At 73.1% G+C, this 56,417-nt stretch carries 52 protein-coding genes (1 of these 52 running past the window's edge); 32 read left to right on the top strand and 20 right to left on the bottom strand.

What is annotated here, in order from left to right; genetic code table 11:
* On the top strand, positions 1-554 hold the 3' end of the coding sequence (locus Sdi02f_RS16740; protein ID WP_030404814.1) for an NADH-quinone oxidoreductase subunit D. Its footprint begins 598 nt before the window's first position; the window shows 554 of its 1,152 coding nt (coding positions 599-1,152); the start codon falls outside the window, past its left edge; its stop codon occupies positions 552-554.
* Here Sdi02f_RS16740 and Sdi02f_RS16735 read toward each other — a convergent pair.
* A complete protein-coding gene (locus Sdi02f_RS16735) occupies positions 519-1,652 on the bottom strand; it encodes an SAM-dependent methyltransferase (protein WP_030404813.1) in 1,134 nt (377 codons plus the stop codon). The genes Sdi02f_RS16740 and Sdi02f_RS16735 overlap by 36 nt on opposite strands.
* A 129-nt stretch (positions 1,653-1,781) precedes the next feature.
* Here Sdi02f_RS16735 and Sdi02f_RS16730 point away from each other — a divergent pair, with 129 nt between their 5' ends.
* From Sdi02f_RS16730 to Sdi02f_RS16720, 3 genes are all read left to right on the top strand, one after another.
* Positions 1,782-2,984: a sensor histidine kinase gene (locus Sdi02f_RS16730; RefSeq protein ID WP_030404812.1), complete on the top strand. Its 1,203-nt coding sequence runs from the start codon at positions 1,782-1,784 to the stop codon at positions 2,982-2,984.
* A gap of 61 nt (positions 2,985-3,045) precedes the next feature.
* Positions 3,046-3,720, top strand: coding sequence for a response regulator (locus Sdi02f_RS16725; RefSeq protein ID WP_030404811.1), 675 nt, complete (start codon positions 3,046-3,048; stop codon positions 3,718-3,720).
* 40 nt (positions 3,721-3,760) lie between these two features.
* Positions 3,761-4,420: an AAA family ATPase gene (locus tag Sdi02f_RS16720; RefSeq protein WP_031088133.1), complete on the top strand. Its 660-nt coding sequence runs from the start codon at positions 3,761-3,763 to the stop codon at positions 4,418-4,420.
* Between the two features lie 25 nt (positions 4,421-4,445).
* Here the strand turns inward: Sdi02f_RS16720 and Sdi02f_RS16715 are convergent, their stop codons facing one another.
* Entirely contained in the window at positions 4,446-5,552 is a 1,107-nt protein-coding gene (locus Sdi02f_RS16715) for a DUF5937 family protein (protein WP_031088131.1), read from the bottom strand.
* Positions 5,553-5,727: 175 nt separating this feature from the next.
* On the opposite strand from Sdi02f_RS16715, the gene Sdi02f_RS36045 reads away from it, so the two are divergent.
* Positions 5,728-5,955 carry a hypothetical protein gene (locus tag Sdi02f_RS36045; protein WP_030404808.1) on the top strand — a complete coding sequence of 76 codons (228 nt, stop codon included), beginning with the start codon at positions 5,728-5,730 and terminating at the stop codon, positions 5,953-5,955.
* Positions 5,956-5,961: 6 nt separating this feature from the next.
* On the opposite strand, the gene Sdi02f_RS16705 is transcribed toward Sdi02f_RS36045, so the two are convergent.
* Positions 5,962-7,170 (bottom strand): threonine aldolase family protein, encoded by a 1,209-nt coding sequence (locus tag Sdi02f_RS16705; protein WP_030404807.1) that lies wholly within the window; start codon positions 7,168-7,170, stop codon positions 5,962-5,964.
* Positions 7,171-7,370: 200 nt separating this feature from the next.
* Here Sdi02f_RS16705 and Sdi02f_RS16700 point away from each other — a divergent pair, with 200 nt between their 5' ends.
* The 10 genes from Sdi02f_RS16700 to Sdi02f_RS16655 all read left to right on the top strand — a co-directional run bounded on the left by Sdi02f_RS16700 (position 7,371) and on the right by Sdi02f_RS16655 (position 15,939).
* Positions 7,371-8,390, top strand: coding sequence for a Rossmann-like and DUF2520 domain-containing protein (locus Sdi02f_RS16700; RefSeq protein WP_037798445.1), 1,020 nt, complete (start codon positions 7,371-7,373; stop codon positions 8,388-8,390).
* Entirely contained in the window at positions 8,387-9,397 is a 1,011-nt protein-coding gene (panC, locus tag Sdi02f_RS16695; protein ID WP_053639474.1) for a pantoate--beta-alanine ligase, read from the top strand. Before Sdi02f_RS16700 ends, panC begins: the two co-directional genes overlap by 4 nt.
* Positions 9,394-11,127 carry an L-aspartate oxidase gene (locus Sdi02f_RS16690; RefSeq protein ID WP_108933579.1) on the top strand — a complete coding sequence of 578 codons (1,734 nt, stop codon included), beginning with the start codon at positions 9,394-9,396 and terminating at the stop codon, positions 11,125-11,127. Before panC ends, Sdi02f_RS16690 begins: the two co-directional genes overlap by 4 nt.
* Before the next feature lie 4 nt (positions 11,128-11,131).
* Positions 11,132-12,121: a carboxylating nicotinate-nucleotide diphosphorylase gene (gene nadC / locus Sdi02f_RS16685; protein WP_108933578.1), complete on the top strand. Its 990-nt coding sequence runs from the start codon at positions 11,132-11,134 to the stop codon at positions 12,119-12,121.
* A gap of 4 nt (positions 12,122-12,125) precedes the next feature.
* On the top strand, positions 12,126-12,923 hold the full coding sequence (locus tag Sdi02f_RS16680) for a type III pantothenate kinase (protein WP_030404802.1): 798 nt from the start codon (positions 12,126-12,128) through the stop codon (positions 12,921-12,923).
* A gap of 502 nt (positions 12,924-13,425) precedes the next feature.
* A complete protein-coding gene (locus Sdi02f_RS16675) occupies positions 13,426-14,070 on the top strand; it encodes a hypothetical protein (RefSeq protein ID WP_108933757.1) in 645 nt (214 codons plus the stop codon).
* Between the two features lie 23 nt (positions 14,071-14,093).
* Positions 14,094-14,273: a hypothetical protein gene (locus Sdi02f_RS16670; protein ID WP_030404800.1), complete on the top strand. Its 180-nt coding sequence runs from the start codon at positions 14,094-14,096 to the stop codon at positions 14,271-14,273.
* Between the two features lie 183 nt (positions 14,274-14,456).
* Positions 14,457-14,831 carry a BlaI/MecI/CopY family transcriptional regulator gene (locus Sdi02f_RS16665; protein WP_030404799.1) on the top strand — a complete coding sequence of 125 codons (375 nt, stop codon included), beginning with the start codon at positions 14,457-14,459 and terminating at the stop codon, positions 14,829-14,831.
* 10 nt (positions 14,832-14,841) lie between these two features.
* A complete protein-coding gene (locus Sdi02f_RS16660; protein WP_030404798.1) occupies positions 14,842-15,351 on the top strand; it encodes an amino-acid N-acetyltransferase in 510 nt (169 codons plus the stop codon).
* Between the two features lie 252 nt (positions 15,352-15,603).
* Positions 15,604-15,939, top strand: a complete 336-nt coding sequence (locus Sdi02f_RS16655) for a histone-like nucleoid-structuring protein Lsr2 (protein ID WP_030404797.1) — start codon at positions 15,604-15,606, stop codon at positions 15,937-15,939.
* Here the strand turns inward: Sdi02f_RS16655 and Sdi02f_RS16650 are convergent, their stop codons facing one another.
* Positions 15,940-16,812: an SCO3374 family protein gene (locus Sdi02f_RS16650; protein WP_245962209.1), complete on the bottom strand. Its 873-nt coding sequence runs from the start codon at positions 16,810-16,812 to the stop codon at positions 15,940-15,942.
* A 441-nt stretch (positions 16,813-17,253) separates the two neighbouring features.
* Here Sdi02f_RS16650 and Sdi02f_RS16640 point away from each other — a divergent pair, with 441 nt between their 5' ends.
* The gene (locus tag Sdi02f_RS16640) at positions 17,254-19,782 is read left to right on the top strand and encodes an ATP-dependent Clp protease ATP-binding subunit (protein WP_030404795.1); all 2,529 of its coding nucleotides are present in this window, start codon (positions 17,254-17,256) and stop codon (positions 19,780-19,782) included.
* A 69-nt stretch (positions 19,783-19,851) separates the two neighbouring features.
* On the opposite strand, the gene Sdi02f_RS16635 is transcribed toward Sdi02f_RS16640, so the two are convergent.
* Positions 19,852-22,920: an NACHT domain-containing protein gene (locus Sdi02f_RS16635; RefSeq protein WP_053639457.1), complete on the bottom strand. Its 3,069-nt coding sequence runs from the start codon at positions 22,918-22,920 to the stop codon at positions 19,852-19,854.
* Positions 22,921-22,979: 59 nt separating this feature from the next.
* Positions 22,980-23,663, bottom strand: coding sequence for an HAD family acid phosphatase (locus Sdi02f_RS16630; protein ID WP_053639456.1), 684 nt, complete (start codon positions 23,661-23,663; stop codon positions 22,980-22,982).
* 556 nt (positions 23,664-24,219) lie between these two features.
* Between Sdi02f_RS16630 and Sdi02f_RS16625 the strand changes: the two genes are divergently transcribed.
* Positions 24,220-24,876 carry a M23 family metallopeptidase gene (locus tag Sdi02f_RS16625; RefSeq protein ID WP_108933576.1) on the top strand — a complete coding sequence of 219 codons (657 nt, stop codon included), beginning with the start codon at positions 24,220-24,222 and terminating at the stop codon, positions 24,874-24,876.
* A 9-nt stretch (positions 24,877-24,885) separates the two neighbouring features.
* Here the strand turns inward: Sdi02f_RS16625 and Sdi02f_RS16620 are convergent, their stop codons facing one another.
* A complete protein-coding gene (locus tag Sdi02f_RS16620) occupies positions 24,886-25,485 on the bottom strand; it encodes a TetR/AcrR family transcriptional regulator (RefSeq protein WP_030404791.1) in 600 nt (199 codons plus the stop codon).
* A gap of 146 nt (positions 25,486-25,631) precedes the next feature.
* On the opposite strand from Sdi02f_RS16620, the gene Sdi02f_RS16615 reads away from it, so the two are divergent.
* Complete coding sequence (locus Sdi02f_RS16615; protein WP_030404790.1) at positions 25,632-27,230, top strand: MDR family MFS transporter; 1,599 nt, start codon at positions 25,632-25,634, stop codon at positions 27,228-27,230.
* A 424-nt stretch (positions 27,231-27,654) separates the two neighbouring features.
* Here the strand turns inward: Sdi02f_RS16615 and Sdi02f_RS16610 are convergent, their stop codons facing one another.
* Positions 27,655-28,113: a hypothetical protein gene (locus Sdi02f_RS16610; RefSeq protein ID WP_030404789.1), complete on the bottom strand. Its 459-nt coding sequence runs from the start codon at positions 28,111-28,113 to the stop codon at positions 27,655-27,657.
* A gap of 32 nt (positions 28,114-28,145) precedes the next feature.
* The gene (locus Sdi02f_RS16605) at positions 28,146-28,766 is read right to left on the bottom strand and encodes a LysE family translocator (RefSeq protein ID WP_078869679.1); all 621 of its coding nucleotides are present in this window, start codon (positions 28,764-28,766) and stop codon (positions 28,146-28,148) included.
* Between the two features lie 115 nt (positions 28,767-28,881).
* Between Sdi02f_RS16605 and Sdi02f_RS16600 the strand changes: the two genes are divergently transcribed.
* Positions 28,882-29,334, top strand: coding sequence for an Lrp/AsnC family transcriptional regulator (locus Sdi02f_RS16600; protein WP_108933575.1), 453 nt, complete (start codon positions 28,882-28,884; stop codon positions 29,332-29,334).
* Positions 29,335-29,371: 37 nt separating this feature from the next.
* On the opposite strand, the gene Sdi02f_RS16595 is transcribed toward Sdi02f_RS16600, so the two are convergent.
* The 6 genes from Sdi02f_RS16595 to Sdi02f_RS16570 form a co-directional block, all read right to left on the bottom strand.
* A complete protein-coding gene (locus Sdi02f_RS16595; protein WP_108933756.1) occupies positions 29,372-30,220 on the bottom strand; it encodes an aminoglycoside phosphotransferase family protein in 849 nt (282 codons plus the stop codon).
* A 124-nt stretch (positions 30,221-30,344) separates the two neighbouring features.
* Entirely contained in the window at positions 30,345-31,889 is a 1,545-nt protein-coding gene (cseC, locus tag Sdi02f_RS16590; RefSeq protein WP_055467827.1) for a two-component system sensor histidine kinase CseC, read from the bottom strand.
* Between the two features lie 16 nt (positions 31,890-31,905).
* Positions 31,906-32,610: a two-component system response regulator CseB gene (gene cseB, locus Sdi02f_RS16585; protein ID WP_030404784.1), complete on the bottom strand. Its 705-nt coding sequence runs from the start codon at positions 32,608-32,610 to the stop codon at positions 31,906-31,908.
* Positions 32,611-32,737: 127 nt separating this feature from the next.
* Positions 32,738-33,412 carry a hypothetical protein gene (locus Sdi02f_RS16580; RefSeq protein ID WP_174843359.1) on the bottom strand — a complete coding sequence of 225 codons (675 nt, stop codon included), beginning with the start codon at positions 33,410-33,412 and terminating at the stop codon, positions 32,738-32,740.
* On the bottom strand, positions 33,400-33,933 hold the full coding sequence (locus Sdi02f_RS16575; RefSeq protein ID WP_030404782.1) for a SigE family RNA polymerase sigma factor: 534 nt from the start codon (positions 33,931-33,933) through the stop codon (positions 33,400-33,402). The genes Sdi02f_RS16580 and Sdi02f_RS16575 overlap by 13 nt, the downstream gene beginning before the upstream one ends.
* Before the next feature lie 305 nt (positions 33,934-34,238).
* A complete protein-coding gene (locus Sdi02f_RS16570) occupies positions 34,239-35,165 on the bottom strand; it encodes an iron-sulfur binding domain-containing protein (RefSeq protein WP_030404781.1) in 927 nt (308 codons plus the stop codon).
* 159 nt (positions 35,166-35,324) lie between these two features.
* On the opposite strand from Sdi02f_RS16570, the gene Sdi02f_RS35905 reads away from it, so the two are divergent.
* Entirely contained in the window at positions 35,325-36,164 is an 840-nt protein-coding gene (locus Sdi02f_RS35905) for a hypothetical protein (RefSeq protein WP_031184649.1), read from the top strand.
* Positions 36,165-36,182: 18 nt separating this feature from the next.
* Here Sdi02f_RS35905 and disA read toward each other — a convergent pair whose 3' ends face one another.
* Complete coding sequence (gene disA, locus Sdi02f_RS16555) at positions 36,183-37,307, bottom strand: DNA integrity scanning diadenylate cyclase DisA (RefSeq protein WP_030404779.1); 1,125 nt, start codon at positions 37,305-37,307, stop codon at positions 36,183-36,185.
* A gap of 81 nt (positions 37,308-37,388) precedes the next feature.
* The gene (radA, locus tag Sdi02f_RS16550) at positions 37,389-38,798 is read right to left on the bottom strand and encodes a DNA repair protein RadA (RefSeq protein WP_030404778.1); all 1,410 of its coding nucleotides are present in this window, start codon (positions 38,796-38,798) and stop codon (positions 37,389-37,391) included.
* Between the two features lie 667 nt (positions 38,799-39,465).
* Between radA and Sdi02f_RS16545 the strand changes: the two genes are divergently transcribed.
* Complete coding sequence (locus tag Sdi02f_RS16545; RefSeq protein WP_108933573.1) at positions 39,466-41,259, top strand: BACON domain-containing protein; 1,794 nt, start codon at positions 39,466-39,468, stop codon at positions 41,257-41,259.
* Positions 41,260-41,307: 48 nt separating this feature from the next.
* On the opposite strand, the gene Sdi02f_RS16540 is transcribed toward Sdi02f_RS16545, so the two are convergent.
* Positions 41,308-42,132, bottom strand: coding sequence for a DUF3109 family protein (locus Sdi02f_RS16540; protein ID WP_053665984.1), 825 nt, complete (start codon positions 42,130-42,132; stop codon positions 41,308-41,310).
* A 71-nt stretch (positions 42,133-42,203) separates the two neighbouring features.
* On the opposite strand from Sdi02f_RS16540, the gene Sdi02f_RS16535 reads away from it, so the two are divergent.
* The 4 genes from Sdi02f_RS16535 (at position 42,204) to ilvD (ending at position 46,949) form a co-directional block, all read left to right on the top strand.
* A complete protein-coding gene (locus Sdi02f_RS16535) occupies positions 42,204-43,136 on the top strand; it encodes a Ppx/GppA family phosphatase (RefSeq protein ID WP_030404775.1) in 933 nt (310 codons plus the stop codon).
* 341 nt (positions 43,137-43,477) lie between these two features.
* Positions 43,478-44,335, top strand: coding sequence for a sugar phosphate isomerase/epimerase family protein (locus Sdi02f_RS16530; protein ID WP_030404774.1), 858 nt, complete (start codon positions 43,478-43,480; stop codon positions 44,333-44,335).
* A 23-nt stretch (positions 44,336-44,358) separates the two neighbouring features.
* Positions 44,359-44,973: a TetR/AcrR family transcriptional regulator gene (locus Sdi02f_RS16525; RefSeq protein WP_031088152.1), complete on the top strand. Its 615-nt coding sequence runs from the start codon at positions 44,359-44,361 to the stop codon at positions 44,971-44,973.
* 122 nt (positions 44,974-45,095) lie between these two features.
* Positions 45,096-46,949, top strand: a complete 1,854-nt coding sequence (gene ilvD, locus Sdi02f_RS16520; protein WP_030404772.1) for a dihydroxy-acid dehydratase — start codon at positions 45,096-45,098, stop codon at positions 46,947-46,949.
* A gap of 53 nt (positions 46,950-47,002) precedes the next feature.
* On the opposite strand, the gene Sdi02f_RS16515 is transcribed toward ilvD, so the two are convergent.
* Positions 47,003-49,114 carry a serine/threonine-protein kinase gene (locus tag Sdi02f_RS16515; protein WP_053639579.1) on the bottom strand — a complete coding sequence of 704 codons (2,112 nt, stop codon included), beginning with the start codon at positions 49,112-49,114 and terminating at the stop codon, positions 47,003-47,005.
* Positions 49,115-49,297: 183 nt separating this feature from the next.
* On the opposite strand from Sdi02f_RS16515, the gene Sdi02f_RS16510 reads away from it, so the two are divergent.
* From Sdi02f_RS16510 to proC, 7 genes are all read left to right on the top strand, one after another.
* A complete protein-coding gene (locus Sdi02f_RS16510) occupies positions 49,298-49,630 on the top strand; it encodes an SH3 domain-containing protein (RefSeq protein ID WP_030404770.1) in 333 nt (110 codons plus the stop codon).
* Positions 49,631-49,784: 154 nt separating this feature from the next.
* Positions 49,785-50,459: a DUF4232 domain-containing protein gene (locus tag Sdi02f_RS16505; protein ID WP_053639580.1), complete on the top strand. Its 675-nt coding sequence runs from the start codon at positions 49,785-49,787 to the stop codon at positions 50,457-50,459.
* A gap of 41 nt (positions 50,460-50,500) precedes the next feature.
* The gene (locus tag Sdi02f_RS16500; protein WP_030404768.1) at positions 50,501-51,004 is read left to right on the top strand and encodes a hypothetical protein; all 504 of its coding nucleotides are present in this window, start codon (positions 50,501-50,503) and stop codon (positions 51,002-51,004) included.
* 81 nt (positions 51,005-51,085) lie between these two features.
* Positions 51,086-51,886: a class I SAM-dependent methyltransferase gene (locus tag Sdi02f_RS16495; RefSeq protein WP_108933572.1), complete on the top strand. Its 801-nt coding sequence runs from the start codon at positions 51,086-51,088 to the stop codon at positions 51,884-51,886.
* 170 nt (positions 51,887-52,056) lie between these two features.
* On the top strand, positions 52,057-52,887 hold the full coding sequence (locus Sdi02f_RS16490) for an ABC transporter ATP-binding protein (RefSeq protein WP_031088161.1): 831 nt from the start codon (positions 52,057-52,059) through the stop codon (positions 52,885-52,887).
* Positions 52,884-53,651, top strand: coding sequence for an ABC transporter permease (locus Sdi02f_RS16485; protein WP_030404765.1), 768 nt, complete (start codon positions 52,884-52,886; stop codon positions 53,649-53,651). The genes Sdi02f_RS16490 and Sdi02f_RS16485 overlap by 4 nt, the downstream gene beginning before the upstream one ends.
* 226 nt (positions 53,652-53,877) lie before the next feature.
* Complete coding sequence (proC, locus tag Sdi02f_RS16480; protein WP_031050347.1) at positions 53,878-54,690, top strand: pyrroline-5-carboxylate reductase; 813 nt, start codon at positions 53,878-53,880, stop codon at positions 54,688-54,690.
* Positions 54,691-54,703: 13 nt separating this feature from the next.
* Here the strand turns inward: proC and trpS are convergent, their stop codons facing one another.
* Positions 54,704-55,714 (bottom strand): tryptophan--tRNA ligase, encoded by a 1,011-nt coding sequence (gene trpS / locus Sdi02f_RS16475; protein WP_108933571.1) that lies wholly within the window; start codon positions 55,712-55,714, stop codon positions 54,704-54,706.
* Positions 55,715-56,417 lie beyond the last annotated feature (703 nt).

The following is a 56,417-nucleotide window of genomic DNA, read 5'->3' as shown; positions in this document are numbered from 1 at the left end:
ACCTGGTCCTCGGCAACGAGATCTTCCGGGGACGCACGCGCGGGGTCGGCGCCCTGTCCCCGGAGGCCGTGCACGCCTACGGCGTCAGCGGTCCCGTCGCCCGCGCCTCCGGCGTCGACTTCGACCTGCGCCGCGACGAGCCCTACCTGGCCTACGGCGAGCTGCAGGACACCCTCAGGGTCGTCACCCGCACCGAGGGCGACTGCCTGGCCCGCTTCGAGTGCCTCCTGGAGCAGACGCACAACGCCCTCGACCTCGCCGACGCCTGCCTGGACCGCCTGGCCGAGCTGGCGCCCGGGCCGGTCAACCAGCGGCTCCCCAAGGTGCTGAAGGCGCCCGAGGGCCACACCTACGCCTGGACCGAGAACCCGCTCGGCATCAACGGCTACTACCTGGTCAGCAAGGGCGAGAAGACCCCGTACCGGCTGAAGCTGCGCTCGGCGTCGTACAACAACATCCAGGCGCTGGCGGACCTGCTGCCCGGGACGCTGGTCGCGGACATGGTGGCGATCCTGGGGTCACTGTTCTTCGTCGTCGGCGACATCGACAAGTAGCGCGGCGGCGTCCACCGCCCCCACGGGCTGCAGCAGCCACACGAAGTCGCCGAGCCCGCCGGGCGCGGTCAGTTCGGCGGCCTGGGAGGCGTCCGCGAGGGCACGCACGTACCGAGCGGGGTCGGTGGAGGCCAGCGCCAGCGGGGGACGTGCGCCGGTGATGCCCAGCGCGCGCAGGGCCTCTCGCTGGGGGCGCAGGAGCGCGTCCGGGGGCGTGTGCTCCGGAGCGCACCTCGCGGCGAGTGCGGTCGCGGCGCCCGCGGGGGCGGCCGTCGCGCACGCGGTGGGGGCGGCCGCGCACGCGTCCAGCGCCACGTGTGCGGTGAGGTCGCACGTCCCGTTCGGCACCGGTTCCGTCTCCCGCCCGTCCCGGAAGCCGGTGAGCGTCCCGAAGGGCGGGCGGGCGGTCGCGGTGTGCGCGTAGTCCGCGGCCACCGCCAGCCCGGCCTCCAGCGTCGCCACCGCCGACGCCCATGCCTCGTCGCGGGGCAGCCCGACCTCCGCCCGCAACCCCTCCTCGCCGGTCAGCGGCCACCACCGGGCCAGCCACTCGGCCTCCGCCCCGGCCACCGGCTCCCCGAGCCGCTCGGTCCCGTCGCGGCGGACGAGCACCCGCCGCGCCACGCCCGCGGCGTCCACCTGCGCCACCTCCACCGGTACGTTGTCCAGCCACTCGTTGGCGAACAGCAGCCCGGTGACGCCGTCCGGCGGCTCGGCGAGCCAGCGGACCCGCCGGTCGAGACCCGCCGGGCGGGCGGCGACCTCGACGGCGTACGCGCGCGTGCGGGCGGCCACCCGGGCGGGCAGGGCCGCCAGCACGCCGGTGACCAGCTCGCCCCGCCCGGCCGCCATGTCCACGAAGTCCAGCGCGGCCGGGCGCCCCAGGGCCTCGTCGACCCGGCACAGCAGCCGGGCCACGGCCCCCGCGAACAGCGGCGACGCGTGCACGGACGTACGGAAGTGCCCGGCCGGGCCCTCGGCTCCGGTGCGGTAGAACCCCTCGGGTCCGTAGAGCGCGTCCTGCGCGGCCCGGCGCCAGCCCCGCCACTCCCCCTGCGTCTCCTGAGCCCCGCCGTCCCCTGCCGTCCCTGGTGTCACGGGCTCAGGTTAGGGGGCGCGACGGGGCACAGAAGAGCGGAGCCTCCACCTTGCGGAGTATGCGCGGGGGACGCGGATCGGCCCTTCGGTTGACCCCTGCACCTATTCCGCTTCCCTACGCTGGGTTACGTGCAGCGCCTCTACGACTTCCTCCGCAGACACCCGACCGGGGTCGACACCTTCTGGGCCCTCGTCGTGCTCGGAATCTCCGTCGTTTCCGCGGCGACCCCGGGGACGCGGACGGACGGGACGGACAGCCTGGCGCTGATCCTGCCCTTCGTGGTGCTGCTCGGCGTCGTGATGGCGCTGCGCCAGCGGATGCCGGAGTGGATGCTGCTGCTCGCCGTCGCACTGGGCCTGGGGCAGCTCGTGCTCGACGTCTCGACGATGCCCGCCGACTTCGCCTTCCTGGTGATCATCTACACCGTGGCGGCGACCGGCGCCCGCTGGGCCTCCCGGACCGCGCTGGTCACGGGCCTGTGCGCGGCGCCGCTGGCCCAGTTGCGCTGGTCCGACAGCGAACTGGGCATGGGGACCACCATCGCCGTGACCGTCTTCCAGGCGGTCCCCTTCGCCCTCGCCTGGGTGCTCGGCGACTCCGTCCGCACCCGCCGCGCCTACTTCGCGCAGCTGGAGGAGCGCGCGACCCGGCTGGAGAAGGAGCGCGAGGCGCAGGCCAAGGTCGCGGTCGCCGCCGAGCGCGCCCGGATCGCGCGCGAGCTGCACGACGTCGTCGCCCACAACGTCTCCGTCATGGTGGTGCAGGCCGACGGTGCCGCCTATGTCATGGATGCGGCGCCCGACCAGGCGAAGAAGGCCCTGGAGACCATCTCCTCCACCGGCCGGCAGGCCCTCGCGGAGATGCGCCGCCTGCTCGGCGTGCTGCGCACCGGCGAGCACCAGGAGGCGGGGGAGTACGTCCCGCAGCCGGACGTCCAGCAGATCGAGGACCTCGTCGAGCAGTGCCGCACCTCCGGGCTGCCCGTCGACTTCAAGGTCGAGGGCACCCCCAGGCAGTTGCCCAGCGGCGTGGAGCTGACCGCGTACCGCATCGTGCAGGAGGCGCTGACCAACACCCGCAAGCACGGCGGGGAGAACGCGGGCGCGAGCGTGCGCCTGGTCTACTTCGACGACGGCCTCGGGCTGCTCATCGAGGACGACGGCAAGGGCGCCCCGCACGAGCTGTACGAGGAGGGCGGCCTCGACGGCCAGGGCCACGGCCTGATCGGCATGCGGGAGCGGATCGGCATGGTCGGCGGAACCCTGGACGCGGGCCCGCGCCCGGGCGGAGGATTCCGCATCAGCGCACTGCTGCCGCTGAAGCCCGCGTGACCACCGCGCCCGTACGCGTGTACGGCGTTGACACCTGTAAGGCAAAGGAAGAAGAGGCCCGATGGCGATCCGCGTGATGCTCGTCGACGACCAGGTGCTGCTGCGCACCGGGTTCCGGATGGTGCTGGCGGCCCAGCCGGACATGGAGGTCGTCGCGGAGGCGGGTGACGGCGTCGAGGCCCTCCAGGTGCTGCGCTCGACCGCCGTGGACGTCGTCCTGATGGACGTCCGCATGCCCAAGCTCGACGGCGTGGAGACCACGAGCCGGATCTGCGTGGACCCGGACGCCCCGAAGGTGCTGATCCTGACCACCTTCGACCTCGACGAGTACGCGTTCTCGGCGCTGAAGGCGGGCGCCTCCGGCTTCATGCTCAAGGACGTGCCGCCCGGCGAGCTGCTCGCCGCGATCCGTTCGGTGCACAGCGGCGACGCGGTGGTCGCCCCCTCCACCACCCGGCGGCTCCTGGACCGGTTCGCGCCGATGCTGCCGGCCACCGGACAGGAGCCCCGCCAGAAGGAGCTGCAACGCCTCACCGAGCGGGAGCGCGAGGTGATGGTGCTGGTGGCGCAGGGCCTGTCCAACGGCGAGATCGCGGCGCGGCTCGTGCTGTCGGAGGCGACCGTGAAGACGCACGTGGGCCGCATCCTGACCAAGCTGGGCCTGCGCGACCGGGTGCAGGTGGTGGTCCTGGCCTACGAGACCGGGCTGGTGCGGGCCGGCGGCGGGCACGGCTGACGGGCCTGTGCGCGACGCTCCGCATCGGTAGGGTCTGCGCATGCTCCTGTGGATCAACGGCCCCTTCGGGGGCGGAAAAACACAGACCGCGCACGAGATACGGCGCCGGCTCCCCGGCAGCGTCGTCTGCGACCCCGAGCACGCCGGCTTCGGCCTGCGCCGCATGCTGCCGCCCGAGCTGCGGGAGGCCCGCGCCCGGAAGCCGCTGATCGACGATTTCCAGGACCTGGTCTCCTGGCGGCGGGGCGTCGTGGAGGTGCTGGACCTCGCTCTCACCCGGCACGACGGCGTCGTGGTCGTGCCCATGACGGTCACCGACTCCGGGTACTTCGCCGAGACCGTCGGCCGGCTGCGCGAACTGGGCCACGACGTCCACCACTTCACCCTCCTCGCCGAGCGCGAGACCGTCCTGCGGCGGCTGCGCGAACGCGGACTCGGGCAGGTCCTGCGGTACGTGTCGGGCAGGGGCGGCGGACCGCGCCGGGAGAGCTGGGCCGTACGACGGCTCGACCACTGCCTGGAGCGGCTGGCCGAGCCCGAGTTCGCCGAGCACCTGTGGACGGACCGCACGACCGTCCCCAAGACCGCCGACCGCATCGCCGTCCTCGCGGGACTCACCCTGGAGCCCAACACCGAGGGCGCGCTGCGCACCCGGATGAGGCAGGCGCGGGTCGGGATCCGGCACATCCGGTTCGACTGACCGGCCTTCGGCGGCGCCAGGGCCGCTACCGCAGGATGCCCTCCAGGAAGTCGCTGCCCAGCCGGGCCACCACGGTGACGTCCAGCTGGTGCAGGACGTACCGGCCGCGCCGGCGGGTGGTGATCAGGCCGGCCTTCTTCAGCACGCCCAGGTGCCGGGATATCTCGGGGGCCGTCATGCCGTGCACCTGCGCCAGCTCGCCCGTGGTGTACGCGCTGCGCGCCAGGTACCGGCAGATCCGCATCCGCACGGGGTGGGACAGGGCGGTCATCCGCATCGTGAGCTGCTCGACCGAGGGCGGTGCGGTCAGCTCGGGGGAGCCGACCGGGTAGTGCAGCACCGGCTGCCAGGCGTACCGGTGCAGGACCATCAGGTGCGGCCAGCCGAGGCTGGTCGGGACCAGCAGCAGGCCGCCGTCCGCCGTCGCGGTACGGCCGTCGCCCAGCTTGTCGACGGTGATCCGGGCGGCGCCCTCGTCCAGGGTCACCGCCGGGGACACGGCGGCCAGTGCCTCGGTGAGGCCCTTGTGGCGCAGCAGGTCCGTCTTGAGCCGGGCGTCCGCCGCGAGCTGGTGGCGCACCCGGGACCAGGTCTCGGCGAAGAACGCCTCGTCGCAGTCCCGCGCGAACTGCCGCAGCCAGTCCCGGATGCGCGGCGGATCGGCGAGCAGGCGCTCGCTGAAGCGCAGTTGCTGCGGTCCCCGCGCGGCGGCCAGGTCCAGCGCGCGTCGGCGCGCCTCGGGGTCGTCCAGCGCCGAGGCCCCGCCCGTGCTGTACGGCAGCGCGCAGGTGAACTCCAGGGCCGCGTCGACGAACTGCTCGTCGGACAGCTTGTCGAGGAGGTCCAGGTCGTCGGCGAGGGTGGCGCCGGGCAGGGTGCTGCGGCCCGGCACCCCGGCGAACGGCATGAACAGGTCCGAGAACGTCGTCCGCCACAGGAAGTCGGCCTCGCACATCCGGTCGGCCAGGTGCGAGTCCAGCCGCGCGGTCACGCCCGTCGCCCAGCCCTGCAGCCCCGGGTGGTGCCCCGGCTCGGACAGCGCGTGCAGCGCCATGCCCAGCTCGGCCAGCGGGGAGGGCACGACGGTGACCCTCTCCGGCCGCAGCCCCGTGATGTCGATGCGCACGCTCATGCCCCCATGGTGCACGCGGCCACTGACAATGCCGCCGCCGATTGACCGCCGCCGTCAATCGGCGCGACCGCGGGGCACGGGGCGGAGCAGCCTGGTGTCATCGGGGCAGCCGCGGAGCCCGTACCTCACTCGTCCCCACGTCTCCCCAGACGTCTCCCTGAGAAGGCGGTCCGTCATGAGCATCACGCAGCAGTACCTCCTCGACACCTACCGCGCCCGGCAGCTCGGCCGGCCCGCACCGCCCGCGCCCGGCGCCCACGACTGGCAGGTCGTGCGCGAATGGCGCGACCGCCGCCAGTTCGAGGCCGTCCTCGCGGGCCGTCCCGCGCGGGGCCGCGTACGGCGGGCCCTGCGCCGGTGGTGGTCCCTGTGGCCGCGCGCCCTGGGCCGACCGGCCGGGTGACCCCGCTCAGGCGGTCAGCCGGGCCACGAAGCCGGCGACCGCCGCGCGGACGTCGTCCGCCGTCCACTCCAGCCCGGCCTCGCCCACGGAGACCTCCGTGAGGGCGAGACCGGGGCCGCCCTCGTCCCACGGGTGGGAGAAGAGCATCGCCCCGGTCTCCTCGGCCTGCCGCAGCGCGGCCTCTTCCGCGGCGTCCGGGGCGCAGGGCAGCCAGACCTGGAACTCGTGCGTGTGCGGCACCCCGGGGTGCACCCGCGCCCACGGCAGCCCCGCCGAGGCGAGGCCCTCGCGCAGCGCGGCGGCCACCACGCGCGCGTGGGCCACGTACGAAGGCAGCCGGGGCAGCTCGCGCTCCAGGCCGGCCAGCGCGGACAGCGCCGTGGGGAACTGCTGGAACACCTGGCCGCCGTACCGGTGCCGCCAGGCCTTCGCCTCCTCGACCAGCGTCCGGGGACCGGCCAGGGCGGCGCCGCCGTAGCCCTTGAGGGACTTGTAGAACGAGACGTACACGCTGTCCGCCAGGCCCGCGATCTCGGCCAGGGGCCGCCCGAAGTGGGCGGTGCACTCCCACAGGCGGGCCCCGTCGAAGTGGACCACCGCGTCGCGCTCCCGGGCGGCCTCGACGACGTCGGTGAGCTCCTCCCAGGTGGGCAGCAGGTAGCCGGCCTCGCGGAGCGGCAGCTCCAGCATCAGCGTCCCGAAGGGTTCCTCGAAGCCGCGCACCTCGTCGGCGGTCGGCGGGCGGGGGGCGTCGGTCAGCCGTACCGGGCGCAGCCCGCTGACCCGGCTGAAGGCGTTGCGCTCGTGCCGCTCGGGGTGGCCGAGCCCGTGCAGGGCGACGACCGGGTTGCCGGTGCGGCCCGCCCAGCAGCGCAGGGCCACCTGCTGGGCCATGGTGCCGGTCGGGAAGAAGGCGGCGGCCTCCGTGCCGAGCAGGGCGGCGGTCCTCTCCTCCAGGGCCGCCACGACGCCGTTGCCGTACATGTCGGAGGGCTCGTCGAGGTCGTACAGCTCGTCGGCCCCGTCCAGCAGGGCGATGCGCTCGCGCAGGGTGGCGGTGAAGCCCGGGCGGGCGAGCACGCGCCGCGCGTCGCGGAGGGCGGCCACACGCCGTTTGCGCCGGAGTTCATCGCGCTGCCGGTCCGGTTCCGCCGGTCCGTGCCCTGCGGGTTCCGCCGGTTCCGCCTGTTCGTTTCGCTCTGCCGTGTCGCTCATGCGGGGATCATGTCGCGTCGGCCGCCCGCCGGACACCCCGTTTCTCCCCAGGTTCCGACACGCGCGCGCGGTGTGTGTCCCGCTGCCGCGCGGAAACCCACAGCCTGTGGACAACCGGACGTCGCCCGGACCGATCGCGTTAACATGACGAGAAATCGTCCGGTACCCCGAGCGGACTGGAACGGGAAGGCCGCCGTCGCGTGAACACAACCCCACAGCCAGACCCCAAGGACCGCCCCGCGCGGCTCACCGTAGGCGTTGTCGGCGCCGGACGGGTGGGCCCCGCGCTGGCCGCGTCCCTCCAGCTCGCCGGGCACCGCCCGGTGGCCGTCTCGGGGGTCTCCGACGCCTCCAGGAGGCGCGCCGCCGCCCTCCTGCCCGACGTACCGCTCATGACGCCCGCCGAGGTCCTGGGACACGCCGAACTGGTCCTGCTGACGGTCCCCGACGACGCCCTGCCCGGCCTGGTCGCCGGGCTCGCCGAGACCGGGGCGGTGCGCCCGGGCCACCTGCTGGTGCACACCTCCGGGCGGTACGGCGCACGGGTCCTGGACCCCGCGCTGCGCGCCGGTGCCCTGCCGCTGGCCCTGCACCCGGCGATGACCTTCACCGGCACCCCGGTGGACGTCCAGCGCCTGGCCGGCTGCTCCTTCGGCGTCACCGCACCCGAGGAGCTGCGGCTGGCCGCCGAGGCCCTGGTCATCGAGATGGGCGGCGAGCCGGAGTGGATCGCCGAGGACCGTCGCCCGCTCTACCACGCGGCGCTCGCCCTGGGCTCCAACCACCTGATCACCCTGGTCGCCCAGTCCATGGAGCTGCTGCGCACGGCCGGCGTCGGCGCCCCCGACCGGATGCTCGGCCCGCTGCTGGGCGCCTCCCTCGACAACGCCCTGCGTTCGGGTGACGCGGCCCTCACCGGCCCGGTCGCGCGCGGGGACGCGGGCACCGTCGCCGCGCACATCACCGAGCTGCGCGCGCACGCCCCCCAGGCCGTCGCGGGCTACCTGGCGATGGCCCGCGCGACGGCCGACCGCGCCCTGGACCACGGGCTGCTGAAGCCGGAACTCGCCGAGGACCTGCTCGGCGTACTGGCCGACGGAGCCGCCGGTACGGCCGGCCCCACGCGGCCCACCGGCACGGACGGGAAGCCCGGCCCCGGCGGAAACCCCGACCCCGAAGGCCCCGACGGCCCCGAAGGCACCGACGGAGGCGCCCGATGACCACCACCCCGCCCGCCCTCCTGCGCACCGCCGACGAGCTCCACGCGCGCGTGCACCGCGGCCGCCGGGCCGTCGTGATGACGATGGGCGCCCTGCACGAGGGCCACGCCACCCTGATCCGCGCGGCCCGCGACCTCGCCGGACCCGACGGCGAGGTCGTCGTCACCGTCTTCGTGAACCCCCTCCAGTTCGGCGCCGGCGAGGACCTCGACCGCTACCCGCGCACCCTCGACGCGGACCTGGAGATCGCCGGAAGGGCGGGCGCCGACGCCGTCTTCGCCCCGGCCGTCGACGAGGTCTACCCGGGCGGCGAACCCCAGGTGCGCATCACGGCCGGCCCCATGGGAGAACGCCTGGAGGGCGCCTCCCGCCCCGGCCACTTCGACGGCGTGCTCACCGTCGTCGCCAAGCTGCTCCACCTCACCCGCCCCGACCTCGCCCTGTACGGCCAGAAGGACGCCCAGCAGCTCGCGCTGATCCGCCGCATGGTCCGCGACCTCAACTTCGGCGTGGAGATCGTCGGCGTCCCCACCGTGCGCGAGGAGGACGGCCTGGCCCGGTCCAGCCGCAACCGCTACCTCTCCACCGCGGAACGCCGCACCGCCCTCGCGCTCTCCCAGGCCCTCTTCGCCGGCCAGGACCGGCACGCCGCCCAGGAGGCCCTGTGCGCGCGGGCCCGCGAAGTGCCCGCCACACAGGCGCGTGCCGAGGCACTGGGCGCCCTGGGCGAGTCCCGCGCGGCGGCCGACGCCCACGCGGTCGCCACCTCGGCCCCGGGCGGCGCGACGGCCGTCCGGGACGCCGCCCGCCTGGTGCTGGACGACGCCGCCCGCGCCACCCCGCCCCTGGAGCTGGACTACCTCGCCCTGGTCGACCCGTCCGACTTCACCGAGATCGGCGACGACCACACCGGCGAGGCCGTCCTCGCCGTCGCCGCCCGGGTCGGCGCCACCCGCCTGATCGACAACGTCCACCTCACCTTCGGACCCCACGGAGCCGCCTCGTGACCAGCACAGGCATACGTCTGCACGCCCCCGCGCCCGGCTGGGCCGTCGCCGCGGACGTGGTGGTCGTCGGCTCCGGCGTCGCGGGCCTCACCGCGGCCCTGCGCTGCGAGGCGGCCGGCCTCACCACCGTCGTCGTCACCAAGGCCCGTCTCGACGACGGCTCCACCCGCTGGGCGCAGGGCGGCATAGCCGCGGCCCTCGGCGAGGGCGACACCCCCGAGCAGCACCTCGACGACACCCTGGTCGCCGGCGCCGGCCTGTGCGACGAGGAAGCGGTGCGCACCCTGGTCACCGAGGGCCCCGACGCCGTACGCCGCCTCATCGCGACCGGCGCGCACTTCGACGAGTCCACCGGGGGCGGCCTGGCCCTCGCCCGCGAGGGCGGCCACCACCGTCGCCGCATCGCCCACGCGGGCGGCGACGCCACGGGCGCCGAGATCTCCCGCGCCCTGGTCGAGGCGGTACGCGCGCGTGGCCTGCGCACCGTCGAGAACGCCCTGGTCCTGGACCTCCTCACGGACGACGAGGGCCGTACGGCGGGCGTCACCCTGCACGTCATGGGCGAGGGCCAGCACGACGGTGTCGGGGCGGTCCACGCCCCCGCGGTCGTCCTCGCCACCGGCGGCATGGGCCAGGTCTTCTCGGCGACGACGAACCCGTCGGTCTCCACCGGCGACGGCGTGGCCCTCGCCCTGCGCGCGGGCGCCGAGGTGAGCGACCTGGAGTTCGTCCAGTTCCACCCCACCGTCCTCTTCCTGGGCCCGGACGCCGAGGGGCAGCAGCCGCTGGTCTCCGAGGCGGTACGCGGTGAGGGCGCCCACCTGGTGGACGCGGACGGCGTGCGCTTCATGCTCGGGCAGCACGAGCTGGCGGAACTCGCCCCCCGCGACATCGTCGCCAAGGCCATCACGCGCCGCATGCAGGAGCAGGGCGCCGCGCACATGTACCTGGACGCCCGCCACTTCGGCGCCGACATGTGGGAACACCGCTTCCCCACGATCCTCGCCGCCTGCCGGGCCCACGGCATCGACCCGGTCACCGAGCCGGTCCCCGTCGCCCCGGCCGCCCACTACGCCTCGGGCGGCGTCCGCACCGACGCCCACGGCCGGACGACCGTCCCCGGCCTGTACGCGTGCGGTGAGGTCGCGTGCACCGGCGTGCACGGCGCCAACCGCCTGGCCTCGAACTCCCTCCTGGAGGGCCTGGTCTACGCCGAGCGCATCGCCGCCGACATAGCGGCCGGTCACACGGCGGGCACCCTCCACGCGCGCGTGCCCGCACCCCTGCCCCGCCCGGCGAGCCCGGCGCAGCCCCTCCTGCCGCCCGAGGCCCGCCTCACGATCCAGCGGATCATGACGGAGGGCGCCGGAGTCCTGCGCTCGGCCGGCTCCCTCACGCGCGCGGCCGAGCGGCTGGACGCCCTGCACGCCGAGGCCCGCGAGGCCCTGCACGAGAACGGCAAGACCTCCGAGCCGGGCGTCGACACCTGGGAGGCCACCAACCTCCTGTGCGTGGCCCGCGTCCTGGTCGCCGCCGCGGTCCGGCGCGAGGAGACCCGCGGCTGCCACTGGCGCGAGGACCACGCGGACCGCGACGACACGTCCTGGCGCCGCCACGTCGTCGTACGGCTGAACCCTGACCGCTCCCTCGCCGTGCAGACCACGGACACGCCAGAATTCCCCCCGACCGTCCACGGCGCCCAGCCGACGCACCGTCCCCAGGAGCAGTGACCCAGTGAACCCCTCCGACCCCAACGAACTCCCCCTCGCCTCCGGCGGAGGCTGCGGCGACGGCTGCGCCTGCGGCGCGGACAACGAAGAGGAGGCCTACATGGAGTGCGGCCTCGACCCCGCCCTCGCGGTCCTCCTGCTCGACTCCGGCCTCGACCCCGTCGAGGTGGAGGACATCGCCAACGTCGCCGTCCAGGAGGACCTGGCGGGCGGCGTGGACGTGACGACCGTCGCGACCATCCCCGAGGACGCCGTGGCCACGGCCGACTTCACCGCGCGCGAGGCGGGCGTCGTGGCGGGCCTCCGGGTCGCCGAGGCGGTCCTCTCGGTCGTCTGCACGGACGAGTTCGAGGTGGAGCGCCACGTCGAGGACGGCGACCGCGTGGAGGAGGGCCAGAAGCTCCTCTCCGTGACCACGCGCACCCGCGACATCCTCACCGCCGAACGCAGCGCCCTGAACCTCCTGTGCCGCATGTCGGGCATCGCGACGGCCACGCGCGCGTGGGCGGACGCCCTGGACGGCACGAAGACCAAGGTCCGCGACACCCGCAAGACCACCCCCGGGCTGCGCAGCCTGGAGAAGTTCGCGGTCCGCTGCGGCAGCGGCGTCAACCACCGCATGTCCCTCTCGGACGCGGCCCTGGTCAAGGACAACCACGTGGTCGCCGCGGGCGGCGTCGCCGAGGCCTTCCACGCCGTGCGCGAACGCTTCCCGGACGTGCCCATCGAGGTCGAGGTCGACACCCTGCACCAGCTCCGCGAGGTCGTCGACGCGGGCGCGGACCTGATCCTGCTGGACAACTTCACCCCGGACGAGTGCGAGGAGGCGGTGGCCCTGGTCGCCGGCCGCGCCGCGCTGGAGGCCTCCGGCCGCCTCACCCTGGCCAACGCCAAGGCGTACGCCGACACGGGCGTCGACTATCTGGCCGTGGGCGCGCTCACCCACAGCTCCCCGATCCTGGACATCGGCCTGGACCTGCGAGCGGCGGAGTAGAGCCATGCTGCTGACGATCGACGTAGGCAACACGCACACCGTCCTCGGCCTCTTCGACGGCGAGGACATCGTCGAGCACTGGCGCATCTCCACGGACTCGCGCCGTACGGCCGACGAGCTGGCGGTGCTCCTCCAGGGCCTGATGGGCATGCACCCGCTGCTCGGCGAGGAACTGGGCGACGGCATCGACGGCATCGCCATCTGCGCCACGGTCCCCTCGGTCCTGCACGAACTGCGCGAGGTCACCCGCCGCTACTACGGCGACGTCCCCGCGGTCCTGGTCGAACCGGGCGTCAAGACCGGCGTCCCGATCCTCACCGACCACCCCAAGGAGGTCGGCGCCGACCGCATCATCAACTCCGTCGCCGCGGTCGAGCTGTACGGCGGTCCGGCGATCGTCGTGGACTTCGGTACGGCGACGACGTTCGACGCGGTCAGCGCGCGCGGGGAGTACATCGGCGGCGTGATCGCCCCCGGCATCGAGATCTCGGTCGAGGCACTCGGCGTCAAGGGCGCCCAGCTCCGCAAGATCGAGGTGGCCCGGCCGCGGAGCGTGATCGGCAAGAACACGGTCGAGGCGATGCAGTCGGGCATCGTGTACGGCTTCGCGGGCCAGGTCGACGGGGTCGTCAACCGCATGGCGCGGGAACTGGCCGACGACCCGGACGACGTGACCGTCATCGCGACGGGCGGGCTGGCACCGATGGTGCTGGGCGAGTCCTCGGTCATCGACGAACACGAGCCGTGGCTGACGCTGATGGGCTTGCGGCTGGTGTACGAACGGAACGTGTCCCGCATGTAGGCCACCCGGGGGTGGGCCACACGGCCCGGCGCCGGCGTTGACGGGTGCCCGGGGTGTGTGCGGGTGCGGGGTCGGGTCGCGAGCCCGGCGCTAACGGGGTGCCGCTGCGCCCACCCGTGCCGCCCCAGCGGCACGACTGCCCGCAGCTAGGGGGCTACGGCCGGCAGCCGCGTACGGCGAGAAGGGGTCGTGTCGGGGGGTGTCCGCCCGCAGCGGTTGGCGCGTCAACGGAGTTCACTTCTGTGGCCGACCGATTCCGCGCCGTTCCGAGGACGGACACCCCCCGGCGCGGCCCCGACCCACCACGCACCACACCGCGCACCGCGCACCCCCCCCGGACCCGCACAGGCGCCGCAGGCAATCGCACCCGCACCACCGCCGGAGGCACCCGCACCCCCACCCACCCCGACAGCCGCCGCAGGCACCCTCGTCCGGGTGGGCGCGTGCGCCACACCAGCGCCCCCTATGCCTGGTTTGTCTGATTAGCGCGTATCGTCGCCCCATGCCCACGCCCTACGGACCCCGCGGCGGCATGGCGTTCGGTGCTCAGGAGCTGCGTGTGCTCCGGCGAGCCCTCGCCCTCGCCCTGAACCCCAGCCCGGTCACGGCCCAGGAGGCCGAGGACTGCCTCCAGCTCGCAGAGTCGCTCGACGAGGCGATGCGGGAGCGGGCCAGGCACCGCGCCTTCCTCGTGGCCGACCTCGCCCGGTACCGCGCCGCCCTCCCCGGCACCGCCACCGGATACCTCGCGCTCCTGGACGAGGCACTGGATGCCGGTCACCGCCCCGGTGCGGACGACCTCGCCGCCCTGGGCGCCCTGCGCGGCAACCCCGCCGCGGCCGCCCTCCTGACCCGCTGCGGCCCCACGGCACCCACGGCACCCACGACGTCCACGACGTCCACCACCGCCACGGTCACGCTCCCCGCCGCCCGCACCCACCTCCACGCCGTCCCCGGCGGTCGCCGCCCCGACGGCGAGCCCGCGCAGAAGCCCGCACAGAAGCCGGCCCCCCGCCCCGCCCCGGCCACCCCCAAGCGGCCCGTCCCCACCCCCGGCGAGGTCTTCCCGCGCCGCAAGCCCACCCCGCCCGCCGCCCCGCCCGCCCCGCCGGCCCCGGGCTCCCGGCACCACCTCGCCGCCGGCTGACGGCGCCTGGCTACCCTGGTCCCATGGACTACGTCTCCGCGCTGCTGCCCCCCGCCGTCATGGCCGTCTTCTTCATCGGCGTGATCCGGGTGATCGTGAAGACCCAGGGCGGCGCCAACAAGGCCAAGGAGGACGCGGCCGTGGACGCCGCCCTCGCCCGTGCGGAGGGCGCCCGTCAGGCGTCCCCGCACCCCGAGGCCTGACCGCCCGCCGCCCCGCCGCTTCACCGCCCTCCCGCCGCCGCACCGACGGCGCGACGCGTACGGCTCCCGCCCCCCCCGCGGAGCCGTACGCCCCTTTTGCGCACGTCCGGCACGCGATCGTCCCGATCTCCCACTATCGTTCGAAGCGTGCCTCGCCCATTGGGAGAACTCGAAGACGCGGTCATGACGAGGGTGTGGAAGTGGAACCGCCCCGTGACCGTTCGAGAAGTCCTGGAAGACCTCCAACAGGAACGGTCCATCGCGTACACCACCGTGATGACCGTTTTGGACAATCTCCATCAGAAGGGCTGGGTGCGCCGCGAGTCCGAAGGCCGCGCCTATCGATATGAGGCGGTCTCCACTCGCGCCGCCTACGCCGCCGCCCTCATGAACGACGCCTGGTCCCAGAGCGACAACCCCGCCGCGGCCCTCGTCGCCTTCTTCGGCATGATGAGCGAGGAACAGCGCCAGGCCCTCCAGGACGCCATCCGCATCGTGCAGGGACCGGAAACGCCTGCCCCGGGACCCGGCGCCGTCCCCGACGGCGGCGAGCGATAGCGTCCCCCCCATGCCAAATGCCATCAGCGTCCGGCGGGCCCGCACCAGCGATGTCCCTGACGTACGCCGGCTGCTCGACGCGTACGTGCGTGACCGCATCCTGCTCGACAAAGCGATGGTGACGCTTTACGAGAGCATCCAGGAGTTCTGGGTCGCGGAACGGGACGACAACGCCGAGGTGGTCGGCTGCGGTGCCCTGCACGTGATGTGGGAAGACCTCGCGGAAGTGCGCACTCTCGCGGTGAAGCCCGGCCTCAAGGGCGCCGGCGTCGGTCACAAGCTGCTGGAGAAGTTGCTGGACACAGCGCGCTGGCTCGGTGTTCGCCGCGTTTTCTGTCTGACCTTCGAAGTGGACTTCTTCGGCAAGCACGGCTTCGTGGAGATCGGGGAGACGCCGGTCGACACCGATGTGTACGCGGAGCTGCTGCGTTCCTATGACGAGGGCGTTGCGGAGTTCCTGGGTCTCGAACGAGTGAAACCGAACACCTTGGGGAACAGCCGGATGCTTCTGCATCTGTGATCGCCGGGGGCGTACGCCTCCGCGATCCTTCGAGGTTTATTCCACCGACGCGCCCTTCGCGGGTTCCCTATGTCCGAAACGCGCATGTTTCCGGCCCGGAGTCGGGCTACCGGTCTCCGTCGAGGGTTTGTGTTTTTCCGGCAAAAGCGGTTTGCTTTCCGGCGTACTGCAGTACTGCATATAACAAGGGACGGCGATACGGCGGACGCCGACGGACCCCCGGCCCTCAAGTTATCGATGAAAGGAAATCCGGTGGCACAGAAGGTTCAGGTCCTTCTTGTCGATGACCTCGACGGCGGCGAGGCAGACGAGACCGTGACGTTCGCACTGGACGGCAAGACCTACGAGATCGATCTCACCACCGCCAACGCGGACAAGCTCCGTTCCCTTCTCGACCCGTACCTCAAGGGTGGCCGTCGTACCGGGGGCCGTGCCTCGGGCGGTCGCGGCAAGGCGCGCGCCGCTTCCGGCGGCAGCCAGGACACCGCGGCGATCCGCGCCTGGGCGAAGGAGAACGGCTGGGACGTCAACGACCGCGGTCGTGTCCCCGCGAAGGTCCGCGAGGCGTACGAGCAGGCCAACGGCTGATCACCCGACCCGCGCCACGGGCCGGACCCGTGGTGGGGCACCCGCGGTGAGCCGCACGCGGTGGCACTGCGTGGCCAGGGTGCGGACCAGCCGGGCGAGATCGAGGGCGGCTCCGGCCCGCCCGAGGGCCGACAGGGCGGGCAGCGAGGGTTCGACCTCGCGCCCCGGCTCCGGGGGCCGCAGCCATACGGCGGCCCCCCGCAGGCCGTCGCGGCCCGGGGGACGCGGCGGCAGGCCGTCCGGCCCGCAGCCCGCCGGGCCGTCCGGGGCGTCTCCGCCCGGGGCGACTCCGTTCGGACCGGGCGCCGGGGCAAGGGGCGCGACCACGAGGCCCCCCGCTCCGACCGCCGTCAGGTCGAGCGCCAGCGATCCCCAGTCGAGCCACTCCAGCAGCCCCGGCAGCTCCTCGGCGCCACCCGCCGCCACGAGGAGCAGCATCCGCTCCTCCCGGACGGCAACCGGAAACCCCGGCACCGGCGAGCACCTACCGGGCGCACCGGGCACACCGGGCGCTCCGGCCGCACCGAGCGCTCCGGGCACACCGGGCGCTCCCGCCGCTCCGAACGCCCCGGCCCGCCCGAGCCGCTCCAGCGTCGCGTACCCGGCCGCGGCCGGCACGTCGAGGACGTCGAAGCGGACGCCCGTGCGCAGCCGCACCGGCTCACCGGGCGCCGTCGGCCATCCGAGCGCGTTCTCGTACCACCACCGCGTCCGTTCCCGCTCCGGGCCCCTCCGCGCGTCGGGCCGGCGCGGGGCGGGCACGACGGGAGGCGCGGGGGCCGCAGCGGGGACAGGGGGTGCGGGGGCCGCAGCGGGGACAGGGGGTGCGGGAGACGCCGAAGCGACGGGAATCGAGTGCGAGGCGCCGACCATGCCAAGCGCAACAGTCGAAAGAGCGCTCGGGTTACGCTGGGTGGCGTCATGAATGCGCAGAGTGCTGATGCGGGGAGGCGACGGGGGGCGTGCGGGGGTGCGGGGAGGCACAAGGTTGTTCGCCCGTAGCGGAGGGAACCGGTGCGCGCGGCATGGAGTGTCCGTCCCCGCGGGTAAGACATCCCTAGTGGGAGGGGGCGACTTGCAGATCGGGCCGTCTCGCGTTCGCCATCGGCGTACTGGCGAGTGGGGTAAGTGCCTGGCCTGCGGGAACATCGTCTCGCACCATCGGGTTGTGGCAGATGTCGGCGTCAGGGGTCAGGAGGCCATCGACGGTGTCGGCAGTTGGAATGAGCGGTCCCCGCTTGCGGGACTAAGCTGCGGAAGGACAGGGAGGGGAAGTTCCCCCCACTGCCTGACCGCTCTGAGGAGCGATTAACGATGTTCGAGAGGTTCACCGACCGCGCGCGGCGGGTTGTCGTCCTGGCTCAGGAAGAAGCCCGGATGCTCAACCACAACTACATCGGCACCGAGCACATCCTCCTGGGCCTGATCCACGAGGGTGAGGGTGTCGCCGCCAAGGCCCTTGAGAGCCTCGGGATTTCGCTCGAGGCGGTCCGCCAGCAGGTGGAGGAGATCATCGGGCAGGGCCAGCAGGCCCCGTCGGGTCACATCCCCTTCACCCCCCGTGCCAAGAAGGTCCTGGAGCTGTCGCTCCGCGAGGCCCTCCAGCTGGGTCACAACTACATCGGCACGGAGCACATCCTGCTCGGCCTGATCCGCGAGGGCGAGGGCGTCGCCGCCCAGGTCCTCGTGAAGCTGGGCGCAGATCTCAACCGGGTGCGGCAGCAGGTCATCCAGCTGCTCTCCGGCTACCAGGGCAAGGAGACCGCCACCGCCGGCGGTCCTGCCGAGGGCACGCCCTCCACGTCCCTGGTCCTCGACCAGTTCGGCCGGAACCTCACCCAGGCCGCTCGCGAGTCCAAGCTCGACCCGGTGATCGGGCGCGAGAAGGAGATCGAGCGGGTCATGCAGGTGCTGTCCCGCCGCACCAAGAACAACCCGGTGCTGATCGGTGAGCCCGGCGTCGGCAAGACGGCCGTCGTCGAGGGCCTCGCGCAGGCCATCGTCAAGGGCGAGGTGCCCGAGACCCTCAAGGACAAGCACCTCTACACCCTGGACCTCGGCGCCCTGGTCGCCGGCTCCCGCTACCGCGGTGACTTCGAGGAGCGCCTGAAGAAGGTGCTCAAGGAGATCCGCACCCGCGGCGACATCATCCTGTTCATCGACGAGCTGCACACGCTGGTCGGTGCGGGTGCCGCCGAGGGCGCCATCGACGCCGCGAGCATCCTCAAGCCGATGCTGGCCCGCGGTGAGCTGCAGACCATCGGTGCGACCACGCTGGACGAGTACCGCAAGCACCTGGAGAAGGACGCCGCCCTCGAGCGCCGCTTCCAGCCGATCCAGGTCGCGGAGCCGTCGCTGCCGCACACGATCGAGATCCTCAAGGGTCTGCGCGACCGTTACGAGGCCCACCACCGCGTCTCCATCACCGACGAGGCCCTGGTCCAGGCGGCCACCCTCGCCGACCGCTACATCTCGGACCGCTTCCTGCCGGACAAGGCGATCGACCTGATCGACGAGGCCGGTTCCCGGATGCGCATCCGCCGGATGACCGCGCCGCCGGACCTGCGCGAGTTCGACGAGAAGATCGCCGGTGTCCGCCGCGACAAGGAGTCCGCGATCGACTCGCAGGACTTCGAGAAGGCCGCCTCCCTGCGCGACAAGGAGAAGCAGCTCCTGGCCGCCAAGGCCAAGCGGGAGAAGGAGTGGAAGGCCGGCGACATGGACGTCGTCGCCGAGGTCGACGGCGAGCTGATCGCCGAGGTCCTCGCCACGGCGACGGGCATCCCGGTCTTCAAGCTGACGGAGGAGGAGTCGTCCCGCCTGCTGCGCATGGAGGACGAGCTCCACAAGCGGGTCATCGGCCAGGTCGACGCCGTCAAGGCGCTGTCCAAGGCGATCCGCCGTACCCGTGCCGGTCTGAAGGACCCGAAGCGTCCCGGCGGCTCGTTCATCTTCGCCGGTCCGTCCGGTGTCGGTAAGACCGAGCTGTCCAAGGCGCTGGCGGAGTTCCTCTTCGGCGACGAGGACGCGCTGATCTCCCTCGACATGTCGGAGTTCAGCGAGAAGCACACGGTCTCGCGCCTCTTCGGTTCGCCCCCCGGTTACGTGGGCTACGAGGAGGGCGGCCAGCTCACGGAGAAGGTCCGCCGCAAGCCGTTCTCGGTCGTCCTCTTCGACGAGGTCGAGAAGGCCCACCCGGACATCTTCAACTCGCTGCTGCAGATCCTGGAGGACGGTCGCCTGACCGACTCCCAGGGCCGGGTCGTGGACTTCAAGAACACGGTCATCATCATGACGACCAACCTCGGCACCCGGGACATCTCCAAGGGCTTCAACCTCGGCTTCGCCGCCGCGGGCGACACGAAGACCAACTACGAGCGCATGAAGAACAAGGTCCAGGACGAGCTCAAGCAGCACTTCCGGCCCGAGTTCCTCAACCGTGTCGACGACGTGGTCGTCTTCCCGCAGCTCAGCCAGGACGACATCCTGAGGATCGTCGACCTGATGATCGACAAGGTGGACGAGCGCCTCAAGGACCGGGACATGGGCATCGAGCTCTCCCAGTCCGCCAAGGAGCTGCTGTCCAAGAAGGGCTACGACCCGGTGCTGGGCGCGCGTCCGCTGCGTCGCACGATCCAGCGCGAGGTCGAGGACACGCTGTCGGAGAAGATCCTCTTCGGCGAGCTGCGTCCCGGTCACATCGTGGTCGTGGACACCGAGGGCGAGGGCGACACGGCGACCTTCACCTTCCGGGGTGAGGAGAAGTCGGCCCTCCCCGACGTCCCGCCGATCGAGCAGGCGGCCGGGGGCGGCGCGGGTCCGAACCTGAGCAAGGAGGCGTAGCCCCCCCGGGGTGAGCCTGGCCAGGGGCCGGCCCGGAACTTCGGTTCCGGGCCGGCCCCTTGTGCCGTGTCAGCGCTGCTCCAGCGTCACGTCCGCGCCGGGGAAGAACGACTGGAAGTCGGAGACGGGGAACGAGTACCCGTGCCTGTTCCAGAGGGTCACCGTACTCAGCCCGGGAAGCCGGGCGGCCAGGGCGGCGAGGTGCTCGCTGCCCTCCATCGCGGGGACCGCGAGCGTGTGGACGCCGGGCAGTTCGGGCATGCGGCCGATGGAGGCCGGCAGGTCCCGAATGATCGCCGCGTTCAGGTACAGGTGGGTGAGGGCGGGCAGCGCGGCCACCTCCCGCCAGTCGGCCGCGGTGAGTTCCGTGGTCAGCGGCCCCAGACTGAGCGTGCTCAGCGTCTTCCAGTGCCCCAGCCCCCGCAGGCCGGTCGCGTCGGTGGAGTGGCGGCCCAGGAAGAGGAAGTCCAGCGGGGCCTCGGGCGGCAGCGTCCCGGTGAGATCGGCACCGGGCAGTTCCTGGTTCAGGGACAGCACGGTGAGGCGCGACAGGGACCGCAGACCGGTCAGGTCGGCGACGGGGTCGAGGACGAGTTCGGTGAGCGGCAGCGGCGACAGCCGCTCCAGGCCCCGGGCGTTCGGGGACGCGTGGTGCGACAGCCTGTTCAGCGAGGAGAATCCGAGGAGGGGGTCCACCTCCGCCAGGAGCGGATTGCCGCTGAGGTGGAGCGAGGTCACCGTCTCGGGCTGCGGAACGGAGGCCACGATGTCCTCGGGCCGGTGCGGTCCCGAGACGCGCAGCTCGGCCCAGGGCCCCATCCCGGCGAGGGCAGCGAGCTGGGCGGGCGACTCACAGTCCAGGAAGAGGTCCGTGCGGTCGAGGTGATCCAGGATCTCGGTCGCGTACGCCGCCGTGTCGAACCGGTGCCAGGTGCCCGCGAGCTGTCGGCGCACGTCGAGGTCCGGATGGTCCCGGAAACGGCGCAGCACGGCCATGGCGCCGTCGGGTTCCGCCCGCCCGACCACCGAGGCGGTGACGGTGACGCCGAGTGCCTCCTGGGCCGTCAGACCCTCGGGTCCCGGCAGCAGCTCCAGCACCAGTGGGCCGGCTGCCGCCAGGCCGCGCGCTGCTTCGGGCGTACGCGGCGGAATCAGCTCGGCGGCCTGTTCGCCCACCTCCGTGCGCACGGCCGGGTCCAGTGCCGTGGCGTGTTCCAGACAGGCCAGGGCCAGCAACGTGACCCGGGGGGAGCCGAAGGAGAGCAGTTGCCTCAGCATCCAGACGCGTTCGCGGGGCCGGGCGTGCGCAACGGCCATGCGGATGACGTCCTCCCAGCGGCTGTCGTCCGCATGGCCGATGAGGACGTCCAGGTGGCCTTCCTCCACGGCGTACCGGGCCGCCAGGTAGTCCTGGAACGTGCGGTGGACGAAGTCCACGACGTCCTCGGCCGGCCGGCGCAGCACTCCGCTGCGCAGCAGCAGGGCCTGCAGCACCGCCTGGGCGTCGTCCCGTCCCACGGCCGGTGCGAGCGCGGGCAGCGCCCGCTCCACGATCCGCTCGGCCGCCTCCAGGGCCATCTCGGTGCGGTCGCTCAGCACCATCGCGTAGGCGATGCGCTTGAGCAGCTCCAGTTGGGTCTCCTCGTCCATCTGCGGGCCCTCGACGGCCCCCATGCCCCGCTCCCGGTCCCGGCGGGCGAGCAGCATGGTGAGGGCGGCGTCGTACAACTCCTTGCGTCCGGTGGGCAGGTAGCCGCGGCGCTCGCGGTGGAGGGCGCAGACCAGTCCGCACATCAGGGGGTTGGTGACGAGGCGGGACAGGTCACGTTTGGTGCGCAGGGAGTCGAGCAGCCGTCCCTCGTACTCCGCGGCGCACGCGGCCTGGTGCCAGCGGTGGACGAAGGTGGCGACCTCCGGCCGGTCCATGGCAGCGAGGGAGAGTTCCCAGAACCCTTCCCGGGACAGCCAGTCGGCGCGTACGGCGGTGGGGCGGGTGGTCAGCAGCCAGCGGTTGTCGGGGTAGGCGTGGATGAGGGCGCTCAGCCACTCACGGGTGGCGTGGCGGTCGGCCGACGGAATCTCGTCGAGCCCGTCGACGAGGACCAGGGCACGCCCCGCCGTCAGTACGCGTTCCGCCCAGCCCTCCGGCGGAGGCAGCGGGCAGCCGGTTGCGCTGAGAAAGCCTGCGGGAGACGGCAGTTGACCCGTCCGGATCAGCGTACGCAGGGGGAGGACGTACGGGATGCGGGTGCCTTCCCGGGCCGCCGTCACCGCCAGCCACTGGACGAGCGTCGTCTTGCCGGACCCGGCGTCGCCGCGCAGCAGCACCCGCGGTTCGCTGTCCAGCGTTTCGTCGGCGGGCAGCCGTCGGGCACGGGCCGGGGCGTCCTCGTCGGGCCCGGTGTCCCGGTGGGGTTCTCCGTCGGCGGTCGCCTCCAGCGTCAGGTAGGCGACCTCCAGCGGCCACCGGTCCGGCGCGTCGCGCAGGTCGATGCCGTAGATGGTGAGGTGGTTGTGGCGGTCGGCGACGTACGACCGGTACCGGCGTTCGAACGCCGTGTCGCGGGCGTCCGGGCGGGGGACGCGGGTGATCAGCTCGTCGACCTTCGCGATCAGCTCGGCCTGGCCGCGGGTCTGGGCCACCAGCGTGCGGGCGACGAACGTGGAGCGCCGGGTGAAGAACTCCAGGACGTGCAGGCAGGCCCACTCGGTCGCGGAGTCGAGGAAGTGGCCCGCGTCGGCGGACAGACCGGCGCCCGCCCCGGCGCCGGACGCCTGCCGCCGCAGCCGGGCGGCCAGTTCGCGGTGGCCGAGGCGCACCGCCTGGACGTCGTCCATGTCCAGGTCGCCGAGGGCGAGCAGCCGCGCGGCGAGGGCGTCGGCGACGGCCGTCTCCTCGTCGCGCGGGAAGGGCGTCTCGCCCCGGGAGTCCAGCGAGGCCCCGACCAGGTGCCCGGCGAGCTTGCGCACCTCCGCCGCACCGAGGCGGCGCTGCTCGCCCCGGAAGGACACCAGGCGGGCGAGGCGGACGGGCCGGTCGACCAGTCCGGCGCCCGGCCCGTCCGCCACGAACAGCTTCTTCACCAGCGGGGCGACCGCGCTGGACGCCAACTTCCCGCCGAGTACCGCCGGTTCCATGCCCCACCCCCGTGGTCGGTCGTCGTCCCGGGAGCCTATCCGGCGTCAGGCCACCGCCGTCACGACAACTGGCCGTCGTAGTCGGGGAGCTTGAAGGTCCGCTCGGCGTGGCCGCCCGACAGGTCGGTGGCGCTGTTGCCGATGTTCGCGATGATCGTGTAGCCCTTCGACTCGATCTTCGCGCGCTGTTCCGTCTTGTACACGGCGACGTCCTTGAACAGGTCGAGGAACCCGCGGACGTACAGCCCCGACGACGCGTACCCGGCGTGGGCGAGGTTCCACTCGGTGGGCGCTCCCACGATGCCGGGGCGGGCGGTCACGAAGAAGAGGGCGACGCCGTGCTTCTGGGCGTACGCGGCGACGTCCAGGACGGGCCGGTTGGCGGGCTGGGGGTAGCTGAAGCCGAAGTCGGTCTCCAGGGAGGTGTTGTCGATGTCGAGGACGATCGCCTGCTTCTCACCGGGGGCGGAGCCGGCGATCCGCTCCTTGACGTACGGCAGGGCCGCGTCCATCACCGCCCGGCAGTCCCGCTGCCAGGTGTCGTAGTCGACGCCGGCGGCTGCCGCGGCGGGAGCGGTCGTACGGGGTGCCGGGGCGGCAGCGGCCGTACGGGGCGCCTGGGCGGGGGCGGCGACGGACGGCGTGACCGTCGCGGTGAGCGCCGCCGCGACGACGGCGGCCGTGCCCGCGGCACGCCACCCGGTGGGCCGGGTGGGCCTGGTCTGTGCGGTCTGGTCGGTCATGGGGGGCGGGGTCCTCTCATGCCTGCGCGGATGCCTGACGGCAAAGTTGTCGCGTGCATGCTCGCCCCAGCAAGTGGCCGGACGGCAACGATTGGGTTACTGGGCAGTAGTCGCCGTACGGCCTCCGCCGGGGGGGCGGATTCTGTGACGCCGGTCATGCTCCAGGTCCCGGTGAACGGCCTTGCGGGAGGAGCGGACTAGCCGGAGGGGGAGTAGCCCGGGTCACATTCGAGGCCCCTTCGATCATGGTCGCCGGTGATGTGCCGCACAGGCCCATGGGCCGGTACTACAGGGAATAGTGGAAGCCGCAAGAACTACGAAAACGGGCATACCGGGATGCCGGACGGGGTGATTCGCGGGGTTCTGACCTGCTTCTGTCCGTAATGACGGCTCTGGCATGGCTCAGGAAGTTTCGGCATCAAGTACTAAATGGGGTCGTAGGTCACACCTTTGTGCGGTTCGGGGTCCCCGGGTTACCAAGGTTGAGCCCGCCCGGTGAGCGCCTGGTGCGTCCCGCCGGTGGGCATTCCTCTGCACCCGTCCCCATGAGGTTCGAATGTTCCCGCGTGTCACGTCCCGTTCTTCCCGTACGACCATCCGCACCCGCGCCGCGGTGATGGCCGCCGGCCTCGGAGCCTCGGTCGCACTGGGAGCCGGGGTCGCGGCCGCCACTGGCACCACGGCGGCCTCCACCACCACCACCGCCGCGAGCGCCGTGCAGGCCCAGGCCGCGGCGCAGGCCAAGGCGGCGAAAGCCGAGAGCGCCGCGAAGACGGCCGCCACCAAGAAGGCCGCCACCTGGGTCGACCCGGTCAAGAAGTACACGCTGAGCGCCAGCTTCGCCCAGAACGGCGGCATGTGGGCGCACAAGCACAGCGGCCAGGACTTCGCCGTGCCGATCGGCACCAACGTCGTCGCCACCCACGGCGGCACCGTCGTCAAGGCCGGCGGCAACGGCGCCGGTGACGGCCCGGCCTACGGCAACGCGATCGTCATCAAGCACGGCAACGGCACGTACTCCCAGTACGCGCACCTGTCCAAGATCAACGTGAAGATAGGCCAGGTCGTGAAGACCGGCCAGTCGATCGCCAAGTCCGGCAACACCGGCAACTCCAGCGGTCCGCACCTGCACTTCGAGATCCGGACGACCCCGAACTACGGCTCCGCCGTCGACCCGGTCGCCTTCCTGAAGTCCAAGGGTGTGACCGTCTGACCGGCAGGGTCACGCGCCCGCGGCTCCCCGGTGGGCCTGGGTGATCAGATCGGTGGCGACCTCGAGAACGGCAGCACGCTGTTCCTCGGGGTCGCCTTCGAGGTCCCGCAGCACGAACATCCCGGCGTGCAGCGTGAACAGCGCGCTGACGCAGCGGACCTGGTCGACCAGGTCCGCGTCGGGGTCCATGAGGATGTCGCGCAGGCCGAACATCCGGGTCTTGAACAGCTCGCCGATGCGCAGGTCCCGCACCGTCGCCTGGTTCTCCTGCATGAAGCGGAACAGCGGCGCCGCGCCGGCCAGCGCCTCGCTGTAGCGGCGGATGATCTCCTGCTTCGTCTCCAGGGTGTGCGGCTGCTCCCGCCCCCAGTCGACCAGCTCCTCCAGCGGCCGGGAGAGATCCTCGAAGATGCTGACGAGGATCTCTTCCTTGGTCTTGAAGTGGTAGTAGAGCGCGGCCTTGGTGACGTCCAGACGCTCGGCGATCTCGCGCAGGGAGGTCTTCTCGTACCCCTGCTCCGCGAAGAGGCCGAGTGCCACGTCCTGGATGCGCTGGCGGGTGTCCCCGCGGCGTCGCTGCTGCTTGGTGCCGTTCATCGTGCCGCCCATCCTCCTACGCACCTCCTGCCCCGCGCACTTTCCGAAAAACTTACTTGACGCCCGGCTAGTTACGCGCTTACCTTCCCCAGTGTAGGCAACTTGCCGGTCGGCAAGTAAGGGTAAGAGGCACAGCAGTAGCTGGGGGAGTAGGGGACATGGCGGAGAAGACGGAGGCGGCGACCGGCGACGCCGGTGCCGGCAAACAGCCGAGGAGCGTGCGGGTCGTCCTGCTCGCCCTCATGATCGCGATGATGCTCGCGATGCTCGACAACATGATCATCGGCACCGCCATGCCGACGATCGTGGGCGAACTGGGCGGCCTGGAGCACCTCTCCTGGGTCGTCACCGCCTACACGCTGGCCACCGCGGCCGCCACCCCGCTGTGGGGCAAGCTCGGCGACATGTACGGGCGCAAGGGCTCGTTCATGACGTCGATCGTGATCTTCCTGATCGGCTCGGCACTCAGCGGCATGGCCCAGGACATGGGCCAGCTCATCGGCTTCCGCGCGATCCAGGGCCTGGGCGCCGGCGGTCTGATGGTCGGCGTCATGGCGATCATCGGCGACCTGATACCGCCCCGCGAGCGCGGCAAGTACCAGGGCATGATCGCGGGCGTCATGGCGCTCGCGATGATCGGCGGACCGCTGGTCGGCGGCACCATCACCGACCACTGGGGCTGGCGCTGGTCCTTCTACATCAACCTGCCGCTCGGCGCGATCGCGCTGGTCGCCATCAGTGCCGTACTGCACCTGCCGAAGAAGCGCAGCCAGGCCCGGATCGACTACCTCGGTGCCGCGCTGCTGACCGTCGGCATCACCGCCGTCGTGCTCGTCACCACCTGGGGCGGCACCGAGTACGCCTGGACCTCCGCGCGGATCATGGAGCTGATCGGCATCGGCGTCGCCGCGCTGGTCGGGTTCGTGTTCTGGCAGACGAAGGCCGCCGAGCCGATCCTGCCGCTGCGCATCTTCCGCAGCCGCAACTTCACGCTGATGTCGGTCATCGGCTTCATCGTCGGCTTCGTCATGTTCGGCGCCACGCTCTTCCTGCCGCTGTACCAGCAGTCGGTGCAGGGCGCGTCCGCCACCAACTCCGGGCTGCTGCTCCTGCCGATGCTGGGCGCGATGCTCGTCACGTCGATGGTGGCGGGGCGGATCACCACCAGCACCGGCCGGTACAAGATCTTCCCGGTGGCGGGCGGCGCGCTGATGACGGTCGGCCTGTTCCTGCTGTCGACCATGGACACCGACACCACCCGCTTCACCTCCGGCCTGTACATGGCCGTGGTCGGTCTCGGCATGGGCTGCCTGATGCAGATCACCATGCTGGTGGCGCAGAACAGCGTGGAGATGAAGGACATGGGCGTCGCGTCCTCGTCCACCACCCTGTTCCGTACGCTCGGCTCCTCCTTCGGCGTGGCGATCATGGGCGCCCTGTTCAACCACCGCGTCCAGGACACGATGGCCGAGCGGGCCCCCGCCTCGGGCGCCAAGGCGACGGAGCAGTCGGCGACGCTGACCGCCGACGCGTTGAAGGCCCTGCCCACGGCGATCCGCGAGGCCTACCAGCACGCGGTGTCCGCCGGCACCCACGGAGCGTTCCTGCTCGGCTCCGTGGTGGCCGTGCTCGCCCTGGTCGCGGCGGTCTTCGTCAAGGAGGTCCCGCTCAAGGGCGCGGGCCCGAAGGCGTCCGAGGCCCCGTCCGACGGCGGCAACGACCCCGCGGAGGCGAAGGCGGTGCCCGAGACGGTCTGACCCGCCGTTCCGTCCCGCACCAGGCCCCCGGGTGGCTCCGTCCGCCCGGGGGCCTCGTCGTGCGCCCCACGGTGCGGAGGGGGCCGGTCGCTCAGGGGCTCGGTGGCGGATCCGCCTTGCCGACGCACTCGAACCCCCACCGTCCTGCCCCGCCCGTCCGCGTACGGCGTGACGGCCCACCGGTCGGTGACGGCCGCGACGACCACGAGTCCCCGCCCGCCCTCGCCCAGCGCGTCGGCAGCCGCCGGAACCGGCAGTTCAGGGCAGCCGTCGTCGACGGCGTCGGGGCCGGCCAGAACCGCCCGCCCGGCTCCCTCCCCGTCCCCGTCCGGGACAGCAAGAACCCGGCCGGTCCGGTCGTGACCGCGTGGGCGCCGGTGCCTGGCGGTCCTGCGTCGGCGCCCCTGCGGCAACCGCCGGCCCGCTACGGCTCACCCCGCTCGGCCTGCCTGGCGAGGAACTCCTCGAACGCCGCCCGCTGCTTCGGATCCATGAAGCCCTGGCGGGCATCGCGGGCCTTTTCCTCCAGCCAGTGCGCCTCGGCCGGGTCGAGCAGCTCCGCGACCACCACGCCGTCGCGGGCCACCGCCGTACGGCCGCCGACGCGGCGCCGGAAGAGCGTGAACGGGCCGAACTCCTCGGGGTGAGCCAGTTCGGGCTCCTCCACCGCGCCCCTGGCTCCCGGCGCGTAGGCGGTGGGAGCCCAGTGCTCCCAGAGCGCCAGCGTCGCCGCGGGCACCAGCACGCCGTGCAGAAGGGGCCGGTCCCCTTCCCGTACGACCGTGACCGTGACGGGCCCGCCGACCGCCTCCGCCAGGCCGAGCACCCGCTCCACCTCGTCGTTGACCGGGTGGTCGACCTCTGCTTCGATCCGTATCCCCATGGCGGCCCAGGCTACGGACGTGCCCCGCGGCGCTAGCCGACCAGTCGCTCCGCCAGCAGCAGGGCGCCGACGACGATCATCGCGGCGCCGGAGACGCGGGTGACCGCCGTGGCGACGGACGGGCGGGTGCCCAGCACCCGGCGTGCGGTGGTGCCGACGCCCGTGTAGACCACGGCGCAGTTGGCCGTGTGCACCAGGCCCAGCGCGACGATCTGCGCGGCGAAGGGCCAGTCGGAGTCCCGGGCGGCGAACTGGGGCAGGAGGGCGAGGAACAGCAGCAGCGCCTTGGGATTGAGACCGCTGATGCCCGCACCCCGGGCCGCACGGCCCACCCACGAGTCGGCGCCCTCATCCCCGCCCCCGGCTCCGGCCCGGGGTACGGCGGGGCGGGCCAGGGTCGTGGCGCCGAGCCAGAGCAGGTACGCCGCTCCGGCGGCCGTCAGGGCGGTCAGCACCGTGGGCGAACCGGCGACCGCGGTCGCCAGGCCCGCGGCGACCACGGCGGTCAGCAGGACGTATCCGCTCAGCATCCCGCCGACCGCGGGCAGCACCGACCGGTGGCGCAGCCCCGCCGTGATCGCGTAGGCCCAGTCCGCTCCCGGGACGAGCACGAGCAGGAAGGACACCGCCCAGAACGCCCCGACGCCGGCCATCTCCATGTCTTCACCTCAGACTTCTTCTGACTCCCAGGGAAGATTAGGGAAGAACGCCCGAAAGGTGCTTCCAAGCTTTCCCCGTCCACTCCCGGGGCGTGGAAGAATTTCCCCCGTGGATGACGTGGACCGGCAGATTCTTGCGGAGCTGCAGAAGGACGGCCGGCTGACCCTGACCGAGCTCGCCGAGCGGGTCCGGCTCAGTGTCTCCCCCTGCCACCGGCGCCTGCGCGCCCTGGAACGCTCGGGCGCGATCACCGGCTACCACGCGACACTGAACGCCCCCGCGCTCGGCCTGGGATTCGAGGCGCTGGTCTTCGTCACCATGCGCTACGAGGACCGGCAGACCGTCGCCGCCTTCGAGGAGGCCGTCGCCGGGATCTCCCACGTCGTGCAGGCGCAGCGGCTGTTCGGCGACCCCGACTACCTGCTGCGCGTCGTCACCCGGGACCTGGAGGCGTACCGCCGTCTCTACGACGACCGCCTCGCCTCCCTCCCGGGCGTCCAGCGGCTCAGCTCCACCCTCGTCATGGCGAACCTGGTCGAGGCCCGCCCGCTGCCGCTCTAGAGGTGTTGTTCGGAGAGGCTCCTCCGTCGTCGTGCGGTCATGTGGCTGCGGACCATCCGCCGAGTGCGTCGCGGACCCGGCGAAGCCCCTCCGCCCTCCAGTGGTCCCGGTCCGGCATCCGGTCGTCGCGGCGCCAGCGCCAGGCGGAGAACAACGCCCAGTTCAGGGCGCGGCACCGGCGGACCAGATCCTGGTCCGCCCCCGCGTAGTGCCGTGCCACCTCCTCGGGGGCGTGGGCGAGGTCGAACTCGACCGGTCCGCGGCAGCAGGTGGCGAGGTCCACGAAGAGCGGTCCCCTCCTTGTGTGGAGGAGGTTGCCCGGATGCGGCTCGCCGTGCAGCAACTGCTCGCCGGTCCGGCCGGTGCCGAGCGCGGCGCCCAGGCCGCGGAGGGTGTCGCGGAGAAAGTCCCGGTCGGTGTCGGGCAGGTCCGGGGAGCGCCGTCGGTCACTCACCTCGCGCAGCGCCGCGGCCACCCGGTCGGTGACGTGCGGCGCGGCTGCCAGCTCGGTCCGGCGCAGGGCGGCGTGGTGGCGCCGGAACGCGTCAGCGTAGGCGGCCGGCGCGACCGGCGAGGCCAGCGGCTCGTAGTAGGTCCACAGGGAGACGGCGAAGCCGTCGCGCACGTGGACCCGCGGGGCGACCCGCGGATCGAGCTCCGCCACCGGGGCGCCGGCGTCGGTGAGCCGGCGGGCGACCTCCATCTCGAACTCGGATTCGGCCAGCTGACCCACGGGCGCCACCCGGGCCAGCACGTCGCACGGCAGTAGGCGCAGCGCGACCCGGTCCGAGTCGTGGACGACGGTCACGTCGTCGGCTCCGAGACCCAGCTCCGCGGCGGTCGCCCGGCCCGCCTCGATCGCGCGGCGGAGGTGTGCGGGCTCCATGTCGTCGTCCCCTCGCATGGCCGGTGCGTCGCTCCGGACCCGGCGGCGAGCATCCCACGGCGGGACCCGCGGGGCCTCCGGTTTTCCGGGCCGCCGTCCGGCGGTCCGGCCCCGGTGCCGGACGTCAGCGCTTCGAGGACGCCTCCCGGGACGGCGACGCCGCGCCGCCCGAGCGGTCCGGCAGCATCGGATAGCTCCCCGTGTTCGTCGGCGCGTGCTCCGGGAGCCACAGGACGGCGACCGCGCCCTCGGCCGGTATGTGGGCGGGGGCGCCCGCCGGGCGGACGTTGCGGAAGGTGAGGCGGGCGCCCAGGACCCGGGCCTGACCCGCCGCGATGGTCAGGCCGAGGCCGTGTCCGTGGCCGGCCCGGTCGGTGCTGCCGGTGCGGAACCGGCTCGGGCCCTCGGCCAGCAGGTCCTCGGGGAAGCCCGGCCCGTGGTCGCGGACCCGGATCACCCGGCCCTCGACGCTGACCTCGACCGGCGCGCGTCCGTGCCGGGCGGCGTTGGCGAGCAGGTTGAACAGCACGCGCTCCAGCCGGCGCGGGTCGGTGGTGACCTCCGACTCGTGGATCACCCGCACCTCGACGGCCGGGTCCTTGGCGGCGACCCGCCGGGAGACGAAGTCGCCCAGCATGATGTCCTGCAGCTCGGCCCGCTCCGAGGCCCCGTCGAGCCGGGCCACCTCCAGGACGTCCTCGACGAGCGTGCGCATCGCCTTCGCCCGGTCGAGGACCAGCTCGGTCGGCCGTCCCGGCGGCAGCAGCTCGGCGGCGGTCAGGAGGCCGGTCACCGGGGTGCGCAGCTCGTGCGCGATGTCCGCGGTGACGCGGCGCTCGGCCTCGATCCGCTGCTGCAGGGCGTCCGCCATCGCGTCCACGGCACGCGCGACGTCGTCCGTCTCGTCCCGCACGACACCGCCGATGGCGTCCCGCACCCGGACGTCCGCCTCGCCGCCCGCGACCCGGTTCGCGGCGGCGGCGGCCTTGCGCAGCCGCCGCGAGAGCTGGCCGCCGATGAGCACCCCGAGCGCACTGCCGCCCAGCACCACCGCGATCGAGCCGATCACCAGGGCCTGGTCCAGGTCTTTGAGGATGTCGGCGCTGCGGTCGGTGAAACCGGAGTGCAGCGACATCACGTGCCCGTCCTTGAGCGGCACGGCAGCCCAGATGTGCGTCACGCCGTTCGGCTGTTCGGAGACGAACGTGGCCCGGCGCCCCGCCTCGACCTTGCGGCGCAGCTCCGGCGGCAGCCGGGGGTCGTCGATCTGGGCGTTGGGGAAGTTCTGCCGGCCGGACAGCTCGTAGTTGCGCTGGGCGATCAGGACGCGGTCGTCGGCGAGGTCACGGGCGTTGTCGAGCATGGAGACCCGGGCGGCGTTGTGCACGACCAGGCTCAGCGCGACCGCCACCAGCGCGCCGACCAGCGCGATGGCCGCGCTCAGCTTCCAGCGCAGCCCGGTGCGGAGGCCGCGGGCACCCCACAGGCGGGCCAGCAGGCGGGCACCGAGAGCCCGCGCGCCGCGTGTCCCGGCGGCGGGACCGTGCGGGCCGAGCCCGTCCGCGTCGATGCCCCCCGCGTGCAGGACGCGCGCACGCCCGCCCGGCCCCGTGGGCTCGTACGGCCGCCCCGAGGGCGAGGCGGTCCGGTGTCGGAAGAACCCCCGCATATCCCTGTGTCCCCGCTCAGGCCTTCAACTTGTAGCCGAAGCCGCGGACCGTCTCGATCCGGTCCTGGCCGATCTTGGTGCGCAGTCGCTGCACATGGACGTCGACGACCCGGGTGTCACCGCCCCAGCCGTAGTCCCACACGCGCTCCAGCAGCTTGTCGCGCGAGAGCACGGTGCCCGGCGCCGAGGAGAACTCCAGCAGCAGCCGCATCTCGGTCGGGGTGAGCGCCACCGGCCGACCGGCCCGGCGCACCTCCATCCCGTCGGTGTCCACCTCCAGGTCGCCGAAGGTGAGCACGCCCCCGGTCTCCGCGGCGTCGGCCGCATCCCCCCGGCCGCCGCCCCCGGCGTGCCCGAAACGGCGCAGCACCGCCCGGATCCGGGCGACCAGCACGGCGCCGTCGAACGGCTTGGTCACGTAGTCGTCGGCGCCCGCCTCCAGGCCGAGCACCACGTCGATGGAGTCCGCCCGCGCCGACAGCATGATCACCGGCACCGTGGACTCGTCCCGGATGCGGCGGCACAGGCTGACGCCGTCGAGGCCGGGGAGCATGACGTCGAGGAGGGCGATGTCGGGGCGGTCGGCCCGGAACGAGTCCAGGCCCGAGAGCCCGTCGGGCATCGCGGTGACCGCGAAGCCGTCCCGCTCCAGGGCGAGCTGGGTGGCCTCGCGGATGACGTCGTCGTCCTCGACGAACAGGACGTGGGTCTGGTCTGCCATCCCGGTGCTCTCAGTCCTCAGGGTGTGGTCGGGTCGGACGGGGTGCCGGACCGCCCGTGCACCACGTTCACTCGGTCATCGGTGCGAGCGGCCCGGCCGGTTCACGCCGGCCGGCGCGACGGCCGGGTCAGCCGTCCGGCTCGGGGGCCGGGGTGGGCGCGTTCCCCGCCGCCTTGCTGTAGTCGTTGTGCGTGCGGTACTCCTCGGCGAACCGGTTCGACGACCAGCGGTACGTGGTCACGCTCTCGCCGGACGGGCTCGAGACCGGGTCCCCCTTGTCGTACACCTGCTTGGTCACCACCAGGTCGCCGCGGTCGATCTCCGCATAGACCGGGGGCGCCTCCGCCTTGAACACATTCTGGTACCCGCCGTCCTTCTCGCGGTACACGTAACTGCCCACCCCCACCGCGTCACCGCACGTCAGCACGTTGACGACGACGTCGTCCGCCGAGCCGCCGGTCAGCTTGCCGTAGGAGACGTCGAGGGGGTACTCGTCGGCGACGCACGGCTTCAGGCTCCGCTTGACCTCCGGGGACACCTTGGGGTCGGCCTTGACGAGCCGTACCGCGTCCACGCGGTCGGGAACCTTCGAGGGCACGTCCTTCGCCGCGGGCTCGGGGGAGGAGGCGGGGCCGCCCACCGCGTCCGCGTGGGCCGGGCCCTCGTCGCGGGCGCCGGTGCCGCCGGTCCCGCAGCCGGAGAGGGAAACGCCGAGGGCGACGAACACGGCCACCGCCGTACTCGCCGCCTGCGTGGTTCTCCGGGTCTCCCCGGGAGTCCGACCGTCGGTCAGGCCGCGCAACGCTCCTGCTCCTCACGCTCCAGCGCCCGTGCGTCCAGATCGCGGGCGACCAGCTCCTCGCGGAGCCGGGCGAGCGCCCGGTGCAGCGTGCTCTTGACCGTTCCCGCCGACATGCCGAGGGCGGCGGCGGTCTCCTCCGTCGACATCTGCTCCCAGTGTCGCAGCACCACGACGCTGCGCTGCTTCGGGGCGAGCACCTTCAGGACGTCCATCAGCAGGGCGCGGTCCGCGTGCTGCTCGGTGGCGTCGTCCATGGGGGACTCCGGGAGCTGCTCGGTCGGCACCTCCTCGAGCTTGCGCGCCCGCCACCACTCGGTCCGGGTGTTGATCATCACCCGGCGCAGGTAGGCGTCGGCGAGCCGCTTGTCCTCGATGGTCTCCCAGCGCCCGTACGTCCGCGCCAGCGCGGTCTGCAGCAGGTCCTGGGCGTCGACGGGGTCGGGGACCAGGCGCCGGGCGCTGCGCAGCAGCGCGTCCTGCCGGGTGCGGACGTACTCCTCGAACTCGAGCACCTCGCCCATGTCAACCGCCTTCCGATCCCCGTATGCCGGCGGTGGTCATCCGCCGGCCCACTGATTGTGGTCCCTGGTCGTCCATGCCCCCCTGGGCACGCAAACGAAGGTAGGGAAGCGTTGTCACGGCGCTGTGCGAAGCAGCCTGCGGCAAACCCTCGGCTGTCCGTCGGTTGTGTAACGGAAGCAGGAAACGGGTAGGGCGACAGCCCACTTGGTGGCGACATCGGGTGATTTGCCCGATGGTGGAGCTGTCACGGGGACGGCGGCCGAGCTGTCACGGAGATGTCCGCCGCCCCTCGGCCGCCGGTACGTCAGCTCAGCGGCAGCCGGTACAGCCCGTCGGCCAGGGGTTCCACCAGGCCGTCGGCCACCAGGCCGTCCAGGGCGCGGGCGCGCTGGACCGGCTCCTGCCACACCTGGTCGAGGGCGGCCTGCGGCACGGGCCCGGTCGCCTCCCGCAACACCGCGAGCAGCCGCCCGCGCACCTGCCGGTCGGTGCCCGCGTACGTCTGTCCGCGCCGCGGCGGCCCGTCGTGCGCGGGCTTGCCGGCCAGCCGCCAGGCGCACCGGGAGGCGATCGGGCAGCGGTGGCACGACTCGTTCTTCGCCGTGCAGACCAGGGCGCCCAGCTCCATCGAGGCCGCGGCCCAGCGGGCGGCGCGCGCCTCCTCGTCGGGCAGCAGCGCCCGGGCGAGCTTCCGCTCGGCGGCGGTGGTGGCGTTCGGCGGGTACTGCACGCCGGTGACCGCGCGGGCGAAGACCCGGCGGACGTTGGTGTCCAGTACGGGGTGCCGCTGGCCGTAGGCGAAGGAGGCGACCGCGGCGGCCGTGTACTCGCCGATGCCGGGCAGCGCCAGCAGCTGGGCGTGGTCGGCCGGTACGTCGCCGCCGTGCCGTTCCGTTATGGCCGCGGCGGCGCCGTGCAGGCGCAGGGCGCGGCGCGGGTAGCCGAGCCGGCCCCAGGCGCGGACGGCCTCGCCGGGGGCCTCCTTGGCGAGGTCGGCGGGGCGCGGCCAGCGGGCGAGCCACTGCTCGTACACGGGCTGGACGCGGCTGACCGGGGTCTGCTGGAGCATGAACTCGCTGACCATCACGCCCCAGGCACCGGCCTCGGGGCGCCGCCACGGCAGATCGCGGGCGTGCTCGTCGAACCAGTCGATGACGGGGGCGTGCAGCGGCACACCGGACGCGGCGGGGTCGGAGGGTCCGCCTGGCGAGGGCTTCGTGGGCGCAGTCATGGCCCTCCGATCCTGCCACGGGAGGGCCTCCGCACGGGAACACCGCCACCCGGTGGCGGCCGGGGGACCGGGGCTGCCGGAATGATGATCCGTAAAAGTTGCGAGCCCGAACGGCGGGTGGGACAAGGGAACGCGCCGATCTCTCGTACAGTTTGGGCCGTGGGATCACTGCGCAATCCGGTCGGGCCGCTTCCCTCCTCCATCTACTGGCGACGGAGGGCCGTACTGCTGTCTCTTTTCGCCCTGTTGGCGCTATTGATCACCTGGATCGTGGTCTCCGGCGGCGGGGACGGCGGCAACGGCCGCGAGAGCGGGGCCGACGGCAAGAACCCGGCACCTTCCATCACCCCGGGCCCCTCGGGATCCGGGCCGGCGATCAGCCAGGCCCCGGGCGGGCGCGACGAGTCGGGGGGCGGGGACTCCAACGGCTCGGGATCCGGGGCGGGTTCCGGCGGCGGTGACGGATCGGGCGCCGGGGCCGGTTCCGGCGGCGGGCAGTCCGGCGGCGACGGATCGGACGCGTCGTCCGGCGGCGCGGGCGGCGGCGCGGTGACGGGCGTCGGCGCGGGCGACGCGCTGCCCGCCGGATCGTCCCTGCCCAACTGCGCGCCCGGCGCGGTGAAGTTGAGCCTGCGCAGTGTCCGCAACAGCTACACGCCCGGCCAGACCCCCGCCTTCGAACTGACCGCGCGGAACACCTCCGGCAGCGACTGCAAGGTCGACCTCGGCCCGGAACACGCGGTCTTCACGATCACCCCGGCCGACGCCGACGACGCCTACTGGGCCTCGGACGACTGCGTCAAGGGCGCGGGCAGCCTGCGCTACCGGGTGGCCGCGGGCAGCGGCATCACCTACACCGTGAAGTGGGACCGCAGGCCGAGCGCCCCCGAGTGCGGCACGCCCCCGGCGGGTTCGGCCAAGGCGGGCACCTACCTGGTGGAGGCCAAGGCGGCCGGGTTCGAGAAGGTGCAGACGTCGTTCGTCCTCACCAGCGACTGACCGCGGACGCCCGGGCGTTCAGACGTAACGCTCCAGGATCGACGACTCCGCCAGCCGCGACAGTCCCTCGCGCACGCTGCGGGCCCGCGCCTCGCCGACGCCGTCCACCGTCTGGAGGTCGTCGACGCTGGCGGCGAGGAGCTTCTGCAGGCCGCCGAAGTGCTCCACCAGCCGGTCGATGATCGCGCCCGGCAGCCGCGGCACCTTGGCCAGCAGCCGGAACCCGCGCGGCGACACCGCGGAGTCCAGCGTCTCGGGCGACCCGGTGTACCCCAACGCCCGTGCCACCGTGGACAGTTCCAGCAGCTCGGCATGGCTGAGCTTGTCCAGCTCCGCGAGCGCCTCGTCGACCGTGCGCGACCGCTTCGCGGTCGGCTCGGGCACGTAGTCCCGCACGACCAGCTCGCGCTCCGGCTCCACCCCGGCGATCAGCTCGTCCAACTGCAGGGCGAGCAGCCGCCCGTCGGTCCCCAGCTCCACCACGTACTCGGCGATCTCGGTGGCGATCCGGCGCACCATCTCCAGGCGCTGCGCGACCGCCGAGACGTCCCGCACCGTCACCAGGTCCTCGATCTCCAGCGCAGACAGCGTGCCCGCGACCTCGTCGAGGCGCAGCTTGTAGCGCTCCAGGGTCGCCAGCGCCTGATTGGCCCGGGACAGGATCGCGGCCGAGTCCTCCAGCACCCTGCGCTGCCCGTCCACGTACAGGGCGATCAGCCGCATCGACTGCGACACCGACACGACGGGGAACCCGACCTGCTTGCTGACCCGGTCCGCCGTCCGGTGCCGGGTGCCGGTCTCCTCCGTCGGAATGGTCGGATCCGGGAGGAGCTGCACCCCCGCCCGCAGGATCTTCGACAGGTCCGAGGAGAGCACGATGCCGCCGTCCAGCTTGCACAGCTCGCGCAGCCGGGTCGCGGTGAACTCGACGTCCAGGACGAAACCGCCCGTGCACATCTGCTCGACGGTCTTGTCGGAACCCAGCACGATCAGACCGCCGGTGTTGCCGCGCAGGACCCGCTCCAGGCCGTCGCGCAGGGACGTGCCGGGCGCCACGGCGCTCAGTGAGGCGCGCATCAGGCCATCGGCACCGGCACTCCCACCGGACTTTCCGGGAGCTGCTGCCCGGTCGTTGGCTGCCACTGCACTCCTCCGGTCGCAGGTTCTTCTGGCGCTCCCGTGTCGCACATTCGGCCGTACGGACGGGCGAGACCAGGGCAAAGTCTACCGGCGGTCCCCCTCCTCCCGTGGGGCCTCTCGGCGACGCGAGCGCGGAAGCACCCGCAGGGCGTCCCCCATGTCCGCGACTTCCAGCACCTTCATGCCGTCGGGCACCCGGCCCGGATCGGCCGGTACCAGCGCATGCGTGAAGCCCAGCCGGTGCGCCTCGGAAAGCCTGCGCTGCACGCCCGTGACCCGTCTCACCTCCCCGGCGAGACCGACCTCGCCGATCGCGACGAGGTTCTTGGGCAGCGGAGTGTCACTGGCCGCGCTCGCCAGCGCCAGCGCCACGGCGAGGTCGGCGGCGGGCTCGGAGAGCTTCACACCCCCCACCGTCGCGCTGTAGATGTCCCTCTTGCCCAGCGCGCTGATGCGCCCGCGCTGCTCCAGCACGGCCAGCATCATCGACACCCGCGAGGTCTCCAGCCCCGAGGTCGTACGCCGCGGCGACGGAATCTGCGAGTCGACGGTCAGCGCCTGCACCTCGGCGACCAGCGGCCGGCGCCCCTCCAGGGTGACGGTCAGACAGGTGCCGGGCACCGGCTCGGCCCGCCGCGTGAGGAACAGCCCACTGGGGTCGGCGAGCCCCGTGATCCCCTCGTCGTGCAGCTCGAAGCAGCCGACCTCGTCGGTCGTCCCGTACCGGTTCTTGACGCCCCGCACCAGCCGCAGCCGCGCATGCCGGTCGCCCTCGAAATGCAGCACGACGTCCACGAGGTGCTCCAGCAGCCGCGGCCCCGCGATGGCCCCGTCCTTGGTGACGTGGCCCACCAGCAGCGTGGACATGCCGCGCTCCTTGGATGCGCGGATCAGCGCGCCGGCCACCTCCCGCACCTGCGCCATGCCGCCCGGGGCGCCGTCGATCTCGGGCGAGGCGACGGTCTGCACGGAGTCCAGGATCAGCAGCGAGGGCTTCACGGCGTCCAGGTGCCCGAGCACCGCGGCGAGATCGGTCTCGGCGGCGAGATACAGGTGATCGTCGATGGCGTGGATCCGGTCGGCCCGCAGCCGCACCTGGCTGGCCGACTCCTCACCGGTGACGTACAGCGTCCGGTGCTCGTCGCTCGCGGACTTGGCCGCCACGTCCAGCAGCAGCGTGGACTTCCCGACACCCGGCTCGCCCGCGACGAGCACCACGGCACCGGGCACCAGGCCGCCGCCGAGCACCCGGTCCAGCTCGGGCACGCCGGTGGAGCGGGCGGTCGCCTGACGGCCGTCGACCTGGCCGATCGGCACGGCGGAGGTGGTCACGCGCCCCGGCGCGGTCGTACGCACGGCGGGCACGCCGTACTCCTCGACCGTGCCCCATGCCTGGCATTCGGGGCAGCGGCCGAGCCACTTGGCCGTCTGCCAGCCGCACTCGGTGCAGCGGTAGGACGGCCGTTCCTTGGCGGACTTCGTACGGGCAGCCATGCACGAACGGTAACCGCCCCCACTGACAGCGGACCCGGGGGCGGGGTGCGTGGTCCGGCGTTGACGGTGCCCCGGGGTGTGTGCGGGTGCGGGGTCGGGTCGCGAGCCCGGCGTAGCGGGGTGCCGCTGCGCCCACCCGTGCCGCCTGGGGGTATCTCCCAGGCCGTTCAGGCACTGGGGGAGGCACGACTGCCCGCAGCTGGGGGCGTGGCGACTGCCCGCAGCTGGTGGAGGGCGACGCGGCGGGGCAGCCGCGTACGGCGAGAAGGGGACGTGTCGGGGGGTGTCCGCCCGCAGCGGTTGGCGCGTCAACGCCGCAAAGATCTGTGGCCGACCGATTCCGCGCCGTTCCGAGGACGGACACCCCCCGGCGCGGCCCCGACCCACAACGCACCGCACCGCGCACCGCGCACCCCCACCGAACCCGCACAGGCGCCGCAGGCAAACGCACCCCACCCACAACGCACCGCGAGAACGCTCACCCCACCCACCCCCACAGGCGCCGCAGGCACCCGCGCCCCACACCCCGAACGGACGACGACAACCCCGCCCCGGCCACGGAAGGGCGGCTTCCTGTCCCCTTATGAGGGGTCGTTTCACCCGTACGGATTAAATGTGCCCAACGCGCCAGTTCGCGCCACCCATAGCCCCCTACGGTCGCCGAGTGATGAGGAGCAGTCCGGAAACCACGACCCGCACGACCGGCGCACACCGGGCGCACCGGGAAGCGCGTGACCGCACCGCGGCGAGGGTGCTGGCACAGCCGCCGGCCCAACCGTCGGCACAGCCGCCGGCACCGCGTCCGCCCGTGCGGTACGCCGCGTACGACGCGTATCTGGACGGCCTGTTCACGTACTGCCTCTCCGTCCTCTGCGACCACGACGCCGCGACCGCCGCCCTGGGCGACGTCCTCGCGCTCGCCGAGCGCCGCGGCCACCGCGCCCCCGCGTCCGCGGCCGACCGCAGGGCCTGGCTGTACGCGCTGGCCCGCTGGGCCTGCCTGCGCCACCTGGCCGAGGCCAAGCAGAAACGTCCGAGCAGCCACGCGGCAGGCCGCCCCACGACCCCGGCCCCGGCCACGCCCACCACCCCGGCCACGTCCACGCCCGCCCACGACGAGACCCACCAGCGCCACCGCAGCCAACTCGCCCTCCTCGCCTGGCCGGAGGCAGCCGGCACCACCCCCGAGCAGCGCGAGGCGCTCGAACTCGCCGTGCGCCACCACCTCGCCCCGCACGAGGTGGCCGCCGTCCTCGGCATGGACCTCGCCGCCGCCCGCGAACTGCTCGCCTCCGCCGCCTGCGAGGTGGAACGCACCCGCGCCGCCCTCGCCGTCGTCGAGACCGGCACCTGCGCCGGCGTCGCCCGCCTCACCGGCGACAACCGCTACGTCCTCAGCAGCGCCCTGCGCCGCGAACTGGTCCGGCACGTGGACGACTGCCCCCGCTGCCGCCGTACCGCCGAGCGCGCGATCCCCGGCCGCTGGCCCGGCACCAGCGTCACCCCCGCCGAGCTGCCCGTCCTGGAGGCCCCCCGCACCGTCCTGCACAAGGCCCCGCCCCACAGCTCGCGCGCGCGGGGCAACGCCCCCCGTTTCGACCGGCGCGGCTTCCCGATGGACCCCAAGGACCGCGCCGCCCGGCGGGACCGCATGCGCGCGCGTGCCGTCACCACCACCGTCGTCGCCACCGTCGTGGCGGCCCCGGTGCTGGCCCTGTGGGCGGCCCACCGGGGCACCCCCGTCGTCGAGGGCGAGGAGGGCCGCTCGGCCAGCGCCAGCGAGACACAGGACCCGGACGGCCCGGGCCGCGAGCCGGCGGGCGGCGGCTACGAGAACGCGGGCAACGCGAGCACCACCCCGGGTCCCGGCTTCGGCAAGAACGGCGGGGCCGACGTCTCCGTGGAGGTCGTCGGCGTCCCCGGCGCCGGCGAGAAGGGCACCGGCCGCCTCGGGGTGACGGCCGGCCACCGGGGCGGGACCACGCTGGTCACCCTGACCGCGACCGGCGACGCCCCGGTGCGCTGGTCCGTGTCCGTCGGCGCCGCCTGGCTCTACCTGAGCCAGTCCTCGGGCACCCTGCACCCCGGCGAGTCCGTGACGGTCCGGGTGTACGTGGACCACCTGCGCGAGCCGTCCGGCCACTGGAGCGCCCGGGTGGCCGTCTCGCCCGCCCACGCCGTCGTGACCATCCAGGGCTACGGCCGCGCACCCACCCCGTCCCGCCCGGATCCGCGTCCCAGCACCCCCGGCGGCGCCACGCGCCCGCCCCTTCCGGGCCACACCCCGGACCCGGGCCCGTCCACCCCGCACCCGACCGACCCGGACCCGACGCCCACCGACGACCCGCCGCCGACCTCGCCCGGCCCGGACCCGACGACCGACGAGCCGTCCCCGACCGGCGGCCCGGACGACTCGTCATCCCCGCCGGGCAGTGGCACCCCGAGCCCGTCGGACTCGTAACCCGGCACGAAACCGGCCCTCGGTCTCACCGAACCCCGGCCCGCGGTCTCACCGAACCCCGGGATCCGCCGGATGCGGTGCCACCAACGGCAACTGCGAGGCCAGCCGCTCCTCGCACAGCTCGACCAGCCGGTCGTACCCCGCCTTGCCCATCAGCTCGATCAACTCCGGCCGGTAGGACACGTACACGGGCTCGCCCGCGCCGTGCGCCGAGGTCGCCGACGTGCACCACCAGTGCAGGTCGTGTCCGCCCGGGCCCCAGCCCCGCCGGTCGTACTCACCGATCGACACCTGCAGCACGCGCGTGTCGTCGGGCCGGTCGATCCACTCGTACGTCCGCCGCACCGGCAACTGCCAGCACACGTCCGGCTTGGTCTCCAGCGGCTCCCGGCCCTCCTTGAGCGCCAGGATGTGCAGCGAGCAGCCCGCGCCCCCCGAGAACCCGGGCCGGTTCTGGAAGATGCAGGAGCCCTGGAAGGGCCGGGTCTGCCGGGAACCCTCGTCGTCCTCGGAGATCCAGCCGTTGCGCGTGCCCTCGGCGTGGTGCTGCCAGATGTCCGGAGTGAGCCTCGCCACATGACCGGCGACGCGCTTCTCGTCGTCCTCGTCGGAGAAGTGCGCGCCCAGCGAGCAGCACCCGTCGTCCGCGCGGCCCGCCTGGATGCCCTGGCAGCCGCTGCCGAAGATGCAGTTCCAGCGGGAGGTCAGCCAGGTCAGGTCGCACCGGAAGACCTGCTCGTCGTCCGCGGGGTCGGGGAACTCCACCCACGCGCGCGCGAAGTCGAGCCCCTTCTCGTCGCTCACCCCGCCCGTGATGCGCTTCTTATCCTTCTTGGCCGACTTTTCGTCCTTCGCCTTTTTCGTCTTTGGCACGGCTCCAGGGTAAGTCGCCGAAGCACGGGGACGGGACCACCGCGGGCCCCGCCCGCAGTAGCGTTCCGTACATGAGACTCGGTGTCCTCGACGTGGGTTCGAACACGGTGCACCTGCTGGTGGTGGACGCGCACCCCGGCGCCCGCCCGCTGCCCGCCCACTCGTACAAGGTGGAACTGCGCCTCGCCCAGCTCCTCGACGAGGACGGGGCGATCGGCCCCGACGGCGTCGACCGGCTGGTCGCGGTCGTGCGCGAGGCCCTGCAGGCCGCCGAGGACAAGGGGGTGGAGGACCTCCTGCCGTTCGCCACCTCGGCCGTGCGCGAGGCGGGCAACGCCGACGACGTCCTCGCGCGCGTGCGGGCCGACACCGGCGTGGAGCTGACCGTCCTCACCGGCGAGGAGGAGGCCCGGCTCACCTTCCTCGCCGCCCGCCGCTGGTTCGGCTGGTCCGCGGGCAGGCTGCTGGTCCTCGACATCGGAGGCGGCTCCCTGGAGATCGCCTACGGCATCGACGAGGAACCCGACGCCGCCGTGTCGCTGCCGCTCGGCGCGGGCCGGCTGACCGCCGCCCGGCTGCCCGACGACCCGCCCCACCCCGACGACGTCAGGGCGCTGCGCCGCCACGTCCGTACGGAGATCGCGCGGACGGTCGGCGAGTTCAGCCGCCTCGGCGCCCCCGACCACGTGGTCGCCACCTCGAAGACCTTCCGGCAGCTCGCCCGCATCACCGGTGCCGCCCGGTCCGCCGAGGGCCTCTACGTCCAGCGCGAGCTGAAGCGGGCCTCACTGGAGGCATGGGTGCCCCGCCTGGCGGCCATGACCAGCGCCGAACGCGCCGAACTCCCCGGCGTCTCGGAGGGCCGCGCCCACCAGCTCCTGGCCGGTTCCCTGGTCGCGGAGGCGGCGATGGACCTCTTCCACGTGGAGAGCCTGGACATCTGCCCGTGGGCCCTCAGGGAGGGCGTGATCCTCCGACGCCTGGACCACATGGGCCAGGGGTAGCGCGCCCGTAGGGAGGGACAGCGCGCCGTAAGGAGGGACAGCGCACCCGTAAGCGACGCGGAGCCGTGCCGATCCGCGGCTCCGCCGCGTGCGCGCGAGACCACGACGCACCCCGCACCCCGCCCCATGGCACTGACCGCGACGGCGATTGGGCACCCCGCACCCCCGGCGGGCCCCCGCACCCGCCCCATGGCACTGACCACGACGGCGATTGGGCCCCCCACGCCCCGGGCGGGCACCCCGCGCCCCCGGGCGGCCCCCCACACCCGCCCTATGGCAATGACCACAACGCCGATTGGGCACCCCACGACCCCCGCCGGGCACCCCGTACCCTGGCCCCCGTGGCAAACCCAAGGGACGACGTCCGCACCCCGGACCCGAAGGTGGCCCTGTCGACGGCTTCCGTCTACCCGGAGTCGACGGCGACGGCCTTCGAGATCGCCGCACGCCTCGGTTACGACGGCGTCGAGGTGATGGTCTGGACGGATCCGGTCAGCCAGGACATCGAGGCGCTGCGCAGACTCAGCGACTACCACCGCATGCCGATACTGGCCGTGCACGCACCGTGTCTGCTCATCACCCAGCGCGTCTGGTCCACCGACCCCTGGGTCAAGCTCCAGCGTGCCCGCGCGGCCGCCGAGAAGCTCGGCGCGTCCACCGTCGTCGTGCACCCTCCCTTCCGCTGGCAGCGCCAGTACGCCCGCGGCTTCGTCGACGGCGTCTGGCGGATGGCGAACGAGACGGACGTCCGCTTCGCCGTCGAGAACATGTACCCCTGGCGGTACCGCGACCGCGAGATGCAGGCGTACGCCCCCGACTGGGACGTGACCAAGGACGACTACCGGCACTTCACGATCGACCTCAGCCACGCCGCGACCTCCCGCACCGACGCCCTCGGGATGGTGGACCGCATGGGCGACCGCCTCGGCCACGTCCACCTCGCCGACGGCAAGGGCTCCGCCAAGGACGAGCACCTCGTCCCCGGCCGCGGCAACCAGCCCTGCGCCGAGGTCCTGGAGCACCTCACCCGCACCGGTTTCGACGGCCACGTCGTGATCGAGGTCAACACCAGGCGCGCGATGTCCGGCGCCGAACGCGAGGCCGATCTCGCCGAGGCGCTCGCCTTCACCCGCGAGCACCTGGCGCGCTCGGCATCCCCGGTGCCGGGGGCCGCGGCGACGCGGACGGACCGCCGGTGAGCGGCGACGCGGACGGACCGCCGGTGAGCGGCGGCGCCGACGGGACCGTCCGGCGCCGCGGACGCCCGCGCCGCACCGAGTCCGGGGACACCCGCGACCGCATCCTCGTCACCGCCCGCGAGGAGTTCTCCGAGCGGGGCTACGAGAAGACCTCCGTACGCGGCATCGCCAAGGCGGCGGGCGTGGACCCGGCACTGGTCCACCACTACTTCGGCACCAAGGAGCAGGTCTTCGAGGCGGCCGTCGAGGTCGCCTTCGCGCCGGCCCTGCAGGCCCCCGAGGCGATCGGCGACGCCCCCCTCGACGAGGTGGGCGAGCGTCTCACCCGCTTCATCCTCGGTCTCTGGGAGAACCCGGCCAGCCGGACGCCCCTGCTGGCCATCGTCCGCTCCGCCGTGAACAACGAGACCGCCGCCGCCGTCTTCCGCCGGCTGATCGTCGCCCAGGTGCTGCGCCGGGTCGCCGCCCAGGTGGGCCTGCCGGACGCGGAACTGCGCGTCGAACTGGCGGCGGCGCAACTGGTGGGCTGTGCCATGCTCCGCTACGTGATCAAGGTGGAGCCGCTGGCCTCGGCGGACCCCGAGCAGATCGTCGCCCGCCTGGCACCGGTCGTCCAGGGCCACCTCACCGGCCCCTGAAGGCCACCCGCCGACGGCGTACGGCGAGACGCGCGTCCCGCATTCCGGACGCCCTGTCCCGACCCCTGGATGACCGGCGTACGCTCGACGGCAGTCATAACTCTCCGAAGGAGCGAGCGACGATGCCCGAACTGAGGTCCCGCACAGTCACCCACGGCCGCAACATGGCGGGCGCCCGCGCCCTTATGCGTGCCTCCGGTGTACCCGGCGCGGACATCGGGCGGAAGCCGATCATCGCCGTCGCCAACAGCTTCACGGAGTTCGTGCCGGGCCACACGCACCTGGCCCCCGTCGGCCGCATCGTCAGCGAGGCGGTCGTCGCCGCGGGCGGCATCCCGCGCGAGTTCAACACGATCGCCGTGGACGACGGCATCGCGATGGGCCACGGCGGCATGCTCTACAGCCTGCCCTCCCGCGACCTGATCGCGGACAGCGTGGAGTACATGGTCGAGGCCCACTGCGCCGACGCCCTGATCTGCATCTCCAACTGCGACAAGATCACCCCGGGCATGCTCAACGCGGCCCTGCGCCTGAACATCCCGACCGTCTTCGTCTCCGGCGGCCCGATGGAGTCCGGCCGCGCCACCCTGGTCGACGGCACGGTCCGCACCCTCGACCTGGTCGACGCGATGTCGGAGGCGGTCAACGAGAAGATCTCCGACGCGGACATCCTCCGCATCGAGGAGAACGCCTGCCCCACCTGCGGCTCCTGTTCCGGCATGTTCACCGCCAACTCGATGAACTGCCTGACCGAGGCGATCGGCCTCTCCCTCCCGGGCAACGGCTCGGTCCTGGCCACCCACACCGCCCGCAAGGCGCTCTACGAGAACGCCGCCCGCACGGTCCTGGACCTGACCCGCCGCTACTACGAGCAGGACGACGACTCGGTCCTGCCCCGCAACATCGCCACCCCCGCGGCCTTCGAGAACGCCATGGCGCTCGACATCGCGATGGGCGGCTCCACCAACACGATCCTGCACCTGCTGGCCGCCGCCCAGGAGGCGGAGGTCGCCTACGGCCTCACCGAGATGGACGCCCTCTCGCGCCGCGTCCCCTGCCTGGCCAAGGTCGCGCCCAACGTCGCCAAGGACCGCACGTACTACATGGAGGACGTGCACCGCGCGGGGGGCATCCCCGCCCTCCTCGGCGAACTGCACCGCGGCGGCCTGCTCAACGAGGACGTGCACTCCGTCCACAGCCCGTCCCTGGCCGACTGGCTGAAGACCTGGGACGTGCGCGGCGGCTCCCCCTCCAAGGAGGCGGTCGAGCTGTGGCACGCGGCCCCCGGCTGCGTCCGCTCCGCCGAGGCCTTCTCCCAGTCCGAGCGCTGGGAGACCCTGGACGAGGACGCCGAGGGCGGCTGCATCCGCTCCGTCGAGCACGCCTACTCCAAGGACGGCGGCCTCGCGGTCCTGCGCGGCAACCTCGCCGTGGACGGCTGCGTCGTCAAGACGGCCGGAGTCGACGAGTCGATCTGGACCTTCGAGGGCCCGGCCGTCGTCTGCGAGTCGCAGGAGGAGGCCGTCCAGAAGATCCTCACCCAGCAGGTGAAGGAGGGCGACGTCGTCGTCATCCGCTACGAGGGCCCCAAGGGCGGCCCCGGCATGCAGGAGATGCTCTACCCGACCTCGTACCTCAAGGGCCGGGGCCTCGGGAAGACCTGTGCCCTGGTCACCGACGGCCGCTTCTCCGGCGGCACCTCGGGCCTGTCCATCGGTCACGCCTCCCCGGAGGCGGCGGCCGGCGGCACCATCGCCCTGGTCGAGGACGGCGACCGCATCCGCATCGACATCCCGAACCGCTCCATCGAGCTGCTCGTGGACGACGCCGAGCTGAGCCGCCGCGAGCAGGCCCTGAACGGCGTGTACGCCCCGAAGAACCGCGACCGCAAGGTCTCCGCGGCCCTGAAGGCGTACGCCGCGATGGCCACCAGCGCGGACAAGGGCGCGGTCCGCGACGTCAGCAAGCTGGGCTGACCCCCACCAGCCGGCCCCCGCGGGTCCCGGGCCCGGGCCCGGGACCCGCGGGCCTACCAGGTCCCCGGGTCCCGCCCCGCCACCCCGAACACCGTCCCGTCCGGCGCCCCCGCGTACACGTGCCCGCCCGCGAGCACCGGCACCGGCAGGGACGCGGGCACCTTGTCGGAGTCGGCGCCGAGCCGGGGCCGGGTCTGCCCGAGGAGCCTGCCCTTGCGGGCGTCGACGCCGAGGAGCCGCCCGTCGGGCGCGGTCACGTACACGTGCCGCCCGTCGGAGACCGGCGCCGAGCCCCGGCTCACCCCCGTCTCCAGCCGCCAGGCCTCCCTGCCCGCCGCCGTGTCGACGGCGACCAGCGAGCCGCCCGCGCCCATGAGGTACACGGTGTCCCCGTGCACGCCCGCGGCCGCCGACGCCTGCTCGACCCGGACCGGCAGCGCCACCCGGCGGGTCGCCCCGGTCGCGGGCGTGTAGCGGACCACGGCCTCCACGTCGCCGTAGACCGCCCCTTCGGCGACGAGGAACACCGACCCGTCCGCCGCCCCCACCGGCGTCAGCACCCCCGCCAGCTCGGCGTCCCAGCGCACGTCCCCGCTCGCCGGATCCACCGCGGTGACCCGGGTCCGCTTCCCGTCCGCGCTCTGGCTCGTCGCGTACGCCGCCGGGTGCGGCTCCCCCGCGAACGAGGTGAAGTACGGCACGGACTGGCCCGGGATCCGGTGCGCCCACTTCGTCCGCCCCGAGGCGCCGTCCACACCGGTGACCGTCCCGTCGGCGCGGGTGAGCAGCAGCATGTCCCCGACGGTGCGCATTCCGTCGTACGCGGGCATGTCCTCCTGCCACGTCGGCTCGCCCGTCGCCGGGTCGAGGGCCTCCAGCGGACCCAGCAGGCCGACCTCGGGCTGCACGAGCCCGCCCGACACGACCGGCGGCTCACTGCGTACGGCCTCGACGACGGGGTGCCGCCACAGCGTGCTCCCGTCGGCCGGGTCGAGGGCGAAGACCAGGCCGGGCCGCGCGCACAACAGCCGCCGTCCCGCGTACGAACACTGCGGCATCCCGCCGTCCTTCGCCGCGGGCACCGCCTCCCAGGCCCCGAACGGGCTGGACGCGCTCTGCGCCGCGGCCGTGCGCGCGGGCTCGGCCCCGCCGAACGCCTGCACGGCCACGAGGCCCCCGGTCACGGCGAGCCCCAACGCCCCGGCGAGGAGCGCCGACCGCTTCCCCAGCCGCCGGACCACCCGCCCCGGCCGCGGGGACGGCTCGGCGGCCGCCCGCGGCGGGGCCTCCGTGGTCGCGGCCGGCTCCGCCGGTACGAACACCTGCGTGTCGTAGGCCGCCGCCACCGACCGCAGCTCCCGCATCAACTCGTCCGGCGTCGGCCGGTCCTCGGGCTCCTTGGCCAGGCAGCGCAGCACCAGCGGCGCGAGCGATTCCGGTACGCCGGTCAGCTCGGGCTCGTCGTGCACGACCTGGTAGGCGACGACGTACGGGCTGTCGGAGTCGAAGGGCCCCCGCCCGGTCGCCGCGTGCACCATCAGCGACCCGAGGGTGAAGACGTCGGCCGCCGGCCCCACCTCCCGGGGCCGCCGGAACTGCTCGGGCGCCATGTACGGCGGCGTACCGATCAACTTGCCGGTCTCGGTGCGCAGTTCGCTGTCCTTCGGCCGGGAGATGCCGAAGTCGATGACCTTCGGACCGTCCTCGGCGAGCAGGACGTTGCTCGGTTTCAGGTCCCGGTGCACGACACCGACCCGGTGGATGTCGCGCAGCGCCTCGGCGAGCCCGGCCATCAGCCGGCGCAACTGGGGCTCGTCCATCGGCCCGTTCCGCTTCACGTGCTCGGAGAGCGTCGGACCCGGGATGTACAGCGTGGCCATCCAGGGTCGCCCGGCCTCCGGATCGGCGTCCACGACCGGCGCCGTGAAGGCCCCGCTCACCCGCCGGGCCGCGGCCACCTCCTGCCGGAAACGGCCCCTGAACTCGGGGTCCCTGGCATACGTCGCGTGCACGACCTTGACCGCGACGCGCATCCCGGAGGCGCTGCGGGCCAGGTGCACGACGCCCATGCCGCCCGAGCCCAGCCGGGACTCCAGACGGTAGTGACCGGCGTACTCCGGAAGTTCCGCTTCCGCGTCCGCCCCGGCATCCCGCTGCGGCGCCATGGAACCACCCCCGTGCTGTTCGTTCGCGCGAGCGACGCTCGGAGCCTAGTCGATGGGGCCTACGGGACGGAGGCGGCCTGCCGCCCCGCGTGTACGAGGGGCGAACTGGTGTTTCATGGCTGGTTCCTGGGGTATCAACGGTCCCCCACGACAGTCGTGGGGTGCAACGGGGGGAGTTTCCACATGTCGCTCGACCAGGTCCGGAACACCGGCGGCGGGGAAGAGGAGCCGGGCGGAGCGCCCGAGACGGCCGTCGCGGCGGCCGCCGCCCTGGCCACCTACCCGGTCGCCCCGGGCTACAGCCTGAACGTCCGCAGCGGCCCGGGCACCACCTACTCCCTGGTGCGGGTCCTGTCCGCCGGTTCCAGGGTGTCCATCCACTGCCAGCGCACGGGGGAGCGGGTCTCCGGCCCCTACGGCACCTCGAACATCTGGGACAACATCGGCAGCGGCCAGTACGTCTCCGACGCGTACATCCTCACCGGAAGCGACGGTTACGTGGCCCCGCGCTGCTGATGACCTTGTAACAGCGATGTCCTGAGGACGTACTAGGAGGTTGCCGGGGGGAACGGCGTGCCGGGCCGAGCGGGTCTTGGTGAGCGTAGAAGCCGCTCGCACCGACGGGTCCGGGCGGACCGGCACGCCACACCCGACCCAGAGGTAGACAACGATGCGCGTTCGCAAGCTGACCCTCGCCGCCATGGCCCTCGCCGCCGGTCTCTCGCTCACGGCCTGCCAGAACGACGACGGTACGGACGAGACCTCCGCCCCGCCCGCCGCCTCCGCCCCGTCCTCCCCGGACGGAGGCTCGGCGTCGGCCGGAACGGGCTCGGCCGGCGCGGACCAGGAGGGCGGCGGCTCGGACTCCGCGGGCAAGAGCCCCGCCGGGACGGGCGGAACGGGCGGGGCCACCGAGGACGGCAAGGCCGCCAAGTGCCGCACCGACGAGCTGGAGATCACGGCGGTCGACGCCACCGTCGGCGGCGACACCGAGGGCACCGTCGCCGTGGACCTGAAGAACGGCGGCGGCCGGGACTGCGCCCTCGCCGGCTACGCGGGCGTCGACCTGAAGACCAACGCGGGCACCCTGTCCGCGGAGCGCACCGGCGAGCAGGCCGACCCGGTCGTCCTCGCGGACGGCGAGAACGTCACCTTCGGCATCACCTACCCGATCAACGACACGGGCGGCTCCGGCGTCCGCATCACGGGCCTGGTGGTGACCCCGCCGAACGAGACCAAGTCGGTCACCCTCGACTGGCCGGGCGGCGCCTCGCTGCCCGCCTCGGACACTCCGGGCTCCCCGGTGAAGGTCGGCCCGATGGGCAGCGCCGGCCAGGGCGGCTGACCGCCCCGCACGCCCCGGCGGGCGCGGGCCATAATCGACGCGTGAGCGCAGAGAACGGCAACCACGGCACCCCCGACACCCAGGCGGGCCCCCGCCCCGAACCCCTCCGGTTCTACGGCACGACCTGGGTGCGCCACGACAACGGCTACGCCGCCCGCCGGGTGGGCCTCGCCGTCGGCTCGCTCGCCGTGGCGGCCGCCGCCTGCTTCGTGCTCCGCGTCGCCTACCAGGGCCTCCAGATCGCCGACATCGGCGGCTTCGTCTCGCTGCTGATGATCGTGATGTTCGCCGTCTGCAGCGCCCTGGCCTTCCGCCACACCTGGTCCGGCTTCACCAGCCGCCCCGACCCCGACCGCCAGTCCTCCCTGCGCGGCCTGCTCGCCATCGGCTTCGTCGGCTCCCTCCTCGCCTACTTCCTCCGCACCTTCACCGAGGCCCCGGGCGAGAAGCTGCACCGCGCGGAGTACGAGAAGGCCCGCGAGGAGTACGAGAAGCGCGCCTCGCGCCGCACGGGCAACCCGTCGAAGAAGAAGCGCCGGAAGTAGCGAAGCGGCGCGAGGCCCTTCCCCACGGCGCTCCCTCGGCAGGACTACTCCGCCCCCGCCCCGCCCGGCCACCATGGCCGGATGACGACACCGCCGACCGCGAACGCCTCCGCGCAGCCGGGCCACGGCGCCCGCGCCCACTCCTTCAACGCTGCCGCGGCCCAGTACGCCGCCAACCGCCCCTCCTACCCGCCCGCCCTCTTCGACGCGCTGGAGGAACTGACCGGCCGTCCCTTCCGGGGCGCCCGCGTCGTGGACGTCGGCGCCGGCACCGGCCTCGCCACCGCCCGCCTGCACGAGCGCGGCGCCGACGTGATCGCCGTGGAACCCGGCGCCGGCATGGCCGCCCAGTTCCGCCGCACCCTCCCGGGCGTCCCCGTGGTCCGCGGCAACGGCAACGCCCTCCCCCTCGCCGGCCACAGCGCCGACCTCCTCGCCTACGCCCAGGCCTGGCACTGGACCGACCCCGCGCTCGCGGTCCCGGAGGCGCTGCGCGTGCTGCGTCCGGGCGGGGCGCTGGCGCTGTGGTGGAACACCGACGCCCCCGACGTGCCGTGGATCGCGGACGCGGGACGGCGCATCGACCGGCACTTCGCCGACCTGAACCTCGCCGCCGAGAAACGGAAGTTCGACCCCCGCTTCGCCGACCCCACCGGCAGCCTCGACTTCGTCCACCGCGTGGTCCGCTGGAGCCGGCGCGTCCCCCTCGACACCCACCTGGCCAACGTCGGCAGCCACTCGGCCTTCCTGACCGACACCGAGGAACGCGCCGCGGCCTTCTTCGCCGAGGAGCGCCGCCACCTGCTGTCGGTCTTCCCGGACGGACTCGTGGAGGAGACGTACGACGTCCACCTCCTCCTCGGAACGTCCCCGAGGACCTGACCCGGCGGGCCGGCACGACTGCCCGACCCGACGGCGACGGCCCGACGGCGACCTCCCGCCCCGACGGCGACGTCCCGCCCCGAAACGACGGCTACGCCCCGCCCCGAAATGACGGCGACGCCCCGTCCGGCGGGTTGACGCCGCGGGCACCCGGGAGCACTATTCATCGCATGATGAATTACTTGCCGGAGCACTCCTCCCGGCCCCCCGAAGGGCGGGGCGCCGCCCCCGCACCGCCCGCCGTGCTCGCCGAGGACCTCACCGTCGTCCGCGGCACCCGCACCGTCCTGCGCGGTCTCGGCCTCACCGTCCCGAGGGGCGGGATCACCGGTCTCCTCGGTCCCTCCGGCTGCGGCAAGACCACCCTGATGCGGGCGATCGTCGGCACCCAGGCCAAGGTCACCGGCACCCTGGACGTCCTCGGCCGCCCGGCCGGCCACCCGGCCCTGCGCACCCGCATCGGGTACGTCACCCAGGCCCCGTCCGTCTTCGACGACCTGACCGTCCGCCAGAACCTCGACCACTTCGCCGAGATCCTCCGCCCCGGCCGGGCTGCCTCCGCCCACCGCCGCGAGGACGTCGGCCGGGCCATCGCCGACGTCGACCTCACCACCCACGCCGACTCCCTGGCCGGCCACCTCTCCGGCGGCCAGCGCAGCAGGGTCTCCCTCGCCGTGGCCCTCCTGGGCGCCCCCGAACTCCTCGTCCTCGACGAACCGACGGTCGGCCTCGACCCCGTACTCCGCCGCGACCTGTGGACCCTGTTCCACTCCCTCGCCGCCGACCGCGGCGCCACCCTCCTCGTCTCCTCCCACGTGATGGACGAGGCCGAGCGCTGCCACCGCCTGCTCCTGATGCGCGAGGGCGAGGTCCTCGCCGACGACACCCCCGACGCCCTGCGCACCCGTACCGGCTCCGACACGGTCGAGGAAGCCTTCCTGCACCTGGTCGACGAGGCGAAGGAGCAGGCGCCGCCCCGCACGAAGGAGACCACCCGATGACCACCCCCGTGTCTCCCGTCCGCCCCCTGAGCCTCTCCCGCACCACGGCCACCGCGACGCGCGTCCTGCGCCAGCTGAGCCACGACCCCCGCACCCTCGCGCTCCTGATGCTGATCCCGTGCGTCATGCTCTTCCTGCTGCGCTACGTCTTCGACGGCAGCCCGCGTACCTTCGACACCATCGGCGCCTCGCTCCTCGGCATCTTCCCGCTGATCACGATGTTCCTGGTCACGTCCATCGCGACCCTGCGCGAGCGCACCTCCGGCACCCTCGAACGCCTCCTCGCCATGCCGCTCGGCAAGGGCGACCTCATCGCGGGCTACGCCCTCGCCTTCGGCGCGCTCGCCATCGTCCAGTCCGCCCTCGCGACGGGCCTCGCGGTCTGGCTCCTGGGCCTCGACGTCACCGGCAGCCCCTGGCTGCTGCTCCTGGTCGCGCTGCTCGACGCCCTCCTGGGCACCGCACTCGGCCTCTTCGTCTCCGCCTTCGCGGCCTCCGAGTTCCAGGCGGTCCAGTTCATGCCGGCGGTGATCTTCCCCCAGCTCCTCCTCTGCGGCCTCTTCACACCCCGCGACACCATGCACCCGGCCCTGGAGGCCGTCTCCGACGTCCTGCCCATGTCCTACGCGGTGGACGGCATGAACGAGGTCCTGCGCCACACCGACCCGACCCCCGCCTTCGTACGGGACGTCCTGATCGTCGCGGCCTGCGCCCTCCTGGTCCTGGCCCTGGGCGCAGCCACGTTGAAACGCCGAACAGCATGAATCAGCCCGTCCGGCGTCCGAGGACGAGGCCGTTCGGGGCCGGAAGCGGCGTCCGGGGGCGGCGGCCCCCGGGGACGGGAACGGGAAGGGGCGGCGGGGGCGAAGAACTCCCACCGTCCGCGGACTGGACGCAACGCCCCCACTCACCCCCCTGAATGCGAGGATGACGACGACGCACGACGCACGACGCACCCGGAACAGACAGGGCACGGAGGGCACCGAACCCATGACCCAGAAAGTCGCCGTCCTCGGCACCGGCAAGATCGGCGAAGCCCTCCTCTCCGGCATGATCGGATCCGGCTGGGCCCCCGCCGACCTCCTGGTCACCGCCCGCCGCCGGGAACGCGCCGACGAGCTCCGCGCCCGCCACGGAGTCACCCCGGTCACCAACGCCGAGGCCGCCAAGAACGCCGACACCCTGATCCTCACGGTCAAGCCGCAGGACATGGGCACCCTCCTCGACGAACTCGCCCCGCACGTCCCCGCCGACCGCCTGGTCATCAGCGGCGCCGCGGGCATCCCCACCGCCTTCTTCGAGGAGCGCCTCGCCCCCGGCACCCCCGTCGTCCGCGTCATGACGAACACCCCGGCCCTCGTCGACGAGGCCATGTCCGTCATCTCCGCCGGCACCCACGCGACCGCCGCCCACCTGACCCACACCGAGGAGATCTTCGGCGCCGTGGGCAAGACCCTCCGCGTCCCCGAGTCCCAGCAGGACGCCTGCACGGCCCTCTCCGGCTCGGGACCGGCGTACTTCTTCTACCTGGTCGAGGCCATGACCGACGCCGGCATCCTCCTCGGCCTGCCGCGCGACAAGGCCCACGACCTGATCGTCCAGTCCGCGATCGGCGCCGCGAAGATGCTCCGCGACAGCGGCGAACACCCGGTCAGGCTCCGCGAGAACGTCACGTCGCCCGCCGGCACCACCATCAACGCCATCCGCGAACTCGAGAACCACGGCGTCCGCGCCGCCCTCATCGCCGCCCTGGAGGCCGCCCGCGACCGCAGCCGCGAGCTGGCCTCCGGCACCAAGGACTGACGGCCCGCTCCCCTTACCGGGAGGCGCCCGCCGGGGGCAGCAGCCCGATCCCCCGGTAGGCCGCGTCCACGGTGGGCCGCGCCATCGCCCGGGCCTTCCCGGCCCCGTCCTCCAGCACGCCCTCCACGTAACCGGGATCGGCGCACAGCTCCTTGTGCCGCTCCCGCACCGGCCGCAGCATCTCGACGACCGCCTCCGCCGTGTCCTTCTTCAACGCGCCGTACGAGTCGTACCCGCCCGCCAGCTCCGCCGGGTCCCCGCCCGTACAGGCGGCGAGGATCTCCAGCAGGTTGGCGAGCCCCGCCCGCTCCTCCCGGTCGTAGACGACGTCCCGCCCGCTGTCGGTCACGGCCCGCATGACCTTCTTCCGGACCACGTCCGGCTCGTCCAGCAGATAGACGATCCCCGGCCCGGTGTCCTCGCTCTTGCCCATCTTCGACGTGGGGTCCTGCAGATTCATGACCCGGGCCGCCACCGCGGGACCGGTCGCCCGCGGCACCACGAAGGTGTGCCCGTACCGCTGGTTGAACCGCACCGCGAGATCCCGCGCCAGCTCGACGTGCTGCGTCTGGTCGTCCCCGACCGGCACCTCGTCCGTCCCGTACGCCAGGATGTCCGCCGCCATGAGCACGGGATACGTCAGCAGCGACAGCCGCACGCTCCCGCCCCGCTCCCGTTCCCGCGCCGCCTTCTCCTTGTACTGGATCATCCGCCGCATCTCCCCGTCCGTCGCGACGCACTCCAGTACGTACGACAGCCGGGCGTGCTCGTCCACGTGGCTCTGCACGAACACCGTGCACAGCTCGGGGTCCAGCCCCGCCGCCAGCAACAGCGACGCCGCCTGGCGGCTGAGTCTGCGCACCCGCGCCGGGTCGTGGTCCACGGTCAGCGCGTGCAGGTCGACGACGCAGAACAACGCGTCCGACCGGTGCTGGTCCACCGCGGCCCACCGCCGCATGGCTCCCAGGTAGTTCCCCAGCGTCAGGTGCCCGGTCGGCTTGACCCCACTGAAGACCCGTGTCATCTCTCCACCTCCTGGTCAGGACCGCCGCCTCCGGCCGGCCGCCCCTCCTGGAGGGAGATACGGAAACGGCCGCCGAAGCGGCGGCCGTCGTGTGCATACGTGTGTGCGGCCGCCGTCAGGCGGGCCACCAGAGCTGGCTGCACGTACGCGTCGTCACGAGCCCCACCGTACGCCTGCGCAGCCCGTCCCACCCGGGATTTGACACGGCCGCCGCGCACTCCTAGTGTTCTCCGAGTTGTCCGACGTGAGCGCCGACCCCGGTCGGTCCCCGGACAGCGATTCCGCAAGTACCAACCACTCTTCGACGAACAGTCGCGTTGTCGGCGTCGTCGTCGTGTCGGTGCGTGTATTTACGGAATGAGGAATCCATGTTCGAAAGAACGCGGCCCCCGATTAGCTCGGGAGCCGGGAGTCCGCTAGAGTCTCACCTCGTTGAAACGGCCCAAGGGCCGTGGAGACAACCCCCTCTGACGGGGAATCAGAGCCCGAAAGGATCTGATAGAGTCGGAACCGCCGGAAAGGGAAACGCGAAAGCGGGAACCTGGAAAGCACCGAGGAAATCGGATCGGAAAGATCTGATAGAGTTGGAAACGCAAGACCGAAGGGAATCGCCCGGAGGAAAGCCCGAGAGGGTGAGTACAAAGGAAGCGTCCGTTCCTTGAGAACTCAACAGCGTGCCAAAAGTCAACGCCAGATATGTTAA

The sequence above is a fragment of the Streptomyces ardesiacus genome (assembly GCF_003112575.1).
GTDB classification, from domain to species: domain Bacteria; phylum Actinomycetota; class Actinomycetes; order Streptomycetales; family Streptomycetaceae; genus Streptomyces; species Streptomyces ardesiacus.
Note: the sequence above shows the minus strand (reverse complement) of the source record. Positions and strands in the feature narration are given on the sequence as shown.

Bases quoted from the DNA above. Each gene is read 5' to 3' on its own strand.
- Sdi02f_RS16725 (WP_030404811.1), top strand. From the start codon at position 3,046: ATGGCGATCCGCGTGATGCTCGTCGACGACCAGGTGCTGCTGCGCACC.
- Sdi02f_RS16720 (WP_031088133.1), top strand. From the start codon at position 3,761: ATGCTCCTGTGGATCAACGGCCCCTTCGGGGGCGGAAAAACACAGACC.
- Sdi02f_RS16715 (WP_031088131.1), bottom strand. From the start codon at position 5,552: ATGAGCGTGCGCATCGACATCACGGGGCTGCGGCCGGAGAGGGTCACC.
- Sdi02f_RS36045 (WP_030404808.1), top strand. From the start codon at position 5,728: ATGAGCATCACGCAGCAGTACCTCCTCGACACCTACCGCGCCCGGCAG.
- Sdi02f_RS16705 (WP_030404807.1), bottom strand. From the start codon at position 7,170: ATGAGCGACACGGCAGAGCGAAACGAACAGGCGGAACCGGCGGAACCC.
- panC (WP_053639474.1), top strand. From the start codon at position 8,387: ATGACCACCACCCCGCCCGCCCTCCTGCGCACCGCCGACGAGCTCCAC.
- Sdi02f_RS16680 (WP_030404802.1), top strand. From the start codon at position 12,126: ATGCTGCTGACGATCGACGTAGGCAACACGCACACCGTCCTCGGCCTC.
- Sdi02f_RS16675 (WP_108933757.1), top strand. From the start codon at position 13,426: ATGCCCACGCCCTACGGACCCCGCGGCGGCATGGCGTTCGGTGCTCAG.
- Sdi02f_RS16670 (WP_030404800.1), top strand. From the start codon at position 14,094: ATGGACTACGTCTCCGCGCTGCTGCCCCCCGCCGTCATGGCCGTCTTC.
- Sdi02f_RS16665 (WP_030404799.1), top strand. From the start codon at position 14,457: ATGACGAGGGTGTGGAAGTGGAACCGCCCCGTGACCGTTCGAGAAGTC.
- Sdi02f_RS16660 (WP_030404798.1), top strand. From the start codon at position 14,842: ATGCCAAATGCCATCAGCGTCCGGCGGGCCCGCACCAGCGATGTCCCT.
- Sdi02f_RS16650 (WP_245962209.1), bottom strand. From the start codon at position 16,812: ATGGTCGGCGCCTCGCACTCGATTCCCGTCGCTTCGGCGTCTCCCGCA.
- Sdi02f_RS16640 (WP_030404795.1), top strand. From the start codon at position 17,254: ATGTTCGAGAGGTTCACCGACCGCGCGCGGCGGGTTGTCGTCCTGGCT.
- Sdi02f_RS16635 (WP_053639457.1), bottom strand. From the start codon at position 22,920: ATGGAACCGGCGGTACTCGGCGGGAAGTTGGCGTCCAGCGCGGTCGCC.
- Sdi02f_RS16630 (WP_053639456.1), bottom strand. From the start codon at position 23,663: ATGACCGACCAGACCGCACAGACCAGGCCCACCCGGCCCACCGGGTGG.
- Sdi02f_RS16625 (WP_108933576.1), top strand. From the start codon at position 24,220: ATGTTCCCGCGTGTCACGTCCCGTTCTTCCCGTACGACCATCCGCACC.
- Sdi02f_RS16620 (WP_030404791.1), bottom strand. From the start codon at position 25,485: ATGGGCGGCACGATGAACGGCACCAAGCAGCAGCGACGCCGCGGGGAC.
- Sdi02f_RS16615 (WP_030404790.1), top strand. From the start codon at position 25,632: ATGGCGGAGAAGACGGAGGCGGCGACCGGCGACGCCGGTGCCGGCAAA.
- Sdi02f_RS16610 (WP_030404789.1), bottom strand. From the start codon at position 28,113: ATGGGGATACGGATCGAAGCAGAGGTCGACCACCCGGTCAACGACGAG.
- Sdi02f_RS16605 (WP_078869679.1), bottom strand. From the start codon at position 28,766: ATGGCCGGCGTCGGGGCGTTCTGGGCGGTGTCCTTCCTGCTCGTGCTC.
- Sdi02f_RS16595 (WP_108933756.1), bottom strand. From the start codon at position 30,220: ATGGAGCCCGCACACCTCCGCCGCGCGATCGAGGCGGGCCGGGCGACC.
- cseC (WP_055467827.1), bottom strand. From the start codon at position 31,889: ATGCGGGGGTTCTTCCGACACCGGACCGCCTCGCCCTCGGGGCGGCCG.
- cseB (WP_030404784.1), bottom strand. From the start codon at position 32,610: ATGGCAGACCAGACCCACGTCCTGTTCGTCGAGGACGACGACGTCATC.
- Sdi02f_RS16575 (WP_030404782.1), bottom strand. From the start codon at position 33,933: ATGGGCGAGGTGCTCGAGTTCGAGGAGTACGTCCGCACCCGGCAGGAC.
- Sdi02f_RS16570 (WP_030404781.1), bottom strand. From the start codon at position 35,165: ATGACTGCGCCCACGAAGCCCTCGCCAGGCGGACCCTCCGACCCCGCC.
- radA (WP_030404778.1), bottom strand. From the start codon at position 38,798: ATGGCTGCCCGTACGAAGTCCGCCAAGGAACGGCCGTCCTACCGCTGC.
- Sdi02f_RS16545 (WP_108933573.1), top strand. From the start codon at position 39,466: ATGAGGAGCAGTCCGGAAACCACGACCCGCACGACCGGCGCACACCGG.
- Sdi02f_RS16535 (WP_030404775.1), top strand. From the start codon at position 42,204: ATGAGACTCGGTGTCCTCGACGTGGGTTCGAACACGGTGCACCTGCTG.
- ilvD (WP_030404772.1), top strand. From the start codon at position 45,096: ATGCCCGAACTGAGGTCCCGCACAGTCACCCACGGCCGCAACATGGCG.
- Sdi02f_RS16515 (WP_053639579.1), bottom strand. From the start codon at position 49,114: ATGGCGCCGCAGCGGGATGCCGGGGCGGACGCGGAAGCGGAACTTCCG.
- Sdi02f_RS16510 (WP_030404770.1), top strand. From the start codon at position 49,298: ATGTCGCTCGACCAGGTCCGGAACACCGGCGGCGGGGAAGAGGAGCCG.
- Sdi02f_RS16505 (WP_053639580.1), top strand. From the start codon at position 49,785: ATGCGCGTTCGCAAGCTGACCCTCGCCGCCATGGCCCTCGCCGCCGGT.
- Sdi02f_RS16495 (WP_108933572.1), top strand. From the start codon at position 51,086: ATGACGACACCGCCGACCGCGAACGCCTCCGCGCAGCCGGGCCACGGC.
- Sdi02f_RS16490 (WP_031088161.1), top strand. From the start codon at position 52,057: ATGATGAATTACTTGCCGGAGCACTCCTCCCGGCCCCCCGAAGGGCGG.
- Sdi02f_RS16485 (WP_030404765.1), top strand. From the start codon at position 52,884: ATGACCACCCCCGTGTCTCCCGTCCGCCCCCTGAGCCTCTCCCGCACC.
- proC (WP_031050347.1), top strand. From the start codon at position 53,878: ATGACCCAGAAAGTCGCCGTCCTCGGCACCGGCAAGATCGGCGAAGCC.
- trpS (WP_108933571.1), bottom strand. From the start codon at position 55,714: ATGACACGGGTCTTCAGTGGGGTCAAGCCGACCGGGCACCTGACGCTG.